Annotated in this window: 59 protein-coding genes and 1 tRNA gene (2 of these 60 cut by a window edge); 37 read left to right on the top strand and 23 right to left on the bottom strand. The window is 70.9% G+C overall.

The features are described from left to right. Positions 1-742, top strand: the 3' portion of a protein-coding gene (locus tag ACIBST_RS17565; RefSeq protein WP_397172741.1) for a Gfo/Idh/MocA family protein. It extends 362 nt beyond the left edge of the window; only the last 742 of its 1104 coding nucleotides appear in the window; the start codon falls outside the window, past its left edge; its stop codon occupies positions 740-742. A gap of 10 nt (positions 743-752) precedes the next feature. Here ACIBST_RS17565 and ACIBST_RS17570 read toward each other — a convergent pair whose 3' ends face one another. Beyond that, entirely contained in the window at positions 753-2033 is a 1281-nt protein-coding gene (locus ACIBST_RS17570; RefSeq protein WP_397172743.1) for an esterase-like activity of phytase family protein, read from the bottom strand. Positions 2034-2203: 170 nt separating this feature from the next. Here ACIBST_RS17570 and ACIBST_RS17575 point away from each other — a divergent pair, with 170 nt between their 5' ends. From ACIBST_RS17575 to ACIBST_RS17595, 5 genes are all read left to right on the top strand, one after another. Next, entirely contained in the window at positions 2204-2470 is a 267-nt protein-coding gene (locus ACIBST_RS17575) for a hypothetical protein (protein ID WP_397172744.1), read from the top strand. Between the two features lie 80 nt (positions 2471-2550). Further along, the gene (locus ACIBST_RS17580; protein WP_397172746.1) at positions 2551-2826 is read left to right on the top strand and encodes a hypothetical protein; all 276 of its coding nucleotides are present in this window, start codon (positions 2551-2553) and stop codon (positions 2824-2826) included. A gap of 121 nt (positions 2827-2947) precedes the next feature. After that, entirely contained in the window at positions 2948-3310 is a 363-nt protein-coding gene (locus tag ACIBST_RS17585) for a nuclear transport factor 2 family protein (RefSeq protein ID WP_397172747.1), read from the top strand. 418 nt (positions 3311-3728) lie between these two features. Next, on the top strand, positions 3729-4148 hold the full coding sequence (locus tag ACIBST_RS17590) for a hypothetical protein (RefSeq protein WP_397172748.1): 420 nt from the start codon (positions 3729-3731) through the stop codon (positions 4146-4148). Between the two features lie 17 nt (positions 4149-4165). Beyond that, positions 4166-4519: a YbaB/EbfC family nucleoid-associated protein gene (locus tag ACIBST_RS17595; RefSeq protein WP_397172749.1), complete on the top strand. Its 354-nt coding sequence runs from the start codon at positions 4166-4168 to the stop codon at positions 4517-4519. 15 nt (positions 4520-4534) lie between these two features. Here ACIBST_RS17595 and ACIBST_RS17600 read toward each other — a convergent pair whose 3' ends face one another. Then, positions 4535-5443, bottom strand: a complete 909-nt coding sequence (locus ACIBST_RS17600) for a hypothetical protein (RefSeq protein ID WP_397172751.1) — start codon at positions 5441-5443, stop codon at positions 4535-4537. Positions 5444-5565: 122 nt separating this feature from the next. Between ACIBST_RS17600 and ACIBST_RS17605 the strand changes: the two genes are divergently transcribed. The 4 genes from ACIBST_RS17605 to ACIBST_RS17620 all read left to right on the top strand — a co-directional run bounded on the left by ACIBST_RS17605 (position 5566) and on the right by ACIBST_RS17620 (position 8914). Then, positions 5566-6324: a hypothetical protein gene (locus ACIBST_RS17605; protein WP_397172753.1), complete on the top strand. Its 759-nt coding sequence runs from the start codon at positions 5566-5568 to the stop codon at positions 6322-6324. A gap of 142 nt (positions 6325-6466) precedes the next feature. Beyond that, on the top strand, positions 6467-7543 hold the full coding sequence (locus tag ACIBST_RS17610; RefSeq protein ID WP_397172755.1) for an SRPBCC family protein: 1077 nt from the start codon (positions 6467-6469) through the stop codon (positions 7541-7543). 270 nt (positions 7544-7813) lie between these two features. Then, entirely contained in the window at positions 7814-8059 is a 246-nt protein-coding gene (locus ACIBST_RS17615) for an RNA polymerase sigma factor (protein ID WP_397172756.1), read from the top strand. A 144-nt stretch (positions 8060-8203) separates the two neighbouring features. Beyond that, complete coding sequence (locus ACIBST_RS17620) at positions 8204-8914, top strand: hypothetical protein (protein ID WP_397172758.1); 711 nt, start codon at positions 8204-8206, stop codon at positions 8912-8914. Positions 8915-8925: 11 nt separating this feature from the next. On the opposite strand, the gene ACIBST_RS17625 is transcribed toward ACIBST_RS17620, so the two are convergent. After that, positions 8926-9123, bottom strand: a complete 198-nt coding sequence (locus ACIBST_RS17625) for a hypothetical protein (protein WP_397172760.1) — start codon at positions 9121-9123, stop codon at positions 8926-8928. Positions 9124-9339: 216 nt separating this feature from the next. On the opposite strand from ACIBST_RS17625, the gene ACIBST_RS17630 reads away from it, so the two are divergent. Together ACIBST_RS17630 and ACIBST_RS17635 are read left to right on the top strand one after the other, a co-directional pair. Further along, a complete protein-coding gene (locus tag ACIBST_RS17630; protein ID WP_397172761.1) occupies positions 9340-9651 on the top strand; it encodes a hypothetical protein in 312 nt (103 codons plus the stop codon). Between the two features lie 359 nt (positions 9652-10010). Continuing rightward, entirely contained in the window at positions 10011-10553 is a 543-nt protein-coding gene (locus tag ACIBST_RS17635) for a hypothetical protein (protein WP_397172763.1), read from the top strand. A gap of 75 nt (positions 10554-10628) precedes the next feature. Here the strand turns inward: ACIBST_RS17635 and ACIBST_RS17640 are convergent, their stop codons facing one another. From ACIBST_RS17640 to ACIBST_RS17650, 3 genes are all read right to left on the bottom strand, one after another. Continuing rightward, the gene (locus ACIBST_RS17640; RefSeq protein WP_397172765.1) at positions 10629-11351 is read right to left on the bottom strand and encodes a TMEM175 family protein; all 723 of its coding nucleotides are present in this window, start codon (positions 11349-11351) and stop codon (positions 10629-10631) included. A gap of 252 nt (positions 11352-11603) precedes the next feature. Beyond that, positions 11604-11677 (bottom strand) — tRNA-Pro (locus tag ACIBST_RS17645). Between the two features lie 64 nt (positions 11678-11741). Then, a complete protein-coding gene (locus ACIBST_RS17650) occupies positions 11742-12605 on the bottom strand; it encodes a metallophosphoesterase (protein WP_352321394.1) in 864 nt (287 codons plus the stop codon). A gap of 89 nt (positions 12606-12694) precedes the next feature. Here ACIBST_RS17650 and ACIBST_RS17655 point away from each other — a divergent pair, with 89 nt between their 5' ends. After that, entirely contained in the window at positions 12695-13150 is a 456-nt protein-coding gene (locus tag ACIBST_RS17655; RefSeq protein ID WP_397172767.1) for a GatB/YqeY domain-containing protein, read from the top strand. Between the two features lie 349 nt (positions 13151-13499). Here ACIBST_RS17655 and ACIBST_RS17660 read toward each other — a convergent pair whose 3' ends face one another. Further along, a complete protein-coding gene (locus ACIBST_RS17660; RefSeq protein ID WP_397172769.1) occupies positions 13500-15824 on the bottom strand; it encodes a transglycosylase domain-containing protein in 2325 nt (774 codons plus the stop codon). 244 nt (positions 15825-16068) lie between these two features. Between ACIBST_RS17660 and ACIBST_RS17665 the strand changes: the two genes are divergently transcribed. Then, on the top strand, positions 16069-16365 hold the full coding sequence (locus ACIBST_RS17665) for a WhiB family transcriptional regulator (RefSeq protein WP_090771382.1): 297 nt from the start codon (positions 16069-16071) through the stop codon (positions 16363-16365). A 53-nt stretch (positions 16366-16418) separates the two neighbouring features. Here ACIBST_RS17665 and ACIBST_RS17670 read toward each other — a convergent pair whose 3' ends face one another. Further along, positions 16419-17546, bottom strand: coding sequence for an ArsA family ATPase (locus ACIBST_RS17670; RefSeq protein ID WP_397172770.1), 1128 nt, complete (start codon positions 17544-17546; stop codon positions 16419-16421). After that, a complete protein-coding gene (locus tag ACIBST_RS17675; protein ID WP_397172771.1) occupies positions 17543-18547 on the bottom strand; it encodes an ArsA-related P-loop ATPase in 1005 nt (334 codons plus the stop codon). The genes ACIBST_RS17670 and ACIBST_RS17675 overlap by 4 nt, the downstream gene beginning before the upstream one ends. A 131-nt stretch (positions 18548-18678) precedes the next feature. On the opposite strand from ACIBST_RS17675, the gene ACIBST_RS17680 reads away from it, so the two are divergent. The 4 genes from ACIBST_RS17680 to ACIBST_RS17695 are packed head-to-tail and all read left to right on the top strand — an operon-like array spanning position 18679 to position 20942. Then, entirely contained in the window at positions 18679-18834 is a 156-nt protein-coding gene (locus tag ACIBST_RS17680) for a hypothetical protein (RefSeq protein WP_352321370.1), read from the top strand. Then, positions 18831-19289 carry a RidA family protein gene (locus ACIBST_RS17685; RefSeq protein WP_352357450.1) on the top strand — a complete coding sequence of 153 codons (459 nt, stop codon included), beginning with the start codon at positions 18831-18833 and terminating at the stop codon, positions 19287-19289. Before ACIBST_RS17680 ends, ACIBST_RS17685 begins: the two co-directional genes overlap by 4 nt. Positions 19290-19338: 49 nt before the next feature. Beyond that, a complete protein-coding gene (locus ACIBST_RS17690; RefSeq protein ID WP_397172773.1) occupies positions 19339-20157 on the top strand; it encodes an NUDIX hydrolase in 819 nt (272 codons plus the stop codon). Continuing rightward, on the top strand, positions 20154-20942 hold the full coding sequence (locus ACIBST_RS17695) for an MBL fold metallo-hydrolase (RefSeq protein WP_397172774.1): 789 nt from the start codon (positions 20154-20156) through the stop codon (positions 20940-20942). The genes ACIBST_RS17690 and ACIBST_RS17695 overlap by 4 nt, the downstream gene beginning before the upstream one ends. On the opposite strand, the gene ACIBST_RS17700 is transcribed toward ACIBST_RS17695, so the two are convergent. Together ACIBST_RS17700 and ACIBST_RS17705 are read right to left on the bottom strand one after the other, a co-directional pair. Beyond that, a complete protein-coding gene (locus tag ACIBST_RS17700; protein ID WP_125644033.1) occupies positions 20924-21604 on the bottom strand; it encodes a Crp/Fnr family transcriptional regulator in 681 nt (226 codons plus the stop codon). The genes ACIBST_RS17695 and ACIBST_RS17700 overlap by 19 nt on opposite strands. Positions 21605-21737: 133 nt before the next feature. Next, on the bottom strand, positions 21738-22166 hold the full coding sequence (locus tag ACIBST_RS17705) for a hypothetical protein (protein ID WP_397172775.1): 429 nt from the start codon (positions 22164-22166) through the stop codon (positions 21738-21740). Positions 22167-22242: 76 nt separating this feature from the next. Between ACIBST_RS17705 and nth the strand changes: the two genes are divergently transcribed. Further along, positions 22243-22965, top strand: coding sequence for an endonuclease III (nth, locus tag ACIBST_RS17710; protein WP_397172776.1), 723 nt, complete (start codon positions 22243-22245; stop codon positions 22963-22965). 49 nt (positions 22966-23014) lie between these two features. Then, positions 23015-23680, top strand: coding sequence for an NUDIX hydrolase (locus ACIBST_RS17715; RefSeq protein WP_397172777.1), 666 nt, complete (start codon positions 23015-23017; stop codon positions 23678-23680). A 20-nt stretch (positions 23681-23700) separates the two neighbouring features. Here the strand turns inward: ACIBST_RS17715 and ACIBST_RS17720 are convergent, their stop codons facing one another. Next, a complete protein-coding gene (locus ACIBST_RS17720; protein ID WP_352321385.1) occupies positions 23701-24192 on the bottom strand; it encodes a HEAT repeat domain-containing protein in 492 nt (163 codons plus the stop codon). Positions 24193-24295: 103 nt separating this feature from the next. Between ACIBST_RS17720 and ACIBST_RS17725 the strand changes: the two genes are divergently transcribed. Further along, on the top strand, positions 24296-25486 hold the full coding sequence (locus tag ACIBST_RS17725) for a MarP family serine protease (protein ID WP_397172778.1): 1191 nt from the start codon (positions 24296-24298) through the stop codon (positions 25484-25486). Here the strand turns inward: ACIBST_RS17725 and ACIBST_RS17730 are convergent. The 4 genes from ACIBST_RS17730 to acs form a co-directional block, all read right to left on the bottom strand. Continuing rightward, positions 25483-25926, bottom strand: a complete 444-nt coding sequence (locus ACIBST_RS17730) for a DUF309 domain-containing protein (protein WP_397172779.1) — start codon at positions 25924-25926, stop codon at positions 25483-25485. The two genes, ACIBST_RS17725 and ACIBST_RS17730, sit on opposite strands and share 4 nt — an antisense overlap. A gap of 16 nt (positions 25927-25942) precedes the next feature. Continuing rightward, positions 25943-26860: an alpha/beta fold hydrolase gene (locus tag ACIBST_RS17735; protein WP_397172780.1), complete on the bottom strand. Its 918-nt coding sequence runs from the start codon at positions 26858-26860 to the stop codon at positions 25943-25945. After that, positions 26850-27290 carry a phage holin family protein gene (locus ACIBST_RS17740; RefSeq protein ID WP_352321392.1) on the bottom strand — a complete coding sequence of 147 codons (441 nt, stop codon included), beginning with the start codon at positions 27288-27290 and terminating at the stop codon, positions 26850-26852. The genes ACIBST_RS17735 and ACIBST_RS17740 overlap by 11 nt, the downstream gene beginning before the upstream one ends. A gap of 186 nt (positions 27291-27476) precedes the next feature. After that, complete coding sequence (gene acs / locus ACIBST_RS17745) at positions 27477-29450, bottom strand: acetate--CoA ligase (protein WP_397172781.1); 1974 nt, start codon at positions 29448-29450, stop codon at positions 27477-27479. A gap of 450 nt (positions 29451-29900) precedes the next feature. Here acs and ACIBST_RS17750 point away from each other — a divergent pair, with 450 nt between their 5' ends. The 8 genes from ACIBST_RS17750 to ACIBST_RS17785 all read left to right on the top strand — a co-directional run bounded on the left by ACIBST_RS17750 (position 29901) and on the right by ACIBST_RS17785 (position 36990). Further along, the gene (locus ACIBST_RS17750) at positions 29901-30680 is read left to right on the top strand and encodes an oxidoreductase (RefSeq protein WP_397172783.1); all 780 of its coding nucleotides are present in this window, start codon (positions 29901-29903) and stop codon (positions 30678-30680) included. Positions 30681-31414: 734 nt separating this feature from the next. Continuing rightward, positions 31415-32455, top strand: coding sequence for a septum site-determining protein Ssd (ssd, locus tag ACIBST_RS17755; protein WP_397172784.1), 1041 nt, complete (start codon positions 31415-31417; stop codon positions 32453-32455). Next, on the top strand, positions 32452-33615 hold the full coding sequence (locus tag ACIBST_RS17760) for a TadA family conjugal transfer-associated ATPase (protein WP_397172785.1): 1164 nt from the start codon (positions 32452-32454) through the stop codon (positions 33613-33615). The genes ssd and ACIBST_RS17760 overlap by 4 nt, the downstream gene beginning before the upstream one ends. 13 nt (positions 33616-33628) lie before the next feature. Continuing rightward, positions 33629-34342 (top strand): type II secretion system F family protein, encoded by a 714-nt coding sequence (locus tag ACIBST_RS17765; RefSeq protein WP_397172786.1) that lies wholly within the window; start codon positions 33629-33631, stop codon positions 34340-34342. A gap of 349 nt (positions 34343-34691) precedes the next feature. Then, positions 34692-35480: a type II secretion system F family protein gene (locus tag ACIBST_RS17770; protein WP_397172788.1), complete on the top strand. Its 789-nt coding sequence runs from the start codon at positions 34692-34694 to the stop codon at positions 35478-35480. Positions 35481-35643: 163 nt separating this feature from the next. Further along, positions 35644-36024, top strand: coding sequence for a DUF4244 domain-containing protein (locus ACIBST_RS17775; RefSeq protein ID WP_397172790.1), 381 nt, complete (start codon positions 35644-35646; stop codon positions 36022-36024). Positions 36025-36116: 92 nt separating this feature from the next. Continuing rightward, positions 36117-36401 carry a TadE family type IV pilus minor pilin gene (locus ACIBST_RS17780; protein WP_397173523.1) on the top strand — a complete coding sequence of 95 codons (285 nt, stop codon included), beginning with the start codon at positions 36117-36119 and terminating at the stop codon, positions 36399-36401. Positions 36402-36627: 226 nt separating this feature from the next. Beyond that, on the top strand, positions 36628-36990 hold the full coding sequence (locus tag ACIBST_RS17785) for an Rv3654c family TadE-like protein (RefSeq protein ID WP_397173525.1): 363 nt from the start codon (positions 36628-36630) through the stop codon (positions 36988-36990). Between the two features lie 209 nt (positions 36991-37199). Here ACIBST_RS17785 and ACIBST_RS17790 read toward each other — a convergent pair whose 3' ends face one another. Next, the gene (locus ACIBST_RS17790; RefSeq protein ID WP_397172791.1) at positions 37200-38063 is read right to left on the bottom strand and encodes an NAD(P)H-binding protein; all 864 of its coding nucleotides are present in this window, start codon (positions 38061-38063) and stop codon (positions 37200-37202) included. Further along, the gene (locus ACIBST_RS17795; RefSeq protein ID WP_397172793.1) at positions 38050-38418 is read right to left on the bottom strand and encodes a VOC family protein; all 369 of its coding nucleotides are present in this window, start codon (positions 38416-38418) and stop codon (positions 38050-38052) included. The genes ACIBST_RS17790 and ACIBST_RS17795 overlap by 14 nt, the downstream gene beginning before the upstream one ends. A gap of 63 nt (positions 38419-38481) precedes the next feature. On the opposite strand from ACIBST_RS17795, the gene ACIBST_RS17800 reads away from it, so the two are divergent. Beyond that, positions 38482-38940, top strand: a complete 459-nt coding sequence (locus ACIBST_RS17800) for a MarR family winged helix-turn-helix transcriptional regulator (protein WP_397172795.1) — start codon at positions 38482-38484, stop codon at positions 38938-38940. Positions 38941-39065: 125 nt separating this feature from the next. On the opposite strand, the gene ACIBST_RS17805 is transcribed toward ACIBST_RS17800, so the two are convergent. Beyond that, positions 39066-41459 (bottom strand): DEAD/DEAH box helicase, encoded by a 2394-nt coding sequence (locus ACIBST_RS17805; RefSeq protein ID WP_397172797.1) that lies wholly within the window; start codon positions 41457-41459, stop codon positions 39066-39068. 409 nt (positions 41460-41868) lie between these two features. On the opposite strand from ACIBST_RS17805, the gene ACIBST_RS17810 reads away from it, so the two are divergent. The 5 genes from ACIBST_RS17810 (at position 41869) to ACIBST_RS17830 (ending at position 49935) form a co-directional block, all read left to right on the top strand. Continuing rightward, the gene (locus tag ACIBST_RS17810; protein WP_043629845.1) at positions 41869-42219 is read left to right on the top strand and encodes an STAS domain-containing protein; all 351 of its coding nucleotides are present in this window, start codon (positions 41869-41871) and stop codon (positions 42217-42219) included. 1 nt (position 42220) lies between these two features. Then, the gene (locus ACIBST_RS17815) at positions 42221-42646 is read left to right on the top strand and encodes an ATP-binding protein (RefSeq protein WP_352357402.1); all 426 of its coding nucleotides are present in this window, start codon (positions 42221-42223) and stop codon (positions 42644-42646) included. A gap of 2158 nt (positions 42647-44804) precedes the next feature. Beyond that, positions 44805-47117, top strand: coding sequence for a sodium-translocating pyrophosphatase (locus ACIBST_RS17820; RefSeq protein WP_397172799.1), 2313 nt, complete (start codon positions 44805-44807; stop codon positions 47115-47117). 262 nt (positions 47118-47379) lie between these two features. Further along, positions 47380-47850 (top strand): SixA phosphatase family protein, encoded by a 471-nt coding sequence (locus tag ACIBST_RS17825; RefSeq protein WP_397172800.1) that lies wholly within the window; start codon positions 47380-47382, stop codon positions 47848-47850. 15 nt (positions 47851-47865) lie between these two features. Beyond that, positions 47866-49935 carry an FUSC family protein gene (locus ACIBST_RS17830; RefSeq protein ID WP_397172801.1) on the top strand — a complete coding sequence of 690 codons (2070 nt, stop codon included), beginning with the start codon at positions 47866-47868 and terminating at the stop codon, positions 49933-49935. On the opposite strand, the gene serB is transcribed toward ACIBST_RS17830, so the two are convergent. The 4 genes from serB to ACIBST_RS17850 all read right to left on the bottom strand — a co-directional run bounded on the left by serB (position 49925) and on the right by ACIBST_RS17850 (position 53570). After that, a complete protein-coding gene (serB, locus tag ACIBST_RS17835; RefSeq protein ID WP_357966193.1) occupies positions 49925-51142 on the bottom strand; it encodes a phosphoserine phosphatase SerB in 1218 nt (405 codons plus the stop codon). The genes ACIBST_RS17830 and serB overlap by 11 nt on opposite strands. Before the next feature lie 79 nt (positions 51143-51221). Beyond that, on the bottom strand, positions 51222-51809 hold the full coding sequence (locus tag ACIBST_RS17840) for a hypothetical protein (RefSeq protein ID WP_397172803.1): 588 nt from the start codon (positions 51807-51809) through the stop codon (positions 51222-51224). 97 nt (positions 51810-51906) lie between these two features. Next, a complete protein-coding gene (locus ACIBST_RS17845; protein WP_397172805.1) occupies positions 51907-52917 on the bottom strand; it encodes an S-adenosylmethionine:tRNA ribosyltransferase-isomerase in 1011 nt (336 codons plus the stop codon). After that, positions 52914-53570 carry an SDR family NAD(P)-dependent oxidoreductase gene (locus tag ACIBST_RS17850; RefSeq protein WP_397172807.1) on the bottom strand — a complete coding sequence of 219 codons (657 nt, stop codon included), beginning with the start codon at positions 53568-53570 and terminating at the stop codon, positions 52914-52916. Before ACIBST_RS17850 ends, ACIBST_RS17845 begins: the two co-directional genes overlap by 4 nt. 99 nt (positions 53571-53669) lie before the next feature. On the opposite strand from ACIBST_RS17850, the gene ACIBST_RS17855 reads away from it, so the two are divergent. Together ACIBST_RS17855 and ACIBST_RS17860 are read left to right on the top strand one after the other, a co-directional pair. Further along, complete coding sequence (locus ACIBST_RS17855; RefSeq protein ID WP_397172809.1) at positions 53670-54788, top strand: GAF domain-containing protein; 1119 nt, start codon at positions 53670-53672, stop codon at positions 54786-54788. Next, on the top strand, positions 54785-54873 hold the 5' portion of the coding sequence (locus ACIBST_RS17860; RefSeq protein WP_397172810.1) for a response regulator. It continues 535 nt past the right edge of the window; only the first 89 of its 624 coding nucleotides appear in the window; the start codon lies at positions 54785-54787; its stop codon lies off the right edge, out of view. Before ACIBST_RS17855 ends, ACIBST_RS17860 begins: the two co-directional genes overlap by 4 nt.

Consider the following 54873-nt stretch of genomic DNA (forward strand, 5'->3'; position numbering starts at 1 on the left):
CGGCGCCCCCGACACCTTCCTCGGCCCCGGGCTCCAGGCCGCGGCGCACGCCCTGCGCTCCGGCCTGATCGGCGAGCCGGTCGGGATCACCGTCTCCTTCCAGAACCTGGGGCCGGAGTCCTGGCACCCCGATCCCGAGTTCTACTACCGGCCCGGCGGCGGCCCGCTGTTCGACATGGGCCCCTACTACCTGACCGCGCTGGTCTCCCTGCTCGGCCCGGTCGCCCGGGTCGCGGGCGGCACGCGCAGGGCCCGCGCCGAGCGGGTCGTCGGCTCGGGCCCCAAGGCCGGCACCCTGTTCCCCGTGGACGTGCCCACCCACGTCAACGCCCTGCTGGACTTCCCCGGCACGGCCACCGCCACCGCGACCTTCAGCTTCGACTCGCCCGTCAGCCGCAAGCTGATCGAGGTGATCGGCACCGAAGGCGCCCTGCTGCTGCCCGACCCCAACACCTTCGGCGGCCCGCTGCTGGTCCGCGGGCCGCACGACGCCGACTGGCGGGAGCTGCCCGTCGCCGCCGACCAGGCCGGGCGCGGCATCGGCGTGCTCGACCTGGCCCGGTCGCTGCGCGCCGGCACGCCGCACCGGGCCTCGGGCGAGCTGACGCTGCACGTGCTGGAGCTCATGACGGCCATCACCGAGTCGGGCGAACGCGCCGAGTTCCGCCCGATCACCTCGGCCGTGACGGCCCCCGAGCCCCTGCCCGCCGGCTGGGACCCGTACGCCGGCACGCTGTCCTGACGGGACGGCTCTAGAAGAGCGGCCTGGCCAGCCGGATCGTCAGGATCCGGCTGGTCACGCCCGAGTCCACCAGGCGGCCGTCGGCGTCGAAGGTGCCGAGGCCGAAGTCGTTGTCGTTGGCCACGGCGAGCGTCACCGGGTCGAGCAGGGCGACGCCCTCGATCTTGCCGGGCAGGCCGGGGATCGCCGCCAGGTCCACGGCGAGCGTCTTGGTGGCGACGGTGACGTTCGAGGGCAGCGACGCCTCCAGCGAGGGCGTGGTGGCCGGGTCGTCGTGCCGGCCGCCGAGCAGGTTCGTCGCCCGGCGCAGGTCGACGGTGTAGAGGCGGGCCACGGCGTCGGTGCGCTCCTGGAGCAGCAGGCGGCCGGGGCTCAGCACGTTCAGGGCGGAGATCTTCATGTCGCCCTGCTCGGCCGCCGGGTCGAAGGCGGCCACGTTCTCCATCGTGTAGGCCCACTCGCCGGTCGGGCGGCCGGTGCGCAGGTCAACGCGCAGGATGCGGGCCGTGCTCGACGCCTTGCCGGTCTTCTTGTCGGGGTTGGCGAGCGGGCTCTGCACGGCCAGGTACAGGGCGCGCTCGGCCTGGGAGACGCCGAGCGCCTCGATGCCGCGGTTCTGCTGCCGGGTCGCCAGGATCGCGGGCAGCGTCTCGTGGACCGGGTAGCCGGCGCCGGTGAGCTTCAGGCCCTTGGGGACGTACCTGGCCTGGACGCGGCCGTCGCCCGCCACGTGCAGCAGCGAGGGGGAGTACTCGTCCACCAGCCAGAAGCCGCCGCGGCCGTCGGTGACGACGTCCTCGGTGTCCAGGCCGTTCGGGTCGTAGGGGAGCTGCGTCAGGCCGTCCCAGGTGTAGGGGATCTCGTCGTGGCCGGACTGGTTGGACAGGCCGGTGATCGGGGTGCCGTCGGAGGTCTTCAGCGGGATGCTCTCCACGATGCGGGCCGTGTCGTGCCGCACGGCCACGCGGACGATCGCCGGCGCGAACTCCGGCACCGGGAACGTGCGCCGCTTCTCCCCGTTGACCTTGGGCTCGCCGTTCGGGCCGCGGTCGGTGACCATCCAGTACTCGCCCGCGCGCCTGGCCGGGAACAGGCCGCTGCCCAGGCCGCCCAGCTTGACGCCGCGGGAGTCCTTGACGATGTCCGGCTCGAAGGCGGCCAGGTCGGGGGCGGGCAGCGTCACGTCGGACAGGACGCGGGGCTGCCGTCCCGAGGCGGCGTCGGCGGGCGCGGCGACGGCGGTGGCGAGGGCCGCGCCGACGGCCAGCATGGCGATGAACGAACGAGACATGACGCTTCCCTTGGCAGCAAATCTACAGATAAGGGTCGAAAGGTATCCACGCTGGATGTCCTGCCGCTGAAGGGCGCGTGAATTCGTCATACGACATCCCACGAAATTTCACGACGATCGGTGACATGTCGTACTAGGCGGCCTTCAGGGGGCTTCCTAACGTGGGAGCCGTGACCCTCATCCGGCGTACGGCCGTCGCCGCGGCGGCCGCGCTCATCTGCTCGATGCTGCCCGCGCAGGCCGCCCGCGCCGACGGCGCCTACACCTGCTTCCTCGGCTGGATCGACCACGGCACGATCTCCGGCCAGGACTGCGAGGGCGTCGGCTACGTGAACGTCAACGTCACGCTCATGGCCGGCCCCGACCCCGGCACGTACCTGTGCCGCACGGCCTTCTCCTGGAACGGCTCCCTGTCGGGCGAGGGCTGCACGGGCTGATCCCGCCCATGTCCCTTGCCTGCCGGTGAGGTCCCCGGACCGGCCGTTCCCTTCCCTCTGTTCGGGGCAGAGGGCTGCTCATGACCCAAGACCCTTTTGAACCCCCCGGAGCCGGGCTCATCACCTCCTGGATCGCGCTCCTCGACAACGCCCGCCACGAGAACCGGGTCATCTCGGTACGCCTGCTGAGCGGCGACTCCTTCACCGGCCACGTCACCCGGCGGGGCGACTCCGTCGTCACCGTCGAGTCCTCGGAGCGGACCTCCGGCGTCCGGGAGCACAACCTCGCCATCAGCGCCATCGTGTCGATCACCTTCGAGTCGCCGGCCGGCCCCGGCGGGGCCTCGCCCGCCTGAGCGGCCCGCCGGAACGCCCGGCTGTGTGCCGGACGCGCCGGACGCGCCGGCCTGTCGCACGGGAACGCGTCGTCCCGTATCGTCCGCAGCAGCGACCCCGTCCACGTGAGGAATGATCAACATGTCCCACGATGTGGTACGACGCGTTTTCCAGGTGGTCGACTCGTTCGACCCCGACAAGTTCGCCGAGCTGCTGGCCGAGGACGCCACCCTGGTGTTCGGCAACGCCGAGCCCATGGTGGGACGCGACGCCGTCGCCGCCGGCCTGCGGACGTTCTACTCGACCATCGGCGGCCTGCGGCACCGGATCGTCCGGGACTGGCAGGCGGGGGCCGACACGATCGCCGAGACCGAGGTGACGTACCGGCGGCTCGACGGCAAGGACGCCGCGGTGGTGGCCGTGTCGATCTGGCGCACCGGGGACGACGGCCTGATCTCGGACTATCGCATCTTCGCCGATCTCGCCCCCGTCTACGAGTCGTAGCTGCTTCCCGGTATTCCTGTCGGTATTGTGGACAACTCTGTGCGCCCGCCGGCGGCCACGTACCGACAGGAGAACCGCCATGCCCACCTACGAGCCGCCCACCCCCACCCCGACCGGTACGCCCGCCCCGAGCCCCACGCCTCCGACCCCCAGTGAGCCCCCGACCCCCAGCCCCACGACCCCGTACCCCACCCCGACCCCCACCTCCACGGCAACCCCGTCGCCCACCGGGACCCCGACTCCGACCGGAACCCCCACTCCGACCGGGACACCCTCTCCGACCGGGACACCGACGCCGACCCCGACCGGGACCGGTACCCCGACCCCCACCGGCACCCCGACCCCCACCGCAAGCCCGACCCCCACCGTGACCCCGACCCCGACCACCACCCCCAGTGCGACACCGAGCCCTTCAGGGGTGGCTCCCGCCCTGAGCGCCACCCCCTCGGCCCCCGCTCCGGGCGCGGCCGGCCCCCAGGGCCCCGGGATGCCGACCACCGAGGTGCACGGCACCACCTTCACCAAGGCCGCCGGCGCCTTCCTCGCCGAGCGCACCGAATTCGCGAACGACACCCGCCGCATCCTCGACGCCCTCGACGCACTGGGCGACTTCGCCGGCACCGACGAGACCGCGAACACCTTCAAGAAGAACTACGCGACGGCCCTGGGAAAGGCCGAGACCTACGTCGACGCCCTGCGCGAGGTCTACCCGGCGGTGGCCGACCGCCTGGCCGACATGCGGACCAGCTTCGACGTCGCCAACTGGGCCACCATCGCATCCCTGCCCGAAGTGTCCGACCCGCCCAAGCTCGCCCCCAAGGACGGACAGCTCATCTGACACCCCTGGAGCCCCCGATGACCACCCCCGAAGACCCCACCCCCTACCTCGACGACGAGATGCGCCACCTCCTCGGCCAGTTCCAGGCCGACATCCGCCCGCTTGAGGAGCTGCAGGAGAGCCTCGACGCCGTCCGCGGCCGTGGCGAGGCCGCCGACGGCCAGGTGACGGCCGAGGTGCTGCCGACCGGCGCGCTCGGCGGCCTGCGCATCGACCCGCGGGCCATGCGACTGGGCGCGGACGCCCTGGCGGAGGCCGTCCTGGCCGCCGCGAACGCCGCCGCCGAGGACCTCGCCGCCCGGATGTCCGGCCTGATGACGACCGGCCTGACCCCTTTCGCCGACGAGATCCGGCGCTTCACCCGGGACTGACGACGTGACCGGCACTCAGTACCGGCGCCACCGCCTGAACTGGTCCTGGCCCGCCGCGACCCCCAGCTTGGCGAGCATCTGCTGCCAGGTCGGCAGCAGGCTGACCGGGTCGTCCACGACGTCGCCGGGCCGGTTGAGGGCGTTGGCGGTGGTGCTGAAGATGGTGGACCCGGTCAGGAACACCACCGCGTTACGCGCCGCCGGGTTCTTCGGCAGCACGTTCGCGGCCTTGCCGAAGTTGGCGGGGTCCACGTGGTAGAAGACCATGGCCGCCGCGAAGTTCTTCAGCATGTAGTCGCCGCGGTCGCCCCAGGAGCCGGTGTCCTCGCCCCTCGCGAGCTTGAGCCCGTCGACGACCGCCTGGTCGAGCACGGTGTAGGCCAGGCTGCCCCCGACGGCGTAGATGAACCGCTTGCCCACGGCGTTCTCGAACATCTTGAGCAACAGCCGCGCCTGCGACCTGCGCATCGCCCAGTTGATCATCACCTGGACCTTCTTGTCGATCGCCGGCCAGCAGAAGAACATCAGCAGTTCGATCCACTGGATCATGGCCATCGTGCGCAAGGTGTGCTGGGTCCGTTCCAGCAATTCGGCGTAATCCTCGACCGCGTCCGCCAGGCCGCGGATGTAGGCGGAGACGCGCGGCGGATAGGGCGCGATCTCCTGGTTGAAATACGTCCGGAACGCGTCGATGCCCGCGCCGGAACTCGGCGGACGCCAGACCCGGGCCGCGACCTCCTCGACGTCGTCAAGGCTGGCGTCCACGCGTCCGGCCAGTTGCCGCAGCAACCCCGCGGCCGCCCGCGCCTTCGCCGGATCGCCGTCCGGATAGGCCACGCTCAACATCTGCAGAACCACGCCGCCCACTCCGACGGCGGAGAACATGAACCCCGCCATCGGCAGCGCCCGGGAAGACGGACTCATTCGACAACCCCTTTTGCTGGAATCGACAATCAGTTGTGGGATCATCCCATCAATAACATCGATAACGCCAGTCCCAGATTTCCGCCGCTGTTCACCTGCCGGTCCGGTTAGGGTTTCCGGTCATGAGCCGAACGCCCATCGTCCCGGTTTCACAACTGGCGAGTTACGTGGAGACCGCGCGGGCTTATTACGAACCCCAGATGCAGCTCATGGGGCTCGGCCAGCAGCAGATCGAGCAGCAGTCATTGACCGAGCTGAAGGATTCGCTCGACCGGGTGAACCGGGCCATTGCGCACCCGTCACAGTTCGGCACGCTCGCGCTGAAGATCAGCGCCTCGGCCGGCGCGATAATCGCCAAGACCGGCGCCGAGGCGACGGTCTCGATCGGCGCGCTGCCTATTTTGCTGGAGCGGAAGCGAACCATCATTGACCGTATTCGCGTCGTCTATCCGCAGGAACAACTGCAGGACGTGCAAGAGGTCGTCAGCCGGAAAGTCGACGACCCGGCGGTCCGCGACGAGCTCTACGGGATGATCTCTTCTCTGCTCGCCGAGCAGCGCGCGCTGGCGGAGCAGAGCGCCGCCTCGCAGCTCGACGACATCGACATGGCCCTGCGGGACATCGAGATCAGCGAGCGGAAATGGCGCATGCGCTGGTCGTTCCTCGAACGGGAACCGGTGGCCATTCTCATCGGCGCGGTGCTGCTGATTCTGCTGAGCGTCGCCCTCATCGTCGCGATGTTCACCGCGACCGCGATCCCCGAGCTCGTGGCCAGCGCCTTCCTGCTCATTCTCGGCTTCTTCTTCGGCCAGACGACTTCAGGGGCCCGCGCGAACGCCGACCGGCAGGGCGAAGGCGGCGTCACCGACCCTCGGGGATAGGCGTGGAAGCGGCGCGGTGATCCGTACACAATGGATCATCAACCCTCAATGCGGCCCATGCCCCGGAGGTACGGTGCCCCCCGCCTCGAACCCCGCATTCGATCACATCTCTGCCGGATACCACCCCAATCCCGCGCTTTCGATGTCCCTGCACGCCGACGCCTATACCGACCCGAAATGGCACGACATCGACCAGCAGGCCATCTTCGCCCGTTCGTGGCAGTGGCTGTGTCACGTGGAACGCCTGCGGACGCCGGGCAGCTACGTGACGGGGACGGTGGCCGGCCTGCCGATCGTCGCCGTACGGGACGAGTCCGGCATCCTGCGCGCCTTCTACAACGTGTGCAAGCACCGCGCCCACGAACTCCTGACCGGTTCCGGCGTCCGGCGCAGCATCGTGTGCCCGTACCACGCCTGGAACTTCGACCTGACCGGACGCCTGAGACGGGCGCGCAACACCGGCGGCATGCCCGGCTTCGACCCCTCCACGGTGTGCCTCGACCGGATCAAGGTCACCGAGTTCGCCGGCATGGTCTACGTCAACCTGGCCCCCGACGCGCCTGCGCTGGCCGAGCAGGCCGGGAACCTGGAGGCGGAGATCGCGGCACGGGCCCCGAACGTGGCCGGGCTGACCCTGGCCCGCCGGCTCACCTACGACATCGCCTCCGACTGGAAGAACGTCGTCGACAACTTCCTGGAGTGCTACCACTGCCACGTGGCGCACAAGGACTTCGTGTCCCTGGTGGACATGAGCACGTACCAGGTCACCACGTACGGCATCTACTCCAGCCACATGGCCCAGGCGGGCAGGTCGGAGAACTCCGCCTACGACGTGTCGGGCGCGACGGTCACCGAGCACGCCGTCTGGTGGCTCTGGCCCAACACGTGCCTGCTGCGCTACCCCGGCCGGGGGAACTTCATGGTTCTGCAGATCGTCCCCGACGGCCCGGGACGCACCCGCGAGACCTGGGACTTCTACCTGGAGACCGCCGAGCCCGACGAGGCCGAGCTGGACAGCATCCGCTACATCGACGAGGTGCTCCAGGTGGAGGACATCGCCCTGGTGGAGAGCGTCCAGCGGGGGATGCGCACCCCGGCGTTCACCCAGGGAAAGATCGTCTACGATCCCGACGGCTCGGGCCTGTCGGAACACGCCGTCCACCACTTCCACGGCCTGGTCCTGGACGCCTACCGCCGCCACCTCGAACCACGGCCATAGGACACACGACCCGACGAGAAGGCCGCTTCCCGGCTCCGGAGGCGGCCTTCTCCGTGTTCGCCTGTCACGCCTGCGACCACCCGGACACCTGCTCGGTGCCGGCCGGCGACCGCGCCCGGCTCTGGCTGTACGGCGTGGCCCGGCGCACCCTGGCCAACCACCGCCGCGGCGAGTCCCGCCGGGCGGCCGTGACCACGCGCCTGCGCGCCGAACTCGCGGAATGGACCGACCCGGGGGGCGGACTCGGCGGCGGACCCCGCGGCCGGAGCCGTGCCCGAGACCGCCCGCGCGGCCTTCCTGCGGCTGTCCGCCGACGACCGGGAGGTGCTCTCGCTCGTCGCCTGGGAGGGGCTCGGCAACGCCGAGCTGGCGCAGGTGCTCGGCTGTTCGCGCCTCGCCGTCCGGCAGGGCCTGCACCGCGCGCGAAAGCGCCTGGCCGCCGAACTCGCCGCCGACGACCCCGATCTCGCCCGGTACGGCCCGCGAGCCGTCCGTCTCGCCAAGGAGACCTCATGAACCCGCAGCTCGACGACCTCCTCAGGCGGCTCGCCCCGCCCGCCGGGCCGGGGCTGACGCCCGGCGCCAGGGAGACGATGTACAAGATCATGGAGGAGGAACCCGCCCCGGCCCTGCCCGCGCGGGAGGCGGCGCACGCTGCTCGTGCTGCCGGCCGCGCTGGGCGCCCTCGCGGCGTCGCTGGCCGTCGTCGCCACCCTCGGGCCCGCCTCGGCCGCGGCCCTCGACGTCAAGGAGGAGGGCGGCTACTTCGTCATCGAGGTCAAGGACGTGTTCGCCAAGCCGGAGGCGTACCAGCAGCAACTGCGCGACGCCGGGCTCGACATGAAGCTGCGGCTGTTGCCCTCCACGCCCGGCAGCGTCGGCACGGTCGCCCCGAGCACGGTGGAACCGGACGGGATCAAGGTGATCGACCGTCAGGAAGGCTGCGAGTCGGCGGGCGGCTGCCCGATCAGCATCAAGGTCCGCCGGGGCTTCAAGGGTTCGGCCGAGCTCGTCCTAGGCCGGGAGGCGCGTCCCGGTGAGGAGTACCAGATCATCGGCGGCTTCGACTCGCCGGGCGAGCCCCTGCACTGCGCGCCGTACCACAACAGGCCCGTCAGCGAGGTCCGCGCCCTGCTCAAGGCCCAGGGGGTGGACGTCGAGGCGTTCGACGTCCGCGGCCCCGCCTTCTGGACGAAGGAGGGCAAGGAGACCGAGCCCGTGACCAAGGCGTCGGTCCCGGAGTCCATGCACGTCGTCGGCGGCTACCTGACGATGGCAGGCAAGGCCACACTCCAGGTCAGCGACTCGGACCTGCCCGCCGACCTCGTACAGACGATGAAGGAGAAGACCGGGTGCTGGCCTGAGCAGTGATCGCCATCGCGCTACCCGGAGCCGATCTTGCCCTCGGCGGCCGGCGGGACGGCGGAGAGCTCCGGCCTGCCGGCCGCGCGACAGAGCACGACGACCAGGGCGACGAGCGCGACGAACCACCCGACGAGCAGGACGGGTGACAACTCGCTGTAGCCGTGACCGGCCGGCAGACCGGCCGTGCCCAGACCCGCCACCGCCCAGCGCAACACGTCCAGCAGGGGGGACCTGTGAGCTGTCGCCTCTTGAGCGCATCCGGGTCATGAGCGCGTCCACGATCAGCCAGACGGTGACCAGGCCGCCGACCGTGGCGGCGGTGCCGATCACGTACCTGATCGGCTCGTACGTGGGCGTGCCGCCCGTAAGACGGCCACCAGCGAGACGGGGATCATGCCCACCGCCCACGCCTGGGCCCTGGCGAAGGCGACGTGCTTCTGGACTCCCATACCGCCTTCCTCAAGCCGGACCGCAGCCGGCTCGTGGTCATCAGCGACTACGGCCAGCTCGTCGAGACCTACGACCTCTCCACCCGCAAGCGCATCCACCGCGTGCGCCCCCGCCTCCCCGGCGGGGACGCGATCGAAGCAGGCCGGGGCTGGTCGACCAAGGGCCCCTTCCAGGTCCTCCGGGAGAACGCGGGGGCGGGGGAGCGCGGAACCTTCTACCTCGACCTGGCAACCGGCAAGACCCGGTACGTCAAGAACGGCTTGCCAGACGGCTACCGACCCGCGAACCAGTAGAAGAACCGACACGGATCTGGCGATGTGCGTAGGCAGGTGGTCCCACCGAGTTCCCGGGCGGCGTCCTTCGCTTTGTTCATCATGGAGACGGGGGAAACCGCCAAGGTTATGTTGAAGGCGTGGAGCTCATAGAAGAACGTGAGTGGGATGCCGGCGCGCACGGCGCCGAGAGTCCAGCGCGGCGAGGCGAATGCACGTGGGGAGCACCTTGCCCGAATGAGGCAACCCGAAGCGTCCTGGTGCGTGATGCCGGCGGAGAGAGTTGGTGGGCGGTGTGCGACCGGCACTTCGCCGACTCTCCGGTCTTTCGGCAGGCGTAACACATCGACATGTGGGCCGGGAGCGGAAGGCAGGGCGGCATGAGCGACGCCGATGTGAAGCAGATCGCCGCGTTGCTGAGAGAGCGGAACGGCGTCGACGAGAAGATCGCAGCGACCATCCGGCGTCCCATGACCGCGGGCCATCTGGGCGAGTGGAGCGCAGCGCAAGTCTTCGGAATCGAGTTGGAGAGATCCGCCGTGGCCGCCGCGGTCGATGGCCGGTTCACGTCCGGTCCATTGCGTGGCCGCACTGTCAACGTGAAGTGGTATCTCAAGCGCGAGGGCCTGCTGGACGTCACCGAGCGGACGGAGCTCGACCACTACCTCGTGCTGACGGGGCCTGCATCACCGGCGGCGTCGTCGCGAGGCGGCACTCGTCCTTGGTGCATCGAGTCGGTGTACTTGTTCGACTCCAAGCAGTTGCTGGCGGAGCTCCGTGCGCGCGGAGTCAAGATCGGAGTCGCCTCCAGCGTTCGAGCAGCGCAGTGGGCGGCAGCTGAGATCTACCCGAGCGCAAATAGCCCGGCACTTTCAGTGACCCCGGAGCAAGCGGACCTGCTGCGACTGTTCGCACTTCGATGAGGCTGTCTGGCAGCGCGATCCTGGACGGGCAACGCTCCCAGCAGGCCACCGCCGCCGATGATGGCCTGCCGGGTGTTACGCAGCCTGTCGTCTGGGACGCATGTCGAACATGTAGAAGAAGAGCAGCAACACGTAGAACACGAGCGCGCCGATCGCGCTGAACGCGCCGATGACGGTCGCGACGAGATAGAGCACCGGCCCCATGCCCCAGCGGAATCGCAACGAGCGCGCCTCGGCCGGAGTGATGTGCCCGCCGAGGTGGCGGTGGCCTGACGAGGCGTACCACCACACGGCGTTGTAGAAGATGCCGCCGATCACCAGCACGATTCCGTAGAATACGGCGGCCGTCTGGGTGCCGTGGTCGGCGTGCAGCGTCTCGGCCAGCACATGCGTGGGGAACGGCAGGAAGGCGACATCCATCAGGAGGAGCACGTTGAGGGCCAGCAGCGGGCCGTCAGTCCTGCGGATGAAGTGGAACATCCGATGGTGGTTCATCCAGATCATGCCCACCAGCAGGAACGTCACCATGTAGGCGAGGTAGGACGGCCACAGGCCGATCAGCGCACCACCGGGGTCCTCTTCCCAGCCTTCGGGCAGCCGGATCTCAAGCACCAGCAGGGTGATGGCGATGGCGAAAACGCCGTCGCTGAACGCCTCCAGGCGCCCGGTGCTCATCACGGAAGAGTCATCGCTCACGCCGCGTATCGTAGCGAGGGGATCAAGTCGCCCGATGACAGGCAGTTCGGCGGATTTCTCCTGCTGGCCGGTACCCGGTGCACCGTAGCGTCTCAGCGGCACGGCGAGGCCGAACCCGGTAAGCCCACCGAAAGACCTCAACCCAACCTCTCGGGTTCGGCCATCCCGAGCATCGGGACCGCAGCGCTGCTGGCGAGCCGACCGGGCACGAGGTGACACCAAGACCCGCCGGTCACACCGAACGCAGGAACGTTGACACCCCGCCCGACGGACGCGGCGAACGTATCGACTTCCAGAAGCAGAAAAGGGCCTGACCCGCTAAGCGGATCAAGCCCTCTACCTGGTCAAACGGCGTCGGGGTGGCGGGATTTGAACCCACGACCTCTTCGTCCCGAACGAAGCGCGCTGCCAAGCTGCGCTACACCCCGGTGCACGCCCGTTCTGCGCGTGCTTGAGAAAGTCTAGCGGACTTCGCGGGTACTCGTGACCGCCTCAGCGTCGCGGAACCAGCGTGAGCAACGTCGCCTCCGGGAAACACGCGAAACGGGCCGGTGCGTACGGCGAGGTGCCGAGGCCGGCGGACACGTGCAGCCAGGCGTTCTCGTGCCGGCTCAGGCCCTTCACGCGGGCACGGTCGATGCCGCAGTTGGTGACCAGGGCGCCGTAGAACGGGACGCAGAGCTGGCCGCCGTGGGTGTGGCCGGCGAGCAGGAGCTGGTAGCCGTCCTCGGCGAAGCGGGTCATGTTGCGCGGCTCGGGGGAGTGCATGACGCCGAGGCGGAGGTCGGCGTCGGCGGGGGCCGGGCCGGCGACCAGGTCGTAGCGGTCGCGGGAGATGTGGGAGTCGTGGATGCCCGCCACCGCGACGTCGAGGTCGCCGATCTTGACGCGGGCGGTGGTGTTGTTCATGTCCAGCCAGCCCTCGGCGGCCATGCCGGCGCCCAGCTCCTCCCAGGGGAGGTTGGGGATGTGCTGGCGGCGGTCGTTCTTCGAGGTACGCCAGAGGTAGCGGGCCGGGTTCTTCGGCTGCGGGGCGTAGAGGTCGTTGGACCCGTAGACGAACAGGCCGGGACGGGACAGCAGCGGCTCCAGGGCGTGCAGGAGCGCGGGGACCGCTTCGGGGTGGGCGATCGAGTCGCCGGTGTTGACCACCAGGTCGGGCTCCAGGGCGCCCAGGGAGCGCACCCAGTTGATGAGCATCGTGCGCCTGGGGGTCAGGTGCAGGTCGGACAGGTGCAGCACGCGTACGGGACGCCGCCCGCGCTCCAGCACCGGCACGTCGAAGCGGCGCAGCCGGAACCAGTTGCGCTCCACGACGGAGGCGTAGCCCAGCCCGGCCAGGCCGAGACCGATCATGGACAGGGGCACTGCGACGGCTTTCCTCACGTACTCATGATGCCTGACAACGGGCACGAGCCGTCCCGGCAGACGGCAAGATGGACCGCATGAGCGCAATGAAGGACAAGCTGAAGGCCGATCTCACGGCCTCGATGAAGAGCCGGGACGAAGTCCGTCTCCGGACGATTCGCATGGCTCTGGCGGCCGTGAACGTCGAGGAGGTGGCGGGCAAGGAGGCCAGGGAGCTCAGCGATGACGAGGTCATCAAGGTGCTGACCAAGGAGGCCAAGAAGCGGCGCGAGGCCGCCGAGGCGTTCCAGAACGCCGGACGCACCGAGCAGGCCCAGGCCGAGCTGGACGAGCAGGCGGTGCTGGAGGAGTACCTGCCGGCGCAGCTCTCCGACGAGGAGCTGGCCCAGATCGTCGATGCGGCCGTGGCCGAGACCGGCGCGTCGGGGCCGCAGGCCATGGGGCAGGTCATGAAGGTGGTCAACCCCAAGGTCGCGGGCAGGGCCGAGGGCGGCCGCGTCGCCGCCGCCGTCCGCGCCCGCCTCACCGCCTGACCTCCCGGCACAGCCCATGGCGGTGGTTCGGGGGAGTGGCGCCCCCGGCCTCTAGGGCGGTCGGGACCGGAGTGCGGCGTTCGTCCGGGACGCGTCGGGAGCGGTTGCCGGGGACGGGTGGCTGAGGAGCGCCCCCCGGAAGCCCCTGGGAAGCCCCCGGGCGGCCCCAGGGATGCCCCGGAAGCCCCCGGGAACGCCTCTGGGGGCGTTGTGGGAGGGGCTGGGCGGCCATAAGAGGCATTCGGTGGCGAACCGGTGCCCGGGGCCGCCCAGTGTCTCTCAGCCCCCAGTGCCTCTCAGATGCCCGGCGCCTCTCAGATGCCCGATGTCTCTCAGCGCCCGATGTCTTTCAGCGGCGGGTTCGGGTTGCCGGGGCGGTGAAGCCGGTGTTGGCCTGTCCGCCGTCGCCCAGCCCGCCGCCGAACCCGTTGCCCGGCCGCTGCCAGTCGCCCGGCCCGCGCCCGTCGCCGCGTCCGTCCCCGCCGCCGTCGCCGCGGTCGTTGTGGTCGCCGAAGAAGTTGTCGAACGGATCGCCGTCCCCGGGCCCCTCGTCGCCACCGCGCTTCTTCTTCTTGGGCTTCGGCGCGCACTTGTCGGAGCAGCCGCCGAACCGCGAGTGGTCCACCGGCGTGAACTCCGCCGGCTCCACCCCCTTGAGCGCCTGCATCATCGACTGCTTCCAGATGGGCCCGGAGATCGAGGCGCCGTACACGTACGGGAAGTACTGCCCCCCGATCGTGACCCCGATCAGCTTGTGGGTGGAGGCGCCGCGCGGGTCGCCGAGGCTCACGGCCGAGGACAGGTTCGGGGTGTAACCGGCGAACCACGCGGACATGTAGTCGTCGGTCGTTCCGGTCTTGCCGGCCGCGTCACGTCCGATGCCGCCGACGCCGCTCATCGTGCCCTTGGTGAACACGCCCGACAGGATGCCGCTGACCGCGTCGGCGACCTCCTCCTCCATGACCTGCGAGCACTTGGGCTTGTACTGCTTGGCGGCGCCGTTCCTGTCCTTGATCTCGGTGATGGCCAGCGGCTTGCAGTACTGGCCGCGCGAGGCGAACACGGCGTAGGAGTTGGCGATCGTCACGGGGTCGACCTCGTTGACGCCCAGCGTGAACGTCTCGACCTCGCGCAGCTTGCCGCCGTCGGCCCGCTTGACGCCGAGGCGCTTGGCGAGCTTGACGACCTTGCAGAGCCCGACCTCCTGCTCCAGCTTGAGGAAGAACGTGTTCACCGAGCCCCACGTGCCGGTCTGCAGGGTCTTGAAACCGCCGCCGCCCTCGCTGGAGTTGTGCGCGGTGTGCGAGGGGTCGCCGACGTTCTCGCCCTTGCAGTCCTTGAAGGAGTTGTAGCCGCTCGCGGTGAACCCGGCCGGCGAGGGGAAGCCGTCGCCGTACTTCAGGCCCTCCTCCAGGGCGGTGGCCAGCGTGTACGCCTTGGCCGTCGAGCCCTGCTGCAACCCGCGCCCGCCGCCGTGCGCGGCGTCGGCGACGACGTTGTAGCTCATCTCGTTCTTCTTCTTGCTGCCGCCGAACTTGCGCGAGGCCGCCATCGCCTTGATCTCGCCGGTGCCGGGCACGACCATGGCCTGCGCGGCCACGGGCTTGTCCTTGGGGCTGACGTACTTCTTGATGGCCTTCTCGGCGGCCTTCTGCATCTTGGGGTCGAGCGTGGTCTTGATCGTCATGCCGCCGCGCTGGAGCAGCTTCCTGCGCTCGTCCTGGTTCTTGCCGAAGTCGTCGTTGTTGAGGATCTCGTACTGGACGTAGAGGCAGAAGTACGGGAACTTGCTGGCCTCGCAGCCGCCGGGGAACTTGACGTCCTTGTAGCCGAGCTTCTCGGCCTTGGCCGCGTCGGCCTCCGCCCGTGTGATCTTGTGGATCTCGGCCATCCGGTCGAGCACGGTGTTGCGGCGCATCAGCAGCCGTTCGCGCGACTCGGGGCCGACGTTGGGGTCGGTGCGGGCCGGGTTCTGGACGGCGCCGGCGAGGGTGGCGGCCTCCGACAGGTCGAGCTCGGAGGCGGGCTTGTCGAAGAAGCGCCTGGCCGCGGCCTGGATGCCGTGCGCGCCCGCGCCGAAGTAGGCGATGTTGAGGTACTTCTCCAGGATCTGCTGCTTGCTGTACTTGCGCTCGATCGCCATGGCGTACCGCAGCTCCTGGAGCTTGCGGGACATTGTCGGGGCGATGGCCGCCTGCTGCTCCTCCGGCGTCTCGGCCTTGTTGACCAGCACCTGCTTGACGTACTGCTGGGTGATCGAGGAGCCGCCCTGCATGACGCCGCCGCCGGTGAGGTTCTTCACCAGGGCGCGGGCGGTGCCCTCGACGTCGATCGGGCCGTGCTCGAAGAAGCGGAAGTCCTCGATCGCGATCAGCGCGGTCTGCATGATGGGCGCGACCTTGTCGAGGGTCACGGACTGCCGGTTCTCGTAGTAGAACTGGGCGATCTGCTTGCCGTTGGCGTCGACCAGCTTCGTGCGTTCCGGCAGCGGGGGTTCGTCGAGTTCCCTGGGCTTGAGTTCGAGTCCGTCCATGGCGGTTTTGGCCGACACGCCCGCCCCGCCGACCGCCGGCAGCGCCACCGCCGCCGCCAGCACACCCGCCGCCGTCCCGGCGATGATCAGACGCAGGACGCTGAGGAGCGGGTGGGAGCGGTCTTTGCCCTTCGCTTGCACGCTCCCAAGGGTACGTCGAAACACTGTCCTTATCGGTAACACGACACCATTTCGCCTTGACTGGGAGGGGTGACTAGTCATTCCCGGTCAACAGTCCGGCGAGAAATTGGTCCTCTGGGGTCTGTCGGCCCGAACGTGAAGTTGCGTACGTTCATCCTCTGCGGCAACTGAATACGGAGGCTCGGCGCCCGCGCCCGTCGGCCCCAAATGACGACTGACCACCTAAGGGGAGTGGGGTCGAAAAATGTGGATCACGGATTGGACCTCCCGTGCCGCCTGTAAGGGTGCGGACCCGGACGCGCTGTTCGTCCAGGGCGCCGCACAGAACAGGGCGAAGCTGATCTGTCGAGGATGCCCGGTCCGTACCGAATGCCTCGCCGATGCGCTGGACAACCGCATCGAGTTCGGGGTGTGGGGCGGTATGACCGAACGCGAACGCCGCGCGCTGCTCAGGCGCCGGCCCGACGTGGACTCGTGGCGCGACCTGCTCGAGTCCGCGAAGGAAGAGTACGAACGGACCAATGAGCTGATCGCGGGCTGATCGAGCCCGCGGAGGGAGAGCACGGCCGGCGCCGCCCGTCGGCCGTGCTCTCTCTACGCGCTCGCCAACAGGTTCCCGATCTGCCGCAAACCGGCTAGGTCGTGGACATCTCCGGACATCGCACGTACCTGTGCCACGGGCACCGTGGGATGAGCCGAGACGAAATGCTCCTGCTCGCGGCTCTCGCGAGTGGCGAGTTGCATCCGGCCGGTGTGCAGCCGCAGCACAGCGGCCGTCAACTCGTGTTCGCCCCTGGTCTCCAGGTCCTCGGCCGCGGCGGCGCTGCGTGCCGCCGACAGCGCCGAGCCGGGCGACACGTGCACCCGGTTCACCACGAGCCCGGCGAGGGGCATGCGCTCCTCGGCGAGCCGTTCCACGAAGTACGACGCCTCCCTCATCGCGTCGCGCTCCGGCGCGGCCACCACGAGGAAGGCCGTGCCCGGCGCCTGCAGCAGCTTGTACGTCATCTCGGCCCGCTGCCGGAACCCGCCGAACACGGCGTCCAGGGCGGACACGAACGTCTGCAGGTCCTTGATCACCTGCGCGCCGAGCAGCTTGGTCATCGCTCCGGCCATCAACCCGAACCCGGCGTTGAGCAGCCGGAACGCGCTGCGTCCGCCCGCCTTGGCGGGGGCGGTGAGCAGCCGGATGAACCGCCCGTCGAGGAAGCGGCCGAGCCGCTCCGGCGCGTCCAGGAAGTCCAGCGCCGACCGCGAGGGCGGCGTGTCCACGATGATCAGGTCCCACTCGTCGGAGCGGCGGAGCTGGCCGAGCTTCTCCATCGCCATGTACTCCTGCGTGCCCGAGAAGCTGGAGGACAGCGACTGGTAGAAGGGGTTCGACAGGATCTGGCGGGCCCGCTCGGGGTCGGCGTGCGCCTCGATGATCTCGTCGAACGTGCGCTTCATGTCGAGCATCATGGCGAAGAGCTGGCCGCCGCCCTCGGGCGAGCTGACCAGGCGCGGGGTGTTGTCCAGCTCGGTCAGGCCCATCGACTGGGCCAGGCGGCGCGCCGGGTCGACGGTCAGCACCACCGCGCACCGGCCGCGTTCGGCGGCGCGCAGGCCGAGGGCCGCGGCGGTCGTGGTCTTGCCGACGCCGCCGGAGCCGCAGCAGACGATGATCCGGGTGCCCTTGTCGTCGAGGATCGCGTCGACGTCGAGGGGGATGGGCTTCTTCACGCTGCTCCCCGGTGGGTGCGGAGGACTTCGGCCAGCTCGTACAGGCCGGCCAGGTCGACGCCGTCGGCCAGCAGCGGCAGCTCGACGCGCGGCAGGCCGGCCTCGGCCAGCGACTCGCGCTCGGCGTGCTCCAGCTCGGTGCGGCGGGCGTGCTCGACGACCTCCTCGGCGAGCGCCTCGGCCATCGCGGCGGCGTCGGAGGTGTCGGCGAGACCGGCCGCCTTGAGCCCGAGCGCCAGCTCGCCCACGTCGAATCGGCCCTTGACAGCCATGTCAAGAGCGGCCTGTGGAAGCAGTGATTCACGGACCATGTTGATGAAAACGCAACCTGCGGGCAGCCCGGCCGAGCGCAATTCGGCGACCCCGTCGAGGGTCTCCTGCACCGGCATCTCCTCCAGGAGGGTGACGAAGTGCACCATCGTCTCCCTGGACTTCACGACGCCGTTCACGAGGTCCGAGTGGTTCTTGATCGGTCCGACCTTGGCCAGGCCGGCGACCTCCTGGGTGACGTTCAGGAAGCGCGTGATGCGGCCGGTGGGCGGCGCGTCGAGGACGACGGCGTCGTAGACCCGGCGGCCGTTCTTGCCGCGCCGGCGCACGGCCTCGGTCGTCTTGCCGGTGACCAGGACGTCGCGGAACCCGGGGGCGACGGTGGTGGCGAAGTCGACGATGCCCATCTTGGTCAGCGCGCGCCCGGCCCTGCGCATGCCGTAGAACATCTCCATGTATTCGAGCATGGCCTCTTCGGGATCGATGGCCAGCGCGTACACGTCGCCGCCGGAGGGCGCGACGGCGATCTTGCGCTCCTCGTAGGGCAGCGGCGGCAGGTCGAAGATCTGGGCGATGCCCTGCCTGCCCTCCACCTCGACGAGCAGCACCTTGCGCCCGCCCGCGGCCAGTGCGAGGGCGAGGGCGGCGGCGACGGTCGTCTTGCCGGTGCCGCCCTTGCCGGTGACGACGTGCAGCCGCACGTCGCCCCAATCCGTGTCCGGAGAGTCCACGTTTCGAGGCTACCGAACGGTTACTTGTCGAAACCCGACGGCCACCGTTTGATTGCTCACATTGTGGTCACCGCCCCACGTATGGGTGGGGTGACAGGCCGGGAAGCGGCTTTCCATGAGATCGTCATGCCATGAAGAAATGGGAGTACCTCACCGCTCCGGTGCTGATCCACAACACGAAGATGATCCTCGACAACTTCGGGTCCGACGGCTGGGAGCTCGTCCAGATCGTCCAGGGCGCCTCGCCCGAGCAGCTCGTCGCCTACTTCAAGCGGGAGAAGGCATGAGCCCCGAGGAGCGGATCGCCGAACTCGGGTACGAGCTGCCCCAGCCGGTGACGCCGCTGGCCGCGTACGTGCCGACCGCCCGTACCGGTGACCTCGTCTACACCTCCGGCCAGGTGCCCATGCTGGAGGGCAAGCTGCACCAGACCGGCAAGCTCGGCGTCGACCTCGGCGTCGACGAGGGCAAGGCGCAGGCGCGCATCTGCGTGCTCAACGCGCTGGCCGCGCTGAAGGCCGAGCTGGGCGAGCTGTCCCGGGTGCGGCGGATCGTCAAGGTCGTGGTCTTCGTGGCCAGCGCGCCGAGCTTCACCGAGCAGCCCCAGGTGGCCAACGGCGCCAGCGACTTCCTGGCCGAGGTGTTCGGCGAGGCGGGCAAGCACGCCCGCAGCGCCGTGGGCGTGGCCGCGCTGCCGCTGGACGCCCCCGTGGAAGTGGAGCTGATCGCGGAGGTCTCCTGACCATCAGGATGTGTCACCATGACCGAGTGATGTTCTAGTAGGAGGTCAGGTGGCCGGTCTTCCCCTTCCCGACGAGCTCGCCGCGCGAGCCAGAGAGATCATCGCCGGGCGGCTCGCCCCCGTCCCGGCGCGCGACGCCGCCACGGTGGTGATCCTGCGCGGCTCGGGCCCGCGCGGCGGGCCCGAGGTCTACCTGCTCCGGCGGAAGTCCACGATGGCCTTCGCGGCGGGCGCCTACGTCTTCCCCGGCGGTTCCGTCGATCCGCGCGACACCGACCAGGCGGTGGCCTGGGCCGGGCCGTCCCCCAAGGAGTGGGGCGAGGTCTTCCACGCCGCCGAGAACGTCGCGCGCGGGCTGGTGTGCGCGGCCGTGCGGGAGACGTTCGAGGAGTCCGGCGTGCTGCTGGCGGGGCCCGGGCCGGACAGCGTGGTCGAGGACACCACGGGCGACGACTGGGAGGCCGACCGGCTGGCGCTGATCGACCGGAGCCTGGCCTTCGCCGACTTCCTGGCCAAGCGGGGCCTGGTGCTCAGGTCCGACCTGCTCAAGCCGTGGGCCCACTGGATCACGCCGGAGATCGAGCAGCGCAGGTTCGACACCCGGTTCTTCGTGGCGGTGCTGCCCGAGGGCCAGCGCACCCGTGACGTGGGCGGCGAGGCCGACCACGTGGTGTGGCGGCGGCCGGCCGAGGCGATCGAGCTGTGGCGCGCGGGTGAGATCTTCCTGATGCCGCCCACCTCCCACACGCTCACCGAGCTGGCCGGGCACGACAGCGTGGCGTCCGTGCTGGCCGAGGAGCGGCGGATCACCGCGATCCTGCCGACGGCCATGGAGGTCGAGGGCGAGATGAGGTTGATGACGCCGTGAGCGGCCTGCACATCCCGCTCGGCTCGCCCGACGGCTCCCGTACCGAGCACGCCGAGAACCTGCTGGCGCCCAACCCGTCCGCCATGACGCTCGACGGCACCAACACCTGGGTCATCGGCACCCGTGACGCGGTCGTGGTCGATCCGGGGCCCGACGACGAGGCGCACCTGCTGCGCGTACGCGACCATCTGGGCGAGCGGCGGGTCACCCAGATCCTGCTCACGCACGGCCACGCCGACCACAGCGGCGGCGCCAAGCGGTTCGCCGAGCTGGTCGACGCCCCCGTACGAGCCCTAGACCCGCGCCACCGGCTCGGCGACGAAGGGCTCGGCGACGGCGACGTGATCACGGTCGACGGCCTGGAGCTGCACGTCTACGGCACGCCCGGCCACTCGTTCGACTCGCTGTGCTTCTGGCTGCCCCAGGACCGGGCCATGCTGACCGGCGACACCGTGCTCGGCCGGGGCACCACGATCATCGCCCAGGACGGCGGCCTCGGCGACTACCTGCGCAGCCTCGACCGGCTGCGGGCGGCGGCCGAGGGCCTCGGGGCGCGGGCGCTGCTGCCCGGCCACGGCCCGGTGCTGCCCGATCCGATCGCGGCCCTCGACGGCTACATCGCCCACCGGCGGCAGCGGCTCGACCAGATCAGGGCGGCGCAGGCGCGGGGCGCGCGCACGCCGCAGGAGGTCGTCGAGATCGTGTACGCCGACGTCGACAGGTCGCTCTGGCCCGCCGCGGAGGTCTCCGTACGGGCCCAGCTCGACTACCTGGAGCGGTTGTAGAGCCGATCCATGTCGAGGATGACCACGGCCTTGGCCTCGATGCGCAGCCAGCCGCGCTGGGCGAAGTCGGCCAGGGCCTTGTTCACCGTCTCGCGCGAGGCCCCGACGAGCTGGGCCAGCTCCTCCTGGGTGAGGTCGTGGTGCACGCGCATGCCGTCGTCGGTCTTGGTGCCGAACCGCTCGGCCAGGTCGAGGAGCTGCTTGGCGACCCGGCCGGGCACGTCGGTGAAGACCAGGTCGGCCAGCACGTCGTTGGTGCGGCGCAGCCGCTGGGCCAGCGCGCGCAGCAGGTGCAGCGCCACCTCGGGACGGCCGGTCAGCCACGGGCGCAGGTCGTCGTGGCCCAGCCCGGCCAGGCGCACGTCGGTCAGCGCCGTCGCCGTGGCGGTGCGCGGACGCGGGTCGAACAGCGACAGCTCGCCGAACATCTCGCTCGGGCCGAGCACGCTCAGCAGGTTCTCGCGGCCGTCGGGCGAGGTGCGGGAAAGCTTGATCTTGCCTTCGAGCACGACGTAGAGCCGGTCGCCGGTCTCGTTCTCGTGGAAGAGGGTCTGTCCCTTGGACAGCTGGACCTCGGTGATGCTCGTCCGCAGCGCCGCGGCGCTCTCGCGGTCGAGCGCGGCGAACAGGGGGGCCTTGCCCAGCACATCTTCGGTGTTCACTCTGCCTCCTCTGCTGCCATTGTGACTCACCCCACTCCGGGCGGCACACACAGGCTATGGGAATGCCCGGGTTAGCCCGGGATTGCCCTGTTGTGTTGCGCACTGAAGTGTATGAACAAATCGGGTGACCTGCTTACTTCCGCAGGAGGTCGTCCACGGAGGCGACCGCCGTCGCCATCGTGTGGCCCAGCAGGACGCGTACGACATGGGCCGCCGAAGGGCGGCCGGCCGGCTCCGGACGGCGGCACCGCTCGACGACGCCGCGCAGCGGCTGCGGCAGCGGGCCGGACCCGCTCGCGAACCTCACCAGCTCGGCCCAGTCCCGCACGTCGGCGGCCTGGCCACCGCGGCCGGGCGAGCCCTGCACGCCCACCAGCACCTGGCCGCGCGTGCCGAGCGCGACGTTGTCCGGGGTGAGCCGCAGGCCGGCCACGCCGTGAGCGTGCATCCTGGCCATGGCCGCCGCGCTGCCCAGCGCCAGCCGGTGCAGCGCCGCGCCGCGCAACGGTCCGCCCGCGCGGACGAACTCGGTCAGTGACTCGCCCTTGTGCCGATCGCCCATGGTCGCCGCCCTCCAAGCCGCCAGGTTGTACGCGAACGCGGCCTGGAAGGTTCAACCGTTCCCATAGTCTTGCGGCATGGCCACGAACGCGGCGGGGCGCAAGCCGGAGACCCAGCTCGCCCTGGTACGGCGGGCCCGCAAGATGAACCGCATCCTCGCCGAGACCTACCCCGACGCCCACTGCGAGCTCGACTTCCGCAACCCGCTGGAGCTCCTGGTCGCCACCATCCTGTCGGCCCAGTGCACCGACAAGCGGGTGAACATGGTGACCCCCACCCTGTTCGCCAAATACCCGACCGTCGAGGACTACGCCGCCGCCGACCGCGCCGAGATGGAAGACATCATCCGCTCGACCGGCTTCTTCCGGGCGAAGACCAACAGCATCATCGGCATGGCCCAGGCCGTGTGCGAGCGTTACCGCGGCGAGGTGCCCGGCCGGCTGAAAGACCTGGTCACCCTGCCCGGCGTGGGCCGCAAGACCGCCAACGTGGTGCTCGGCAACGCGTTCGGCGTGCCGGGGCTGACCGTCGACACGCACTTCCAGCGGCTCGTGCGCCGCTTCGGCTGGACCGAGGAGACCGACCCCGTCAAGATCGAGCACGTCGTGGCCGAGCTGCTGCCCCGCCGCGAGTGGACGATCTTCTCCCACCGGGTGATCTGGCACGGCCGCCGCATCTGCCACGCCCGCCGCCCGGCCTGCGGCGTGTGCCCGCTGGCGAACCTGTGCCCCTCCTTCGGCGCCGGGCCCACCGGCGAGGCGGAGGCCGAGAAGCTGGTCAGGCCCGGCCCCTTCTCCTGATCCCCGAGCCGCGGGAAGTGATCGAGGCCGTGCCGTGTTGGAGGTTGGCGTGACAGAAGTGCCCGACTGGCTCGAACGGCTGGCGGCGCGGGCCGCGCGTATCACGGTCCCCCGATACCTGCGCCCCCCGGCCGACGGCGGGCGCCTGGCCGCGGTGCTGATGCTGTTCGGCGAGGGCCCGCTCGGCCCCGACGTGCTGCTCATCCAGCGCAGCTCGCGCGGGCGCAGGCACGCGGGCCAGCCCGCCTTCCCCGGCGGCGGCGTCGATCCCGGCGACGGCGGCCCGGTCGGCGCGGCCCTGCGCGAGGCGGAGGAGGAGACCGGCGTCGATCCGCGCGGCGTCCGCGTCCTCGGCACGATGCCCGAGCTCTACCTCGACCACAGCGACAACCGGGTCACCCCGGTGTTCGGCTGGTGGCACACGCCGTCCGCCGTGCACGCGGCCTCGCCCGACGAGGTGGAGTCCGTGGAGCGGGTGCCGATCGCCGAACTGGTCGATCCGGGCAACCGGGTCATGTTGCGGCACCCCAGCGGGCTCGCCGGGCCGGCCTTCCACGTGCGCGGCATGCTGGTGTGGGGGTTCACCGCGATGGTGCTCGACGCCGTGCTGCGCGAGGGCGGCCTCGAACGTCCCTGGGACCAGGCGCGGCTGGAGGACCTGCCGGCCGAGGTCGTCCGGCTGGGCCTGCGCGAGCGGACCACTCCGGCGCCCTGACGCGAGACGCCGGGCCGGGGTCACTCCGGGGCTCTGAGCGAGACGCCCAGCGAGGCCCAGTCGGCCACGTCGGCGTCGTCGTCGGCGGCCAGGGTGCGCAGCATCTCCAGGCCGGCCCGGTCGGGCGGATCGCCGAGCACGTGCTGCAGCGCGTACGCCGCCCCGTACCGCACCCGCGCGTCGCCGTGACAGGCCAGGTCGATCACCGAAGGCAGCGAGCGGGGGTCGGCCAGGTGGCCGAAGGCGATCAGCACGGAGTACAGGACCATGGCGTCGTCCTCGCTGGCGGCCAGGTAGCGCAGCACCGGCAGCGTACGGTCCACGAACGGCCGCAGCATGCCCATGATGTCCACCCCGAGCAGGCGCTCGGCCACGTTGTCCGCAGCGCACAGGCGGCGTGCCTCGATGAACGACTCCAGGTCGGCCCGCTGGCGCAGCTGGCAGATCACGTGCCAGCGCAGCGGGCCGTCCGGATCGGTGTCGCTGAGAGCTGCCTGGATGAGATCGCGCACTGTTCCCTCGGCCGGCGGCATACCGCTCAAGATAGCCAGGCGGGTGACGCCGTCCTGGCGGAAGACGTGCACACTTGACCGTATCGCTGGTTACCTTTGAAGCGTGCGCGGTGATCTGCTTGACCTCATATTGATCGGCCTCGTGATCGCCTTCGGCGTATCCGGCTACCGACAGGGCTTCATCATCGGCGCGATGAGCTTCGTGGGGTTCGTGGGCGGCGCCGTGCTCGGCATCTTCATCGCTCCGCCGATCGCCAAGGCCGTCGTCGACGGCGACACCCCGCAGGCGCTGCTCGCGATCGTGATCGTCTTCCTGGCCGCCACGATCGGCCAGTTCGCCTCCTCCACGGTCGGCGCGGTCGTGCGCAGCCACGTCACGTGGGAGCCGGCCAAGATGGCCGACGCGGTGGGCGGCACGTTCGCCAGCGCCCTGTCCGTGCTGGTGATCGCCTGGCTGATCGGGTCGCTGATCGTCTCGACGACGTTCACCCCGCTGGTCGACCAGGTCAAGAACTCCGCGCTGCTGACCACCGTCGACGACGCGATCCCGCAGGCCGCGCGCAACTGGCAGCAGCCGTTCAAGAAGTTCGTGGACAGGTCGGAGTTCCCGCCCGTCTTCGACGCGATCGGCGCCGACACGCTGATCGACGTGCCGCCGCCCGCGCAGAGCATCCTCCAGGGCGCCAAGCTGGGCCGGGCCCAGCGGGCCATCGTCAAGGTCCAGGGCAACGCCGAGAGCTGCAACAAGCACATCGAGGGCACCGGCTTCGTCTACGCCAACGACCGGATCATGACGAACGCCCACGTCGTCGCCGGCGTCACCCGCGATCTCGAGGTCATCGACTACAAGAACGTGCGCCACCCGGCCAAGGTCGTGCGCTACAACCCCCAGCGCGACATCGCGATCCTCTACGTGCCCGGCCTCGACCTGCCGCAGCTCACCTTCGAGGCCGACGGCAAGCGCGGCGCCAACGCGATCATCGCCGGCTTCCCCAGGGGCAAGGGCTTCACCGCCGAGCCGGCCCGCATCGGCGGCCGCCTCGACGCCGAGGGCCCAGACATCTACCACGGCAGCAACGTCCGGCGGAAGGTCTACGCGATCCGCGGCAAGGTGCTGCCCGGCAACTCCGGCGGCCCGCTGCTCACCGTCGACGGCCGCGTCTACGGCGTGATCTTCGCCGCCGCGGTCAGCGAGAAGGACACCGGTTACGTGCTGACCGCCGAGGAGGTCGCGCCCGACGCCGGCCAGGGCAGGAACGACACCTCCGCGGCCAGCACCCAGGAGTGCGACTAACCGGGCAGCTCGTTCAGGACCAGGGCGATCGCCTCGCCGGGGTCGCTGTCCTGGGTCAGGCCGGTGGCCGCCCTGCCGACGGCGTCGTAGTCGCCGCCGTACGCCTGCGCCCTGGCCGCGCCGCGGCTGAACAGGGTGACCGCGCCGCGGCCGTTGCCGCGCTGCAGGTGCGTCAGGCCGACGCAGATCTGCGCGAGCCCCTGCCACAGCTCGCGCTCCTCCTCGGGCGCGCACTTCCAGCGGCCCTCGAAGACCTCGTGCGCGTTGAACGGCAGCCCCTCGGCCAGGAAGCGCCGCGCGTCGGCGAGCGCCTGGTCGGCGGTGGGGGCGTAGTCGTCGGGGACCCGGTCGACGCCGGGCGAGCCGTAGGGGAGCGGCCTGCCGTACGCGTCGCGTGGCCTGGCGTTGCGCGGCTTGCCCTGGGGGTCGCGGTCTCTCATCGCTCGCGGGGCTTCCTCATCGGTCGGGCTCGGGGTCGGCCAGCCAGCCGAGCAGCTCGGTGTCGAACACGTCGGGGATCTCTTCGTGCGGGAAATGGCCGGCGCCCTCGAACAGCCGCCAGCGGTAGGGGGCGGCGACGTACCGGCTGGAGCCCTGGGCGGTGCGGGGCAGCACGCAGGGGTCGAGCGCGCCGTGCAGGTGCAGCGTCGGCGCCTCGATCTCGGTACGCATGACCCTGGCGTAGCGGCGGCCGTCGGGCCGGAGCTGGGAACGGCCGAACCAGCGGTGGTACTCCAGCGCCGAGTGCGCCACGGCGGGGATCCGGAACGCCTCCCGGTAGGTGCGCGCGGTCTCGGCGTCGGGCCAGCCGGGCGCCGACCAGCCGGCCAGGATCCGGCCGACCAGGGCGGCGTCGTGCCGGGTGAGCCGGCGTTCGGGCAGCAGCGGGAGCTGGTAGCCGAGCGCGTGCCGGCCGGCCCTGAACTGGGCGGGGTCGGTAACCAGCGCGTTGCGCAGCCGCAGCGGGTGCGGCGCCGAGACCACGACCAGCCGGCGCACGCACTTGGGGTCGAGGACGGCCATCGTCCAGGCCAGCAGGCCGCCCCAGTCGTGCCCGACGACGACCGCGCCGGTCTCGCCGAGCGCGCGGATCAGCCCGGTGGCGTCGGCGGCCAGGGTGGGCAGGTCGTAGCCGCGCGGCGGCTTGTCGCTGCCGCCGTAGCCGCGCAGGTCGGCGGCGACCGCCCGGAAACCGGCGCGGGCGAGGGAGGTGAGCTGGTTGCGCCAGGTCCACCAGAACTGCGGGAACCCGTGCAGCAGCAGGACCAGCGGCCCCTCACCGGCCTCCACGACGTGGAAGCGGGTGCCGCCGGCGTGCACGGCCCGGTGCGTCCACGGACCGTCGATCTGGACGACCGTCTCGTCAGGTGCCATCACGGCTCACCGGCTGGCCCTCGGGGCTGGGCACGGGAAGCGGCTGCTCCTCCGGCGTCGCGATCTCCTTGAGGCCCTTGATCGACCTGGCGGTGCGCTTCATCCCGGCCAGGCCCTTCAGCCGGCGCACGCCGACCAGCACCAGCAGGCCCGCGGCCACCAGGTAGAACACGGTCACGATGAGGAAGGCCAGCCAGTTGGGCAGCCACTGGGCCAGCACGTACGCGATGGTGAACGAGGCCAGGATCAGGCACAGGTGCGCCATGAAGGCGGCGGCGGCGAACAGGCCCGCGGCCATGCCCACCCGCTTGGCGTCGAACTTGAACTCGGCCTTGGCCAGCTCGATCTCGGAGCGGACGAGGTCGGAGATATGGCTGCTGGCCTGGGCGACCAGCGAGCCCAGGGATTCTTCCTCGGGAGTCTGCGGCATGAACGTCTCCTATCGAGGCCTGGTGGCCGTGTCAAACATCCCGTACTGACGGCTGGGCGCCACCGAACACGCCGAGGACGCTGCTACTCACAGAACTACCCGATCGCCCACGATAACGCCGTCCGGCGCAGACAGCTGAGGCGCATGCCCGGTTCGGGCATGCGCCTCAGCTGACGTGCGGCCTGATCAGTCCTCGGACTTGGCCGCCGGCAGCTTCTCGGAGATGAGGTTCATCACCGTGCTGTCGGCCAGCGTGGTGACGTCGCCGATGCTGCGGTTCTCGGCCACGTCGCGCAGGAGGCGGCGCATGATCTTGCCGGAGCGGGTCTTCGGCAGCTCGGGCACGACCAGGATCTGCCGCGGCTTGGCGATCGGGCCGAGCGTCTTGGCCACGTGGTCACGCAGCTCGGCGGCGATGTCGTCGCTCTCCTCGGCGCTGCCGCGAAGGATCACGAACGACACGATGGCCTGGCCGGTCACCGGGTCGGTGGCGCCGACCACGGCCGCCTCGGCGACCTTGGGGTGGCTGACCAGCGCGCTCTCCACCTCGGTGGTGGAGATGTTGTGGCCGGAGACGAGCATGACGTCGTCGACGCGGCCGAGCAGCCACAGGTCGCCGTCCTCGTCCTTCTTCGCGCCGTCGCCGGGGAAGTACATGCCCTCGAAACGCGACCAGTACGTGTCGATGTAGCGCTGGTCGTCGCCCCAGATCGTGCGCAGCATGGCGGGCCACGGCTCGCGCACCACAAGGAAGCCGCCGCCGCCGTTGGGCACGCTGTTGCCCTGGTCGTCGACCACGTCGGCGTTGATGCCCGGCAGCGGCCGCATCGCCGCGCCCGGCTTGGCCGAGGTGACGCCCGGCAGCGGGCTGATCATGATCGCGCCGGTCTCCGTCTGCCACCAGGTGTCCACGACCGGGCAGCGGTCATGGCCGATGTTCTCCCGGTACCAGACGTAGGCCTCGGGGTTGATCGGCTCGCCGACCGAGCCCAGGACGCGCAGGCTGGACATGTCGAACTTGGCGGGGATGTCGTCGCCCCACTTCATGAACGTCCGGATCGCGGTGGGGGCGGTGTAGAGGATCGTGACCTTGTACTTCTGCACGATCTCCCAGAACCGGCCGCGGTGCGGGGTGTCCGGGGTGCCCTCGTAGATGACGCTGGTCGCGCCGTTGGCGAGGGGGCCGTAGACGATGTAGGAGTGGCCGGTGACCCAGCCGATGTCGGCCGTGCACCAGTAGATGTCGGTCTCGGGCTTGAGGTCGAAGACCGCGTGGTGCGTCCAGGCCGTCTGGGTGAGGTAGCCGCCGGTCGTGTGCAGGATGCCCTTGGGCCGGCCGGTGGTGCCGCTGGTGTAGAGGATGTACAGCGGGTCCTCGGCGTCGTGGGGCTGGGCGGTGTGCTGGTCACTCTGGCGCTCGACCAGGTCGTGCCACCACACGTCCTTCTCGCCCACCGCGACGTCCTGGCCGGTACGCCGTACGACGAGCACGTTCTCCACCTGCGGGCACTCGGCGACGGCCTCGTCCACGGTGGGCTTGAGGGCGCTCGGCTTGCCGCGGCGGTAGCCGCCGTCGGCCGTGATCACGAGCTTGGCGTCGGCGTCGTCGATGCGGCTCTTGAGCGCGCCGGCGGAGAAGCCGCCGAACACCACCGAGTGGATCGCGCCGATGCGGGCGCAGGCCAGCATCGCGATCGGCAGTTCGGGGATCATCGGCATGTAGATGGCCACCCGGTCGCCCTTGCCCACGCCGAGCTCCTGCAGGGCGTTGGCGGCCTTGCTGACCTCGGTCTTGAGGTCGTTGTAGGTGAGCGTGCGGCTGTCGTCCTCGGGCTCGCCCTCCCAGTGGTAGGCGACCTTGTCGCCGCGTCCCTCCTCGACGTGCCGGTCGACGCAGTTGTAGGCGACGTTGAGCTCGCCGCCGACGAACCACTTGGCGAACGGGGCGTTCCACTCCAGCGTCGTGTCCCACCGCCTGGCCCAGGTCAGCCGCTCGGCCGCGCGCTCCCAGAAGGCGAGACGGTCGGCGTCGGCCTCGGCGTAGGCGGCGGCGGTCACGTTCGCGGCCGCGGCCAGCTCAGCCGGTGGTGCGAACCGGCGGTTCTCCTGCAGCAGGTTGGACAGCGCCTGGGTCTCGTTGCCAGGGGTCTCCGGGGCCACTTCGTGCTCCTTCTATGGCCAGGTGGGATAGGTCGGCTCCCACTTCACCAGCTCACGGCCTCCCCACACAAGAGGTCTAGACAGGTCTGTACCGATTCGCGTGGGTGGTCGCACGATTATCAGCTCGCATGACAAACGCAATTGAACTGTTGTCATCCTGAAATCAGGAGAATATGCGGTTCGGCGTGGCGGGAAAAAGCGGGGGTCTCCGTAGCGCCTAATCCGTCGGCGGTCCGGTCCATGGCGGAGGCGCAGTGAGGCGTTATCCGGGTGCCGCCGCGGCGCGTGGCGTGGCGCCCTGCGCGGCGATGGTGCGAGCCGTGGCGGGGCGCGGCACGGCGCCTCGTACGGCGGCGGCGTGGCGGATGGTGGGGCATGGTGCGGCCCGTTTCACGGCGGCGGTGTGGTCGCTGGCCGGGCATGGTGTACCCGCCGGTAAGGTCGGTTTCCGTGAGTGACCCATTGGCCGTCATCGCGCGGTTCCCAGGCGTGTCCGAGGCGGTTGACGAGGCGCGGCAGGCCGTCGACCGGCTCTATCGGCACCGCGTCCTGCGCCGGGCGAGCCCGGCGGTGTCCACCGAGTCGTCCCTGCGCGGCGCGCGGGCCTCGGCCGCGATCGAGGGCGCCGACGTGCCGCTGGACGCGCTGCGCCGCGACGAGGTGCACGACCCGCTGGTCCAGGGGGCGCTGCGGGCGTCCGCCGAGATGGGCCGGCTCGGGCCGACCTGGCGGAAGGCCCCGAGGCAGGTGCTGGCCCGCCTGCACACCGTCGCCGCCGCGGGGCTCGCCGACCAGCCCGCATTGGGACGTCCCCGCACGGACGACTCCGCCCCCGACCCGCTCGGGCTCGGTCCCGCGCCGGGGGCCGCGGAGACCGCGACGCGGATGGAGGCCCTGCTCCGGCTGCTGGAAGGGGCGGGCAAGGCGCCCGCGATCGTGCTGGCCGCCGTGGTGCACGCCGAGCTGGCGGTGCTGCGTCCGTTCGGTACGTGCGACGGCGTCGTGGCGCGCTCCGCGGAGCGGCTGACCCTGGTGGAGTACGGGCTCGACCCGAAATCGCTGGTCGTCGTGGAGATCGGGCACCTGGAGCTGGCGTACGCGGAGGCGCTGCGGGCGTACCTGACCGGGACTCCGGAGGGCGTCGGCCAGTGGGTACAACACTGTGCCTCGGCGGTAAGCCTGGGGGTCCGGGAGACGACCGCGATCTGCGAGGCGATGCAGCGGGGCTGACGGACGGGCTGGTCACATAGCTGACGGCGTCTCGTGCGAGACGCCGTCCGCCGGTGCATCACACCGGGTTACCAAGCGTGCACCTCAATCCGTCGGAGCGGGTCAAGCCCGTCACGACGCGCCTCCCGCGGCTGGTCGCGCGTGGGTGCCCGGCTGATGCACCCGGACAAGTGGTCCGTAACACCTTTCTACGTCGGATCCCCCCTGATGGGAACCCCTTAAAGCAAGACCTTTACCGAGCCGTGGAGCGGCCGGGAGGGTTCCGTTGCGGCGCCCGCGAACGCCAACCCGTTACCTACCTGTGACGATTACGGACAGTGATCGCCTTTATGTGATCGTTATGGGATGGCGAAAAAACTTGGCGAAAATGCCAGATTACTGCTCGACGAAACTCGAGTGGATCGGGCAGCATACGGTGGTATCGCCCGAAACTGGAGCGACTGTGTGAGGGATTGCTTTGCAACTCTCTTGCCATGCTCCGGTGAAGTGATGAAAGCTTTCTTCTGAAACGGGACCGGCTCTACCCCCCCGGAGCCGGACCGATCAGGCGACCCCCGCTCTCCCCCCCGGCGGGGGTCGCCCTTTTTCCGGCCCAGGTCGTCCTGGGCCCACCGGTTGTCCACAGGACGCACGCGCCTTCGCGCCGCCGTCCACAGAATCCCGTTCGCCCTCTCGCGACGTCCCTCCTCACCGGCAGGGTTGGCCTCCCACGCCCCCGGCAAGAGGAGGACCCCGTGCACCGCCCCCTGGTCATCACCGAGGACCACGACCTCCTCGACGACCTGGTCCGCATCGCGGCCGCCGCCGGCGCCCAGCTCGACGTGGCCCACACCCCCGCCGGCGCGCGCCCTCACTGGAACCTCGCCCCCATGGTCGCCGTCGGCCCCGACCAGGCCGACGCCCTCTCCGCCACCTCGCCGCCCGCCCGCGACCAGGTGCTCCTGGTGACCCGCGCCCCCGACGACCCCGACACCTGGCGAAAATGCGTGGCGGTGGGCGCCCAGGCCGTCCTACGCCTCCCCGGCGACGAACGCCACCTCGTGGAACGCTTCGCCGACGCCATGGAGCCCGAACCCCGATCCGGCGCGGTCACCTGCGTCATCGGCGGCCACGGCGGGGCGGGCGCGAGCGTCGTCGCCGCCTGCCTGGCCCTGCGCGCCTCGGGCGACCGCCTCCGTACGCTGCTGGTCGACGCCGACCCGCTGGGCGGCGGCATCGACGCGCTGCTCGGCCACGAGGAGGCGGCGGGCGCCCGCTGGGGCGACCTGGTGGCGAGGGAGGGAAGGATCAGCTCCAGCGCCCTGCAGGCGGCGCTCCCGTCGTTCGGCGACCTCGCGGTCCTGTCCTTCCACCGAGGCGAGGTGGCCGCGATCCCGCCCCAGGCCATGCGCTCGGTCCTGGAAGCGGGCCGGCGCGGCTTCGACCTGATCGTCGTCGACCTGCCACGCCATCTCGACCCGGCCGCCGTGGAAGCGCTCACCAGGGCGACCACGACCCTGACGGTCACCACGGCGGACCTGCGCGGCATCCTGTCCACCGTGCAGGTCCTGGGCGAGCTGCGCAAACACACCTCCGACGTGCGGGCCGTCCTCCGTCCCGGCGTCCTCGACGAGGAGACGGCCGCGGCGTCCCTCGGCATCCCCGTCGCCGCCCACCTGCCCGACCATCCGAAGCTCACCGCCACCCTCAACCGCGGCGAGCTGCCCAGGCTCGGCCCGCGTACGGTGCTCGGCACCCTCTGCGCCGCCCTTCTCCGCGACCTGCTTCCGGCATGAGCGCCGCCGAGGAGGTCTCGCCGGAGCTCGTGGAGGCCGTCCGCGTCCGCCTGGCGCGTGCCGGTGTCGAGCCGACGGCGGCCCAGGTGGCCGTGGCGCTCCGGGCCGAACGCTCGGTCTACGGAGACGCCGAGATCCTGGCGGTCGCCCGCGCCCTGTGCGCCGACCTGATCGGAGCAGGCCCGCTGGAGCCCCTTCTGGCCCGTCCCGACGTCACCGACGTCCTGGTCAACGGCCCACGCGAGGTGTGGATCGACGACGGCGGCGGCCTGCGCCGCACCTCGGTCACCTTCACCGACGACGGGGCGGTCCGCAGGCTGGCCCAGCGCCTCGCGGCCGCCGCCGGTCGCCGGCTCGACGACGCGTCCCCGTACGTCGACGCGAGGCTGGCGGGCGGCGTCCGGCTGCACGCCGTACTGCCGCCGATCGCGTCCGGCGGCACCTGCGTGTCGCTGCGCCTGCCGCCGCGCCGCACCTTCACCCTGTCCGACCTGGTGTCGGCCGGCACGATCGCCCCGGCGGCCGTCCCGGTGCTGACGGCGACGGTCGACGCCCGGCTGGCCTTCCTCGTCACGGGAGGCACCGGCACGGGCAAGACCACGCTCCTGTCGGCCCTGCTGTCCCGGGCCGACCCGGCCGAACGCCTCCTGCTGGTGGAGGACTCCGCCGAGCTACGCCCTCTGCACCCCCACGTGGTGCGCCTGGAAACTCGCCCGGCCAACCTCGAAGGAGCGGGCGGGGTGGGCCTGCGCGATTTGGTGCGCCAGGCGCTGCGCATGCGTCCCGACCGCCTCGTGGTGGGCGAGGTGCGGGGAGCGGAGGTCGTCGACCTGCTCGCCGCCCTGAACACCGGCCACGAGGGCGGCTGCGGCACGCTGCACGCCAACGCCGCGGCCGACGTGCCACCCCGCCTGGAAGCCCTCGGCTGCGCGGCCGGCCTGACCAGAGAGGCCGTGCACAGTCAGCTTGCCGCTGCCCTCGACATGGTCGTCCACCTGACCCGCACCCGCAGCGACGGCCGAAGGCGCGTCGCCGAGATCTGCCTGCTCTCCAGAGCCCCCGGCGGCCTCGTCGAGTCGCTCCCCGCCCTCACCTTCGCCCCCGACGGCTCCTCCCACACCGGCCCCGGCTACGAATCCCTGCTGCGCAGGACATCATGAAGGCCCCCGGACGATGACCGCCGCGCTCATCTCGGCCCTGTCCACAGCCTGTGCCATCTGGCTGTGGACCGGCCCCGCCACGCCCGCCCTCCGCCTGCACGCCCTCCTGACCGCTCGCCATCGGCGTCTCCCATGGCAACGCCTGCTCCGGGCCACCCTCACCCGCCCCGGCCCCACCCGCCGTGCCGACTCCTGGCGCCGGGCCTCCATAGAGCTGTGCCAGTCGCTCTCGGCCGAGCTCGCCGCGGGCCGCACCCCAGGCGAAGCCCTGACCCGAGCCATCACGGCAGTCGACTTCCCCGACCCCGAAGCCCTGCGCCCCGCCCTGGCCGCCGCACGAGACGGCGGCGACGTCTCCGCGGCCCTCACGGCGGCGGCGCCGGCTCAGGGCGGCGAGGGCCTGCGCCGGCTCGCGGCCTGCTGGGACGTCAGCCTCACCGTGGGCGCCGGCATGTCCGCGCTGGTCGAACGCGTCGGCGGCACACTCCGCGCCGCCCAGACCCACCGCCAGGACGTCGCCGCCCAACTGGCCGGGCCCCGCACGACAGCCCGGATGCTCGCCGCCCTGCCGGTCCTCGGTCTGCTCATGGCGGGAGCGCTCAACATGCACCCGCTGGGCTTCCTGTTCGGCACCTTGCCGGGCCTGCTCTGCCTCCTGTCCGGCACCGCCCTCGACGCCTGCGGCCTGTGGTGGACCCACCGCATGGCCACCAACGCCCAACCCTGACCGCCCCCGTCCTCGAACGGTCTGTAGGCCTTTGACTCCGGTGAGACCTATAGCCCGGCACTCATGCGGGTCCTGTCGCCAAGCGCCCATGCGAGATCTGTAGCCAAGCACCGATGCGAGTCCTGTCGCCAAGACCCATGCGAGACCTGTAGGCCAGCTCTCCAGTGAAGCCTGTAGGCCCTGATCCGGCGAGTCGTCCTCGCCGAGCCGTGCTCGTACCCGGCCTGTCGGGGTTGTGCTCGTCCCCGCCTGTTCGGGTTGTGTTCGTCTGTGCCCGTCCGAGTCGTGCTCGTCCACGCCCGTCCCAGTCGTGCTCATGCACGCCCACCTGAACCACTGGATCCGCCCGATGCTCCCTCTGCTGTCCGCCTTCTGTGCCGCCCTCGCCGTCTTCTTGTGGTCGGCCCCACGCACCGCCGTGGACCGCCTCACCCGCCTCCTGCCCTCGCCCGGCCCGCCGTCGAGCCCGCCCACCTCTCCGATGGACACCCCCGCCCAGCCCGACTGGCTCGACAAGAAGGACCCCCACCGCCGCCGCCCGACCCGCAGAACCGTCACCACCGCCGCTGTCACCGGCGTGATCACCGGCCTCCTGGTCGGCGGCCTCGCCGGAATCGTGGCGGCACTTCTGCTGGCCCCGGTGATCGCCCTGATCCTGCACAGGAAGGAACCCCCGCAGTCCCGCCAGGAACGCGAGCAGATCACCGCCGATCTCCCCTTCGCCGCCGACCTGATGACCGCCTGCCTGCTCGCCGGACAACCGGTGACCGCCGCCACCGACCTGGCCGCGACCACGATCGGCGGCCCCCTCGGCCAGCGTCTGGCATGGGTGGGCAGCCAACTCCGCCTGGGAGCCGACCCCGAGCCGACCTGGGCGACCCTGGCGAAGGATCCGGCCCTGAGCCAGCTGTCGAGAGCCATGAGCCGGGCCGCGCAGACCGGCGCCCCGCTGGCGGACGTCCTGACCCGCCTGGCCGACGACGCGAGAGACACAGCCAAGGCCGCCTCACTCGCCGCCGCCCGGACCGTGGGCGTGAAAGCGGTCGCCCCGCTGGGCCTGTGCTTCCTGCCGGCCTTCGTCCTCCTGGGCATCATCCCGGTGATCGCCGGCCTGGCCTCCACGATCGTCCTGCCGTGAGTGCCGGCGGCGGCGTTGTCCACAGCCTGAGGGCCGCCCCGCGGACAATCCCCAGAACGCCATTCGGCCCGACGGCGGCTGTGCCTTCTCGGCGAACCTTGGACTCCCGCCGGACAAGACCCGGCTCCGACCACCTGGAGGCACGATGCAAGGTCCCGCCACCATGCCAGGCACCCTCAGCCCCACTCCAGCTCACGCGTACGCCACTTCACCCCGGCCCAGCGCCTCCACCAATCCGACCACCACCGCGCCGCCTCCCGAAACCGACGGCTCCTCCAACGCCGAGACGGAAGCCATCCACGTTTCCTCGACCACTTCCGCACCTCCCGGCGGACCCACCGGGCAGAGCTCACGCTGGTACCCGGGGAAGTGGATCACCTGCGCTGTCGCGAACCGAGAGCGCGGCATGTCCACAGCCGAATACGCGGTCGGCACCATCGCGGCCTGCGCCTTCGCCGCGCTTCTGTTCAAGGTGGTCAGCAGCCCCGAGGTGCAGGAGATGCTGAAGTCCCTCATAGACCGAGCGCTCAAGATCACCGGATGACCCTCCGCCAGACGCGGAACGCCGCCACCAGGCAACGGTCGGCATCACGCGGCTCGGTGACGGCCGAGACGGCCGCCATGCTGCCCGCGCTCATGATCGTCCTGGCAGCCGCGCTCTGGGCCGTACAAGCGGTGAACGTCCAGCTGGAATGTGTAGACGCAGCCCGAGCGGCAGTGCGCGCCGCAGCCCGAGGTGAGCCGCTGGACCAGGTCCGCGAGCTCGCCCGCTCCGCCACTCGCCCAGACGCACACATAGAGATCACCCGAGACGCAGAATTCACCCACGCAGAGATCGCAGTAGATGTACGACCAGCTTGGGGCGCTTCGATGCCGGCCGTCCGCGTGTCGGCCTCGGCGACAGCCGCCACAGAACAGTGACGTCACGCAGGTGACCGCCGAATGGAGATCTGCCAGGAGGACATGAGCCCTCGTGTCCTCCTGGCAGTCGGGGGGCGAAATCTCCAACCCCTACGGCGTCTTCTACCCACAAGACGGGCCGACAACTCCGCGACGCGGCACGGAGATCGTTCGCGCGGAAGGTGCAGAAGCGCCTCAAAGCCGAGCGAATCGACAACCTTCACCGATCAATCACTCCGAGGACAAGATGATCAGAAACAAGGAACGAGGGTCGGCGACCTTATGGGGAGTGGCCCTCATGGGGCTCCTGATGGCGGTTGCCGGAGGGTTGGCCTCCGTGGGGGCGGTTCGTGTGGCTCGTCATCGGGTTGACAGCGCGGCCGACCTGAGCGCTCTGGCCGCGGCCAGAGCGGCGATCGCCGATCCCGAGGGCGCTTGCGGCAGGGCGGCGGCGTTGGCCAGAAGAAACGGCGTCCGGCTGGCGGCTTGTGAGATCACGGGAGAGATCGCGGATGTCCGGACCTCTTTGTCGATCACCTTGCCGATCGCCGGCGCACACACCCTTACAGGCAGGTCTCGGGCGGGGCCGGTCACGATGTCACCTGGGTAGCAGCCGGGAGCGGCAGCCGTTCATGAGGCCACTGTCCTGCGCCAAAGGGGGCGAGTGATCGACCGCCGACACGTGCAAGCCTCGGGGTGTGTCACGCGAATCCGGCCCCCGGACAGCGTCGCCGGCCGCTTCGACGTGATCCAGACGCGCTGATCGGGAGAAGGGACGGCGCCAGCCGAGATGCCGACTCGCCTGCGCCGGCCCGGTGCTCACGCTGCCGTCAGTCCCTCGACCAGGCCGGTAGTTGGCCTGCCGAGGAGTCGAGGGAGATCGTCACCGACCCGAGCGAAGACCCCGGCGGCGATGGTTTCGTCGAGACGTGCCAAGAAGCCGGCCAGCTCGCCATCCATCCCCGAGTTGACGAGCGCTACCTGCAGCTCTTCGGAAGTGACAGGCCGGTAGGCGACCTTGCGCTCCAGCACGACCGACATCGCTTCGGCTATGTCGGCGTAGGTGAAGTTCGTGTCGCCGGAGAGGCTGTAGGTCACATTGTCGTGCCCACCTGTGGTGACGACGACGGCCAACGCCTCAGCCAGGTCCTTCCGGCTGGCTGGGGCAACGACGGCGTCACCGGTCGCCGCGGCGAGGACGCCGGTGAAGCGGGGGCCTGCCAGCGCCTGGATGTAGTTCTCGATGTACCAGGTGTTCCGCAGGATCGTGTACGTCACGCCGGAAGCGGTGAGAGCGTCCTCGGTCGCTCTGTGGTCCGCGTTGATCTCGAACCGGTCGTCGTCGGCTCGGACTCCGCTGGTGTAGTAGACGTGTCGGACATTCGCGTTCTTCGCCGCCTTGATGACCGACTCGTGCTGAGCAAGGCGGCTCGGGTCTCTGCCCGAGATCAACACGACGTCGGAGTGCCTGGCAACGAGCTCCGCGACGCCGGCCGAATCCGACAGGTCGACGGCGGCGGTGTTGAACCCGGCGGAAGCAAGTTCCGCGAGACGCGCTCGGTTCCGACCGGCCGCGGTGATCGTTCCGGGGCTGGTTCCCCGAGCGACCAGCGCGTCCAGGACGTGGCGACCGAGTGCCCCGGTGGCCCCGAAGACCAGGGCGCTCGCCTCAGGCGCGGTCATGGAGGGTGATCTGGTAGCCGTCGGGGTCGGCGAAGGTGAAGGTGCGGCCGAAGGGGCCGTCGATCGGGGCGGAGACGATGGTGTGACCGTCGGCGACGAGGGCGTCGTGGATGGCCTGGACGTCGCTGGCGTGCAGCCAGATCGCGGCACCGATGCCGGGCTGGGCGACGGAGGCGAGATCGGTGCCGGGAACGACCTCGCGGAGCGCGAACGCGATCGGCTTGGTCTCGAAGACGACGGCGTGCGGAGGCCCGGCCTGCGAGCGGACGAGGCCGAGGTACTGCTCGTAGAACGCCTGCGAAGCGTCGAGGTCGCGCGCTTGCAGCGAGATGAAGTCGGGGCCGGTGACGGGCATGATGATGCTCCTTGTCTTCGTGTCAGTTTTCTGACATGGCCCAACGTATGTCAGAATACTGACATGAGTCAACACGGTGCCGGCGTCGACCTGAACAAATCGCTGGGCTACCTGCTGAAAGAGGCTTCGAGCGCCCTGCGCGCAGCCATGGAGGAGGTGCTGCGACCGCTCGGGATGACCGTGACGCACTACTCCTGCCTGGAGTTGCTGGCTCAACGGCCCGGCTTGTCGAACTCCGAGCTGGCTCGCGGCGCGTTCGTGACCCGGCAGTCGATGAACGTCCTGCTCCAGACCCTGGAACGAGACGGCTACGTCACCAGGCCCGCCGAGGCGCCCGTCGGGAAGGCTCTTCCCGCGCGGCTAACCCCTCGCGGACGACGGAGCCTGGAGAAGGCGAGCGCGGCGGTCCGGTCTGTGGAGGTCAGAATGCTGTCCGGCATGACCGACGCCGAGCAGTCGGACGCGTTCCGAATCTTGCAGAGCATGATTCATTCGCTGCGCGACGGTGACGGCGGTGCCTAGTCGTTTCTCGGATGCATGGGGGACAGGGGCTTCTGGGAGCGTCCGCTGCCGGGGGTCGGCGACTTATGGGCCCCCGACGACGGAGAGCGGGCTTTTGCGGGGCGTCGGTCGGAGAAGGGTGGCAGTTAGGGCGTGGGGGCGGGGGTGAGGAGGATGTCCAGGAGTTGGAGTGCGCCGCGTTTGTGCAGGGGCTCGTTGCCGTTGCCGCACTTCGGGGACTGGATGCAGGACGGGCACCCGCGCTCGCACTCGCAGGACGCGATCGCCTCACGCGTGGCCGTCAGCCAGTCGGTGGCCCGCGCGTAGCCGCGTTCGGCGAAGCCCGCGCCGCCTTCGTGGCCGTCGTACACGAAGACGGTGAGCAGGCCGGTGTCTGCGTGCAGTTCGGTGGAGACGCCGCCGATGTCCCATCGGTCGCAGGTGGCGAACAGGGGGAGCAGGCCGATCGAGGCGTGCTCGGCGGCGTGCGCCGCGCCGCCGAGGTCGATGTCCGCCGCCGCGAGCGGCGCGACCGCCGTGGCGGGCAGGGTCCACCAGACCGCGCGGGTGCGGAGGGTGCGGGGTGGCAGGTCGAGGGGTTCGTCGCCGAGCATCTCGCCGGACTGCAGGCGTCTTTTCAGGTACGAGACCACCTGCCTGGTCACCTCCACCTCGCCGAAGTGCAGCGTTCCCGGGCCGAGTGGGCGGGAGCGCTGGGTGGCGAGGATGGAGATGTCGGTGATGTCGCGGGCGAACGTGGAGTAGTCGGGATTGGCGGCCTCGACCAGGGCGACTCCGGCGTCCAGGTCGAGGGTCTCCACGAGGAAGGTCTCGCCCTGGTGGATGTAGACCGCGCCGGTGTGGACCGTGGTGTGGGCGGACGGCTCGTCCACGCTGCCGAGCAGGCGGCCGGTCGAGGACTCGACCACCTGGATCGGGGCGCCTCCGCCGCCTCTGATGTCGGCGAGGTCGGTGGCGCGTTCGCGGCGGGTCCAGAACCAGCCAGCGGGACGGCGTCTCAGGAGGTTCCGGGCGACCAGGTCTTCCAGGACGTCGGGGGTGGTGGTGCCGAAGACGGGCAGGTCGTCGTCCGTCAGCGGGATCTCGGCGGCGGCGGCGCACAGGTGGGGGCCCAGGACGTACGGGTTGTCCGGGTCCAGGACGATCGCCTCCACCGGCCGTCCGAACAGGGCCTGCGGGTGGTGGACGAGGTAGGTGTCCAGGGGGTCGTCCCTGGCGATGAGCACGGCCAAGGCGTCCTGGCCGTCGCGGCCCGCCCGGCCGGCCTGCTGCCAGAGGGAGGCGCGGGTGCCGGGCCAGCCGGCGATCAGTACGGCGTCCAGGCCGGAGACGTCCACGCCGAGTTCGAGGGCGTTCGTGGTGGCCAGGCCCATGAGGGTGCCGGCGCGCAGGGCCTTCTCCAGGAGGCGGCGGTCCTCGGCGAGGTAGCCGGCGCGGTAGGCGGCGACCTTGTCGGGGAGGGCGGCCAGGTCTTGGACGTCGTCGGGGATGGCCCAGGTGAGCGGGCTCGGCGGGGTGGAGTGGCGTGGGTCCTGGGCGCCGGGGGTTGCGGTTGCGGAGGGGGACGCGGGTTCCTGAGGGGCCGAAGGGGAGGCGAGCGTCGGGGGCGTGGCGCTGGGGGAGAAGTCCGGAGGCGCGGTTTCGGGGGTGGGCCGGGGCGCGGTTTCGGGGCTGGTGTGCGGAGGCCAAGGCCCGGCTTCGGGGGTGGTGTGCGGCACGGTTTCGGGGGTGGTGTGCGGCGCGGTATCGGGCGTGGCGTGCGGGGGCCAGGGAGCGGTGACGGAGAAGGCGACGTCGGCCAGTTTGGCGCGGGCGGACAGGGCGACCGTCTCGGCGCCGCGTCGCGAACGTACGAACGCGAGCGTCCGTACGTTCGCCAGGACCAGGTCCGCGAGGAGGTCAGCGGTCTCCGCAGTGGCCGTGCGGCGCACAGGAGCCCCTCCCTCGCCCCGCAGATCCGTCAGAGGCGGTTCCCAGAGCGCGATGGTCGTGGAACCCTTCGGAGAGGCGTCCGTGGTCACCTCGTCCATCTCAAGCCCCGTCAGCCTCATGGCGAACACGCCGGGCTCGCTCGCCGTGGCCGAGGCGAGCACGAACGTGGGGCGCGAGCCGTACCGGGCGCAGACGCGGCGCAGGCGGCGCAGGATCTGGGCCACGTGCGAGCCGAAGACGCCGCGGTACCCATGGCACTCGTCCACGACCACCATGCGGAGGCGGCGGAAGAACGAGGACCACTGCGCGTGCCGGGGCAGGACGCCGCGGTGGAGCATGTCCGGATTGGTCAGGACGTAGTTGGCGTGCTGGCGGATCCACGTACGTTCCTCGAAGGGGGTGTCGCCGTCGAAGCAGGCGGCGCGCACCTGCGTGATGCGCAGTTCGCGCAGGCCGCGGAGCTGGTCGGCGGCCAGGGCCTTGGTCGGCGTCAGGTACAGGACGGTGCCGCCGTCGAGGCAGGATGCGACCGCCGGCGTGAGGTACGCCAGGGACTTGCCCGAGGCCGTTCCCGTACTGATGATCACGTTTCGGCCACGGAAAGCCAGGTCGGCGGCTTCGTACTGGTGGGGCCAGAGTCCTGTAACTCCACGGTTCGCCAAGCGCGTAACCAGGACTTCCGGAGCCCAGTCCGGCCAACGGGCTTGACCCGCCTGACGTGCTGGAACATGCTCCACATGGGTGACACGCTCATGACGTGCGGGAACTCCGAGCAGGTGGGCGAGGAGTGGACCTGCCTGTTGTGGGGAGGATGCCGAGGAAGTCACTGTTTCCAGTCTTGCATCGATGGGCAAAGTCGCCGGGAATCGTGATTTCGTATAGACACAAGCCAGACGCGTGGTTGAATGCCGCGCGTCAGGGTCGGACAGTCTGGGGCCACGCTCCAGATTGCCAGGCCCGCAAGAGTACTTTCGCAGGCGAGGCGCTGGAGGATCTGTGGATCTGAAGTTGGATCACCGCACCGAAGACCGACTCACCATCGTGGAGGTCGAGGGTGAGATCGATGTCTACACGGCGCCGAGATTGCGTGAGCTCCTCATCGACCTGGTGAACAAGGGCAACTTCCACCTTCTGGTGAACATGGAGAAGGTCGACTTCCTCGACTCCACGGGGCTGGGAGTGCTCGTCGGAGGGCTCAAGAGGGTCCGGGCGCACGACGGCTCGCTTGAGCTGGTGTGCACCCAGGAGCGCATCCTCAAGATCTTCCGCATCACCGGTCTGACCAAGGTCTTCGGGATTTACGCTTCCGTCGACGAGGCCAAGGAAGCTCACGGCAAAGACAAGTAGCATGGCTACCGTCGAGCTGACGTTCAGCGCTCTCCCCGCGCATGTGCGGACCGCCCGGCTGGTGGCCACGGCGATCGCCCGTCGTACCGGCGTGGAGGAATCGCTGCTGGACGAAGTCAGGCTCGCCGTGGGTGAGGCATGCTCCCGGGCGGTCGAGGCGCATCGACTTCACTGCCCGGGCGAGCCCATCCGCATCGAGCTACGTGACGACTCCGGGCGTTTCGAGGTCACGGTCAGCGATCTGGCCCCCAGTGACGAGATCAAGCAGGAGCAGCCGCTGGATCTGGGCATGCTCTCTGACTCGTTCATGTCAGGCTTCGGCATCGCCGTCATCTCCGGTCTGGCCGATGACGTCGAGGTCTTCCCCAGCCCCAAGGGGACGAACATCCGGATGAGCTGGCCCGCCTCCAACGGGGCGGGTTCCTGACCTGACATCGCTTGGATCGGTCCCTTGTCTCCCTGGGGGCGTGTTCGAGCTGGTCGGGTGTGGTTTTAGGGGCGATAGACGGGGATGAGGGGATGTCCGGTTGCGGCATGCCTTCCTCCCTGTCGAGTCGCACCACGTTTTCGCATGTCCTGACGAGGGCGCTGGGTGCCTCGTTCTGCTGGCATGCCCGGACGGCCTGCGCCGCTCTGCGATGAGCGGCAGCGCATGTACGCGGGACGTCGGAGGGCTGGCCGCAGGATTTGGCCGGGCCGGTGCGAAGTTCTGGTCCAGGGGTCCCGCTGGAGCGGTTCAGCGAGGTCCTGGTTTAGTGCGGCAGGGACTCGGCATGGACCGGCCGAAGCGAAGGGCTCAGGACGGTCCAGCGCAGGCCCGGCATGGCATCCAAGCAGTGTGATGAGGGACGGACGCCTCTGCGCCGCACGCTCACGGGGCTTCGGTCGTAGGGCAGGCCAGAGCCCCGGCTCTGCACGTTCAACCGCTGTGTCATGCGGTGAGACGCCCAGGCTCCGATTGGGCGGTTGCTCAGGGGCGGACTGCGGGCCGGCTGTGCAGGCGGTTCTACAGGGCGCGGGTCACAGGCTGGGGTCGAAGGGCAAAGGTCTACGGTGGCGAAGGCCCGAGTCGGAAGGACGATGGTCAGTGCGGCGAGGGCCTGGGCTGACGGTTGAAGGCTCAGCGCGTAGCGAAGACTTTGCATGGCAGGGCGCGACTGAGGTCCGAATGCCAGGGCGGCGAAGTACGGCCTGGGCCTGCCTGGAGTGTTCTGGTGGAGCGATGCGGCTGCGCCATGGGATCTTGCTCCCCGCAGTGGTGCCTGTGGAAGGCGATGAGAGTTGTCCACAGGCTGTGGATGGGCGGGGGATAGTGGGCCAGGTCACCAGAAGGCCTCGCCGCGAGGCCGTAGGGGCCAAGGGCTGAGGTGAGTGACTGGCGGCGACCGGAAAGAAGCCATGGCGGCTGCGCATCGGGTTGCCTGGACCGACATCCGGAGGTGGCGGCGCGGGAGCCCCGGGCCTAGTTGGAGGTATACGGGTTGGCAGGTGCCTGGCGTCGCCCCTCGGCCGCTGTAGGGCGCTTTGAGGCGGCGCAGCGCCTTCGAGGCCGACGCGAGAGCTCCGGCCTGTCGTGGGGGTGGCCTGGAGGGCGGACCTGCGGCCTGGGTAGCGCTCGACCGGTAGGTCACGCCCGAGCGGTAGGTCACGGGTTGCCCGCGGTACTGGGAGACATCAGGCCGTCGTGGAGGTGGCCTGCAGGAGCCTGACAGTGTCGGCCAGTGGCCCGGGTGGCGCCTGACCAGGAGGCGCACGGTACTGGGAAAACGCCGGGCTGTGGTGGAGGTGGCTTGGAGAGACGAGGCTGTGTCGGCCGGTGGCCCGAGTGGCGCCTGATCGGGTGGTCAGGGGCGGTGCACGGCGCCAGGACACGCTGGGCGGCCGTATCGTCAGGTCCGCCTCCATCGCGCCGTGTACCTGCGGGTCGTGTCACCGGGGTGTGGTGGAGGTGGCTTGGAGAGGCGAGGCTGTGTCGGCCGGTGGCCCGAGTGGCGCCTGGCCGGGTGGTCAGGGGCGGTGCACGGCGCCAGGACACGCTGGGCGGCCGTATCGTCAGGTCCGCGTCCATCGGGCCGAGTCCCCCGCGGGCCGTGGCACCGGGCCGCGTCCTGCGAACTGAGTCAGTAGGCCGCGTTGGTCGGCCCGTGGCGCAGGGCGGCGTGCAGGCCCCATCCGCGACATACGGCGGGGCACTGGAGGTGCCGTCTTGCGGGGGTGGTTCTGGGGCTGGGCCGGCCGGTGGGGGGCGGTGGTGGGGTGGGTCGGCGTGTCGTGGGGAATTAATCTTGGTTTCGGGCGGTCCGATTTGTGGGGTTGTCATGCCCGTAAACCTGAGGAAATTTCGCCTGTCAGATCTCAAACCGGCCCGCTGTCAGGGGATTACTGAACGCCCGCGCAAATAGCCGCCCCGAGAGCCTTCATATCCGTTCAGTGCCTGCGTAGACTCCCGGCACCGGCCAAGGTGATCCGGCGGAACCGCGGATTCAACCGGAAGCGGCACCCACAACCCGGATGGTGCCGCACCCGCCCGCCGAGAGATCCGCAGCACCGTTCGGGCAGGACGACCGGTCTTGCCGAGGAGAACGATGAGCAGGCACATGCTGGCATTGGCGCCAGCGCCCAATCTGTCCCTGAGCGGTAACAACCTCACCATCGTGATCGTGGTCGCCGCGGTCGCGCTGATCGCGCTAGCCGTCGCCGGCGGCCTCGTACGCGAGGTGCTGTCCGCCGGCCAGGGCACCGAACGCATGCAGAACATCGCGCGAGCCGTGCAGGAGGGCGCGGCAGCCTATCTCGCGCGCCAATTCCGCACCCTGGCGATCTTCGTGATCGTCATTCCCTTCCTGTTGCTCTTGCTGCCGGGCGAAATGGACGTACGCGTCGGTCGCTCGATCTTCTTCGTGGTCGGTGCGGTGTTCTCCGCATTGACCGGATTCATGGGCATGTGGTTGGCGGTGCGCGGAAATGTGCGTGTCGCCGCCGCGGCCAACGAGTCGGGCGAGAAGCGCGCCATGCGCGTCGCCTTCCGCACCGGCGGCGTCGCCGGCATGTTCACCGTCGGCCTCGGGCTGCTCGGTGCGGCCGTGGTCGTCTTCATCTACCAGGGCGAGGCGCCCCACGTTCTCGAAGGCTTCGGGTTCGGGGCGGCGCTGCTGGCGATGTTCATGCGAGTCGGCGGCGGCATCTTCACCAAGGCCGCCGACGTCGGCGCCGACCTGGTGGGCAAGGTCGAGCAGGGCATCCCCGAGGACGACCCGCGCAACGCCGCGACGATCGCCGACAACGTCGGTGACAACGTCGGCGACTGCGCGGGCATGGCGGCCGACCTGTTCGAGTCGTACGCGGTCATGCTGGTCGCCAGCCTCATCCTGGGCAAGGTGGCCTTCGGCGAGCAGGGCCTGATCTTCCCGCTGATCGTGCCCATGATCGGCGTGCTGACGGCGATCATCGGCATCTTCGTCACCGGGCTGCGCGACCGCGACCGCAGCGGCATGGCGGCGATCAACCGCAGCTTCTTCATCTCGGCCGCGATCTCGGCGGTGCTGGTCGCCGCGGCGGCCTTCTGGTATCTGCCCAGCAGCTTCGGCGCCCTGTCGGGCTCGACCGTCACCTCCGACGCCGACCCGCGCCTGATCGCGGTGGGCGCGGTGCTGATCGGCCTGGTCCTGGCCAGCGCCATCCAGCTGCTGACCGGCTACTTCACCGAGACCAACCGCCGTCCGGTGCGCGAGATCGGCGAGAGCTCGGCCACCGGGCCGGCCACCGTCATCCTCGCCGGCATCAGCGTCGGCCTGGAGTCGGCGGTCTACTCGGCGCTGATCATCGGCGGCGCGGTCTACGGGGCGTTCCTGCTGGGGTTCGGGAACGTCACGATCGCGCTGTTCGCGGTGGCCCTGGCCGGCACCGGCCTGCTGACCACGGTCGGCGTCATCGTCTCCATGGACACCTTCGGCCCGGTCTCCGACAACGCCCAGGGCATCGCCGAGATGTCCGGCGACGTCGAGGGCGAGGGCGCGCGGGTGCTCACCAGCCTCGACGCCGTCGGCAACACCACCAAGGCCATCACCAAGGGCATCGCCATCGCCACGGCCGTGCTGGCGGCGACGGCGCTGTTCGGCGCGTTCCGCACGGCGGTGGAGGACCAGCTCTCCAAGGCCGGCCAGGACATCAAGGCGGCGCTCGGCGCCTTCTCCACCTTCAGCCTCAGCATCGACCAGCCCAACGTGCTGGTGGGGCTGATCGTCGGCGCCGCGGTGGTGTTCCTGTTCTCCGGCCTGGCGATCTCGGCGGTCGGCCGCGCGGCCATGCGGGTGGTCTTCGAGGTACGCGACCAGTTCCGCAACAAGCCGGGCATCATGGACGGCACCGAGAAGCCCGAGTACGGCCGCGTCGTGGACATCTGCACCCGCGACTCGCTCCGCGAGCTGGCCACGCCCGGCCTGCTGGCGGTGATGACCCCGATCGCGGTCGGGTTCGCGCTCGGCTACGCGCCGCTCGGCGCGTTCCTGGCCGGCGCGATCGCCTGCGGCACGCTGATGGCCGTCTTCCTGGCCAACTCCGGTGGCGCCTGGGACAACGCCAAGAAGCTGGTCGAGGACGGGCACCACGGCGGCAAGGGCTCCGAGGCCCACGCCGCCACGGTCATCGGCGACACGGTCGGCGACCCGTTCAAGGACACCGCGGGCCCGGCCATCAACCCGCTGATCAAGGTGATGAACCTGGTGGCGCTGCTGGTCGCGCCGGCCGTCGTCCTGTACGCGGGCAACGCCGCGCTGCGGGTCGGCATCACGGTGGTGGCGGTGGCGGTGGTCGTGGCGGCCATCGTCGTCTCCAAGCGCAGGTCGGTGACGAGCGAGCCGGCCAACAACGACCGCGAGCACGAGCCCGTGGCCTCGTAACGACCGATCGACGAGACGCCCGCCCCGGCCAGGGGCGGGCGTCTTCGCATGCGGGTGGGTGGCGCGGGGACGGCGGGGGCGCGGTGGGAAACTGGGCGGGTGGAAGAGGACAACCGGCCCTCGGGCGGGAAGACGCTGGGCCTGATCCTGCTGGCGATGCTGGTCATCCTGGGCGTGATCATCGGCCTCGGCATCTGGGCGTCGAGGGGATGACAGGCCGAGAGGACGACGGGTCGAGGGAGATGACGGTCGAGGTGATGACGTGACGCGGACCCTGATACTGCTCCGCCATGCCAAGGCCGCGCAGGTGCCCGGTCTGGCCGACCGCGAACGTCCGCTGACCGAGCGCGGCGAGCGGGACGCCGCTCGGGCCGGCGACGAGATCAGGGCGGCCGGGCTGAGCCCCGACGCGGTGCTCTGCTCACCTGCGCTGCGGACCAGGCGCACCGCCGAGCTGGCCTTCCCGGGCATGGAGATCGGCTACGAACGCGACATCTACCAGGCATATCCCGAGGAACTGCTCGAACTGCTGCACAGGATCGATCCTGAGCTGGGCACGGTCGTGCTGTGCGGGCACAATCCCGCGGTGCACGAGCTGGCCCTGCAACTGGGCGGCGGCGACTACGGCTTCCGGCCGGGGGCGTTCGCGGTGATCCAGGTGGAGGCGGCGTGGGTAGACCTGTGGCCGGGGGAGGGACGCCTGGTCACGCACTGGGATCCCAAGGAGCACTGACCGGGGACGACGCCTATGCGGGGGGCCGCCAGAGCGCTGCGTGACGGCTTCTCGCTGCCCGCGCGTCCGCCCTGGGGGTACGGGCTGCTGTGCGGGCTCGCGGTGGCCGGGCCGCTGCTGGCCGGGGTGCTGGCGGGCAGGCCGCAGTCGGGGGCGTTCCTGGCCCTCGGGGCCTATCTGACGGCGTTCGGCGACATGTACGGGCAGCCGTACGCGGCGCGGGCGCGGTCCATGGCCATCAAGATCGTGCTGATCGCCGGCGGGTGCTGGCTGGGCCTGTACCTGGCGGACCGGCCCTGGTGGGCGGTGCTGGCGCTCGGAGCGGTCGCCGCGGCGGGCGGCCGGTGGCGGACGGTGGGGACGCCGCCCGCGTTCGCCCTGGTCACCGGGTTCTACCTGGCGGTGCCCGCGGGTTTCGGGCCACCCGAGCTGATGGTGTTCGGCGGCCTCCTGTACGCGGTGCTCGCCCTGGCCCTGTGGCCGTTGCGCCGGTTCGACCCGCTGGCGACGGCGCTGGGCGAGGCCGTCCGCGCCGTGGCCGGGCTGCTCGACGGGCTCGCCGGCGACGACTGGGGCGAGCGCAGGGAACGCGCGTCCAAGGCCCTGGAGACCGCGGCCACGGCGTCGGCGGCGTTCGCGAGCATGGACGCGGCCGGCCGCTCCGCCGCCGCGTACGTCGAGGCGCTGGTCCGGATCTTCCACGAGACGGTGGCGCTGCGCGCCCTGCGCGCGGCGGCCCCGGACGAGCAGGACGGGATCGACGACGTGGCCACCACCCTGGCCGCGGACCTGCGGGAGGCCGCGGACGGACGGCGGGCCGGAGTGGTGGAGGCGCTGGCAGTTACCGCCGACTACGCCGAGCGCCTGGGCGCGCGCGAGCCGGGCGCCGACCCGGCGGCGCTGCGCAGCGGTGCGGTGCTCGGCCAGGCCCGGCGCTGCCTGGACCGGATCGCGGTGGGAGTGCGCACGGTCGGCCTCCTGACCGCCCGGCACGTGCCCCCGGCAGGTCGTGGGCTGCTGCCCGGGAAGCCGGTGGCGGGCCGCCGGCTGTTCCCGCGGCTGCCGTGGAAGCCGCCGCCGGGCGGTACGGGGCCCGAGCACGCCGGGCGGCTGGGGCTCACCGCCGCCGTGGCGATGGCGCTGATGCTCGGGGTGCACGAGCAGTACGGCAAATGGTTCGTGTTCACCGTGCTGCTGGCGGTGCGGCCGACCTACGGGGACACCGTCGAGCGGGTGGTGCTGCGGGTGGCCGGAACCGTGGCGGGGGCCGCGGCTGCGGCGCTGATCCTGGCGGCGGTGCCGGGGCCGTACACGATCGTGGGGACGGTGCTGGTGTTCGGCACGCTCGGGTTCGCCCTGCGCGAGGTGAGCTACGGCTACTGGTCGATCTTCGCGACGCCGCTGGCCATGATGCTCACCGACTTCTCCACCCGGCTCGACTGGGAGGCCGCGGGGATCAGGCTGGCGCTCACGGCGGGCGGCGGCGTGCTGGCGCTGGCGGCGGCCCGGCTGCTGTGGCCGCGCGGCCAGGCCGGACGGCTGCGCGGCCTGGCCGCCGACCTGCTGCGCGAGCACGCCTGCCTGGTACGCGCGCCGGCCGAAGGCGACCTGGACCGGCTGCCCGACCGTACGGAGTCCGCCGGGACGGCGGCCGACCGGCTGCGCGAGTCGCTGGACAAGCTGGACAAGGAGCCGGGCGGCAGGGCGCCGGCCGAGCTGCGGGCCGCGCTGACGCTGGCCAGGAAGCTCAGGGACGACGCGATCCTGCTCGGCGCCGTGCTGCGCGGGGCCGAGCCCGGCTCGGACGCCACCGCCGGCGTGCTGGACGCGGTGGCCGACCGGCTGGACGCCGTGGGGCAGGCCGTACGGGCGGGCGAGCCGCCGCCCGCGGCCGACGCGTTCGAGTCGCAGCTCGACGAGGTGGCGCGGGAGGTCAGCTCGCTGATGGAGGAGGCGGCGGCGGGGGAGGGCACGGCGGTGCGCAGGCGGCTGCGGCACGCGGTGACCGCCCACCCGGCGCTGAGGTCGCTCTGCAAGGACGCGCTCGACCTGGCCGCCGAGGTCACCGCCCGGTTCAGGACGTGAGCACGCCGTCCTCGGCGTCGGCGGCCTCGACCTCGTCCCTGGAGATGCCCAGGAGGTAGAGGATCGAGTCGAGGTAGGGCGTGTTGACCGCGGTGTCGGCGGCCTGCCGGACGACGGGCTTGGCGTTGAAGGCGATGCCCAGCCCGGCCGCGGCGATCATGTCGAGGTCGTTGGCGCCGTCGCCGATGGCCACCGTCTGGGAGATGGGCAGCCTGGCCTCCTTGGCGAACCGCTCCAGCGCGCGGGCCTTGCCCGGCCGGTCGACGATCTCGCCGACGACCCGGCCGGTGAGCTTCCCGTCGATGACCTCCAGGACGTTCGCCGCCGAGTAGTCGATGCCCAGCTCCTCGACCAGGGCGTCGGTGATCTGGGTGAAGCCGCCGCTGACGATGGCGAAGCGGTAGTCGAGGCGCTTGAGCGTACGGACGAGGGTGCGGGCGCCCGGGGTGAGCACGACCTCCTGGCGCACCTGCTCGAACACCTCGGCCGGCAGCCCTTCGAGCAGCGCGACCCGGCGGCGCAGCGACTCGGCGAAGTCGAGCTCGCCGCGCATGGCCTGCTCGGTGACCCGGGCGACCTCGTCGAGGCAGCCGGCGTGCGCGGCCAGCAGCTCGATGACCTCGCCCTGGATGAGGGTGGAGTCGACGTCCATGACGATGAGCCGCTTGGCCCGGCGGGACAGGCCGGTGCGCTGGACGGCGACGTCGACCTCCTGGGCGGCGGCCTCGGCGGCCAGCTCGACGCGCAGGGCGGTCGGGTTGGCGCCGGAGACCGACAGCTCGATGCAGGTGACGGGCCACTGGGCGAGGCGTTCGATGCGGTCGATGTTGGCGCCGGCGGCGGCGATGCGGCCGGCGATGCCCGCGATGGCGGCGGGCTGGAGGGTGGCGCCCAGCACGCTGACCGACAGGCGGCCGCGGCGGCGCTGCTCCTTGGCCTGGGAGCCGGTGGAGAGCTCGACCTCCATCCCGAGGTCTTCGGCCACCCGTTCGACGGCGGTCCACATCGCGCCGAGGGTGGTGCCCGTGCCGGTGGACGGGCCGCCGGCGTACGCGACGAGCACGCCGAGCGTGAGCCTGCCGCGGATGACGACCTGTTCGATGTCCGCGACCGTCACCGGGAACCCGGACAGCACGGAGAAGAGCCTGGAGGTGACACCGGGCCGGTCGGGGCCGGTCAGGGTGATCAGGAGGGTGCGCTGGTCCACATCCAGCCACGGTACTGCGCCCGGTCCGGTGCCCGCGCAGCAGGCTCGCCATTCGGACACGGGCGCAGCGGCCGCGGGACTAGCGGACGATCCGCGTCCTGGCGGTCTTGGCGTAGCCGTGCTCGGGGATGCCGAGGCGCTCAAGCTCCTCCTGGGCCAGGGACCACGTGCCCTTCTCCTGGTCCCACATGCCCTGCTGGACGTCGTAGGTGACCACGCCGAGGGTCGCCTTCTGCGTGCCCATGGCGCTCTTCTTCAGCTTGGCGTAGAAGTCGAGGCGGACCCAGTCGTCCTTCTCCAGGACGTAGGGGACGCTGCAGTAGAGGGCGCGGCCGTCGAGGGCGCAGATGGTGCCCTTGGGGGCGCGGTAGCGGATCTTCCGGAGGTCCACGCCCTTCGGGAACTGGCCGCCGACGAACCAGGCGTCGGCCGAGTACGGGCCGGTGTTGGTCGCCTGGAGGCTGTACTTGATCTGGCCGCCCGCCTTGGCCGTCTTGGACGCCTTCAACTTGATGTCGAAGACCGCGAACGGGTCGTCGGCGGCCTTGGCGGTGTGGGCGGCGGCGGTCGTCGTGGCGGTCGTCGTGGCGGACGCGGGCACCGCCGGAACAATCAGCGCGCCGGCCAGCAAAGCCAGCGAGGCGACCTTAGTGAGGGAGTTGCGCATTAACGTCTCCGGAGAGGAAGTGAGCACGGGGACGCGCATGAACAAGCCCCCGTAAATGTCGGCTGTTCCTATCACGAGGGCAAAATCCATGTAAAGCTTATTTATCCAGAATCAAGTGCGTGTCGCCGAACTCGTGCCACAGATAACCCTTCCGCAGCGCCTCTTCGTACGCGCGTGCCAGCGCCTTCTCGCCGGCGATCGCCGTCAGCATGAGCAGGTGGCTGGAGCGCGGTTCGTGCAGGCCGGTGATGAGCCCGGTGACCGCCCGTACGCCGGCGGCCGGGGTGACGACGTGGCCGGTCCAGCCGGAGGCGGCGCCGACCTGGCCGTCCGGGCCCACGGCGGTCTCCAGGGCGCGTACGACGGTCGTCCCCGCGGCGATCACCCGGCCGCCGTTCCGCCGGGTGAGGTTGACCAGCCGGGCGGTGGCGGCCGGCACCTCGTACCGTTCGGCGTAGGGCCGCTCGTCCTTCTCGGGCGAGGCCACGCCGGTGTGCAACGTGACGGGCGCGATCGTCACGCCCCGCGAGACCAGCGCCGTGACCAGCTCGGAGGTGAACGGCCGGGCCGCGCTCGGCATCTCCGCGCTGCCCGGCACGGTGGCGAACACCGTCTGGTAGGCGTCGATGGGCCAGTCGGCAGGCACGTAGGAGTAGCGGATCGGACGGCCGTGCTCGCGCAGGTACGGCAGCACGTCCCGGTCCAGCCGCGCCCGCCACAGCCGCGGCGTCTCCCGCTCGATCAGCCGCAGCGTGGCCCGGCCGGGCAGCGGCAGCCACTCGCCCGGCTCGCCGCCCCCGTACGGCTCGGACGCCTTGGCCGTCCTGCGGCGCAGCTCGACCAGCCAGGTGCCGTCCTCGCGGGCGGTGGAGAAGTGCACCGCGAGCCGGTCGAGCCGGACCGCCGCGGGCAGCGTCGCCGAGTTGTTGACCACGATCAGGTCGCCCGGGTCGAGCAGACCCGGCAGGTCGCCGAACCGGTGGTGGGTGGGCTCGGCCTCGCCGCGCGAGACCATCAGGCGCACCGCGTCCCTGGCCAGCCCGCGCGCCTCGGGCGGCTCGTGGGCCGACAGGTCGTCGGGCAGCGCGAAGTCCAGCAGCGCCGTCATTGCAGGCTCACCTTCCCGCCGGCCGGCCGGGACGTGACCAGGTCGCGCAGCGCCGCGGCCACCTTGGCGGGGTCGGTGGCCGCCGACGCCTCCTCCGCCCCGACGGCGTCGGCGAGCATGCGGGTGTTCATCTCGCCGGGATCGGCCCACCAGACCCGCAGGCCGGGCTCCTCGGCGGCCAGCACGTTCGACAGCTGCTCCAGGGCCGCCTTGGTCGCGCCGTAGCCGCCCCAGCCCGCGTAGGCGCCGGTGGCGGCGTCGGAGGTGATGTTGACCACGGCCCCGCCGGCCGCGCGCAGAGCGGGCAGCGTGGCCTGGATCAGCGCGAGCGGGGCGGTCACGTTCGTCTCCAGCAGGACCCGGAACGCCTCCAGCGGGTAGCCCGCCAGCGGCGGCAGCGGGGTCGCCCCGAGGTCGCTGGCGTTGTTGACCAGCAGGTCCAGCTCGGGCACGGCCCGTCCCAGCCGCGCGATGTGCTCGGGGTCGGTCACGTCGCCGGGGATCGCGGTGGCGCCCAGCTCGTCGGCGACCCGGCGCAGCTCGTCCGCGCCGCGGGCGGTGAGCACGAGGTTCCAGCCCGCCTCCGCCAGGGACCTCGCCAGGGCGAGGCCGAGACCGCGGGAGGCGCCGGTGATGAGAGCGGTGTTCGTCATGACACCGACGCTAGGATCGGCGCGCCGCGCCGGCATCGGGCGCAGGGCCCGCTCCCGCCTGGGCACATCGTCCTAGGACTCCGCCCCTAGAGTGGGTCCGTGAGCTCATCGGACCGGGACGAGATCCTGCAGGCGGTGAGCTCCGCCGTGCTCGCGGTCACCCGGCATCTGTCGGTCCGCGAGGTGCTCCAGGTCATCGTACGGTCGGCGCAGCGCCTTCTCGACGCCCGCTACGCCGCGCTCGGCGTGCCCGACGACGACGGCTCGTTCGCCGAGTTCGTCGCCGAGGGCATCACCGACAAGCAGTGGGAGGCCATCGGCCCGCTGCCCAGGCAGCACGGCATGCTCGGCGCGATGCTGCGCGAAGGCACCCCGGCCCGGCTGCCCGACCTGCGGGAGGATCCGCGGTTCGAGTGGTGGCCGAAGGCGCACCCGGTCATGAAGGACTTCCTCGGCGTGCCGATCCGCGACGCCGACCAGGTGATCGGCATCATCTTCCTGGCCAACAAGCGCACCCCCGGCGGGTTCACCCAGGAGGACCAGGAACTGCTGACGCTGTTCGCCGCGCACGCCGCCATCGCGCTCACCAACGCCAGGCTCTACGAGCGCGGGCGCGAGCTGGCCATGCTGGAGGAGCGCAACCGGGTGGCCCGCGAGCTGCACGACGCGGTCACCCAGAAGCTGTTCTCGCTCCGGCTGACCGCCCAGGCCGCCGCCACCATGCTGGACAAGGCCCCCGAGAAGGCGCACGCCGAGCTCGAACGCGTCCAGCGCCTGGCCGGGGAGGCGCTGTCGGAGCTGCGCGCGGTGATCGTCGAGCTGCGCCCGGCCGAGCTCGACCGCCACGGGCTCGCCGAGACGCTGCGCAAGCACGTGCGCATGCTCGACCGGCTGCACCCCTCGCTGGTCACGTTCGAGTGCGACGAGCTGCCGCCGCTCGACTCGGCGGTGGAGGTGGCCGTGCTGCGGGTGGCCCAGGAGGCGCTGCACAACGCGCTCAGGCACTCAGGGGCCGCGCGGGTGTCCGTGCGCCTGGTCCTCGGCCAGGGGACGCTGGCGCTGACCGTCCACGACGACGGCGACGGCTTCGAGCAGGGGGAGTCGCGCGGCCTGGGCCTGGTGTCGATGCGCGACCGGGCGGAGTCGGTCGGCGGGGCGATGACGGTCTCCTCGGCGCCCGGCCAGGGGACCACCGTACGCGTGGAGGTGGGCGTGTGATCCGGGTGCTGATCGCCGACGATCATCCGGTGGTCCGGCAGGGGCTGCGGACGTTCCTCGACCTCCAGGACGACATCACCGTCGT

The organism is Nonomuraea sp. NPDC049684 (genome assembly GCF_044465345.1).
Classification (GTDB): Bacteria; Actinomycetota; Actinomycetes; order Streptosporangiales; family Streptosporangiaceae; genus Nonomuraea.

What these genes read in the sequence shown, in the direction of transcription:
- ACIBST_RS17570 (WP_397172743.1), bottom strand. Translation starts at nt 2,033, where the DNA reads ATGTCTCGTTCGTTCATCGCCATGCTGGCCGTCGGCGCGGCCCTCGCC.
- ACIBST_RS17580 (WP_397172746.1), top strand. Translation starts at nt 2,551, where the DNA reads ATGACCCAAGACCCTTTTGAACCCCCCGGAGCCGGGCTCATCACCTCC.
- ACIBST_RS17585 (WP_397172747.1), top strand. Translation starts at nt 2,948, where the DNA reads ATGTCCCACGATGTGGTACGACGCGTTTTCCAGGTGGTCGACTCGTTC.
- ACIBST_RS17595 (WP_397172749.1), top strand. Translation starts at nt 4,166, where the DNA reads ATGACCACCCCCGAAGACCCCACCCCCTACCTCGACGACGAGATGCGC.
- ACIBST_RS17600 (WP_397172751.1), bottom strand. Translation starts at nt 5,443, where the DNA reads ATGAGTCCGTCTTCCCGGGCGCTGCCGATGGCGGGGTTCATGTTCTCC.
- ACIBST_RS17605 (WP_397172753.1), top strand. Translation starts at nt 5,566, where the DNA reads ATGAGCCGAACGCCCATCGTCCCGGTTTCACAACTGGCGAGTTACGTG.
- ACIBST_RS17610 (WP_397172755.1), top strand. Translation starts at nt 6,467, where the DNA reads ATGTCCCTGCACGCCGACGCCTATACCGACCCGAAATGGCACGACATC.
- ACIBST_RS17635 (WP_397172763.1), top strand. Translation starts at nt 10,011, where the DNA reads ATGAGCGACGCCGATGTGAAGCAGATCGCCGCGTTGCTGAGAGAGCGG.
- ACIBST_RS17650 (WP_352321394.1), bottom strand. Translation starts at nt 12,605, where the DNA reads ATGATCGGTCTCGGCCTGGCCGGGCTGGGCTACGCCTCCGTCGTGGAG.
- ACIBST_RS17655 (WP_397172767.1), top strand. Translation starts at nt 12,695, where the DNA reads ATGAGCGCAATGAAGGACAAGCTGAAGGCCGATCTCACGGCCTCGATG.
- ACIBST_RS17665 (WP_090771382.1), top strand. Translation starts at nt 16,069, where the DNA reads ATGTGGATCACGGATTGGACCTCCCGTGCCGCCTGTAAGGGTGCGGAC.
- ACIBST_RS17680 (WP_352321370.1), top strand. Translation starts at nt 18,679, where the DNA reads ATGAAGAAATGGGAGTACCTCACCGCTCCGGTGCTGATCCACAACACG.
- ACIBST_RS17685 (WP_352357450.1), top strand. Translation starts at nt 18,831, where the DNA reads ATGAGCCCCGAGGAGCGGATCGCCGAACTCGGGTACGAGCTGCCCCAG.
- ACIBST_RS17705 (WP_397172775.1), bottom strand. Translation starts at nt 22,166, where the DNA reads ATGGGCGATCGGCACAAGGGCGAGTCACTGACCGAGTTCGTCCGCGCG.
- nth (WP_397172776.1), top strand. Translation starts at nt 22,243, where the DNA reads ATGGCCACGAACGCGGCGGGGCGCAAGCCGGAGACCCAGCTCGCCCTG.
- ACIBST_RS17730 (WP_397172779.1), bottom strand. Translation starts at nt 25,926, where the DNA reads ATGAGAGACCGCGACCCCCAGGGCAAGCCGCGCAACGCCAGGCCACGC.
- ACIBST_RS17735 (WP_397172780.1), bottom strand. Translation starts at nt 26,860, where the DNA reads ATGGCACCTGACGAGACGGTCGTCCAGATCGACGGTCCGTGGACGCAC.
- ACIBST_RS17740 (WP_352321392.1), bottom strand. Translation starts at nt 27,290, where the DNA reads ATGCCGCAGACTCCCGAGGAAGAATCCCTGGGCTCGCTGGTCGCCCAG.
- ACIBST_RS17760 (WP_397172785.1), top strand. Translation starts at nt 32,452, where the DNA reads ATGAGCGCCGCCGAGGAGGTCTCGCCGGAGCTCGTGGAGGCCGTCCGC.
- ACIBST_RS17765 (WP_397172786.1), top strand. Translation starts at nt 33,629, where the DNA reads ATGACCGCCGCGCTCATCTCGGCCCTGTCCACAGCCTGTGCCATCTGG.
- ACIBST_RS17770 (WP_397172788.1), top strand. Translation starts at nt 34,692, where the DNA reads ATGCTCCCTCTGCTGTCCGCCTTCTGTGCCGCCCTCGCCGTCTTCTTG.
- ACIBST_RS17775 (WP_397172790.1), top strand. Translation starts at nt 35,644, where the DNA reads ATGCCAGGCACCCTCAGCCCCACTCCAGCTCACGCGTACGCCACTTCA.
- ACIBST_RS17780 (WP_397173523.1), top strand. Translation starts at nt 36,117, where the DNA reads ATGATCGTCCTGGCAGCCGCGCTCTGGGCCGTACAAGCGGTGAACGTC.
- ACIBST_RS17785 (WP_397173525.1), top strand. Translation starts at nt 36,628, where the DNA reads ATGATCAGAAACAAGGAACGAGGGTCGGCGACCTTATGGGGAGTGGCC.
- ACIBST_RS17790 (WP_397172791.1), bottom strand. Translation starts at nt 38,063, where the DNA reads ATGACCGCGCCTGAGGCGAGCGCCCTGGTCTTCGGGGCCACCGGGGCA.
- ACIBST_RS17795 (WP_397172793.1), bottom strand. Translation starts at nt 38,418, where the DNA reads ATGCCCGTCACCGGCCCCGACTTCATCTCGCTGCAAGCGCGCGACCTC.
- ACIBST_RS17800 (WP_397172795.1), top strand. Translation starts at nt 38,482, where the DNA reads ATGAGTCAACACGGTGCCGGCGTCGACCTGAACAAATCGCTGGGCTAC.
- ACIBST_RS17815 (WP_352357402.1), top strand. Translation starts at nt 42,221, where the DNA reads ATGGCTACCGTCGAGCTGACGTTCAGCGCTCTCCCCGCGCATGTGCGG.
- ACIBST_RS17820 (WP_397172799.1), top strand. Translation starts at nt 44,805, where the DNA reads ATGAGCAGGCACATGCTGGCATTGGCGCCAGCGCCCAATCTGTCCCTG.
- ACIBST_RS17830 (WP_397172801.1), top strand. Translation starts at nt 47,866, where the DNA reads ATGCGGGGGGCCGCCAGAGCGCTGCGTGACGGCTTCTCGCTGCCCGCG.
- ACIBST_RS17840 (WP_397172803.1), bottom strand. Translation starts at nt 51,809, where the DNA reads ATGCGCAACTCCCTCACTAAGGTCGCCTCGCTGGCTTTGCTGGCCGGC.
- ACIBST_RS17845 (WP_397172805.1), bottom strand. Translation starts at nt 52,917, where the DNA reads ATGACGGCGCTGCTGGACTTCGCGCTGCCCGACGACCTGTCGGCCCAC.
- ACIBST_RS17850 (WP_397172807.1), bottom strand. Translation starts at nt 53,570, where the DNA reads ATGACGAACACCGCTCTCATCACCGGCGCCTCCCGCGGTCTCGGCCTC.